This window comes from Fischerella muscicola PCC 7414 (assembly GCF_000317205.1).
In the GTDB taxonomy this organism is placed as follows: domain Bacteria; phylum Cyanobacteriota; class Cyanobacteriia; order Cyanobacteriales; family Nostocaceae; genus Fischerella; species Fischerella muscicola.
The window spans coordinates 1-41941 of the sequence record NZ_AJLK01000164.1; the positions used below are offsets into that span (position 1 = coordinate 1).

The 41941-nt window shown below is 41.9% G+C and carries 41 protein-coding genes and 1 tRNA gene; 26 read left to right on the forward strand and 16 right to left on the reverse strand.

Annotation, left to right across the window (positions count from 1 at the left end; all coding sequences use genetic code 11):
- The first annotated feature begins 326 nt into the window (after positions 1 to 326).
- The 4 genes from UYI_RS0126095 (at position 327) to rseP (ending at position 4272) form a co-directional block, all read left to right on the forward strand.
- Positions 327 to 497 carry a hypothetical protein gene (locus UYI_RS0126095; RefSeq protein ID WP_016869628.1) on the forward strand — a complete coding sequence of 57 codons (171 nt, stop codon included), beginning with the start codon at positions 327 to 329 and terminating at the stop codon, positions 495 to 497.
- Positions 498 to 803: 306 nt separating this feature from the next.
- Positions 804 to 2084: a serine--tRNA ligase gene (gene serS / locus UYI_RS0126100; RefSeq protein ID WP_016869629.1), complete on the forward strand. Its 1281-nt coding sequence runs from the start codon at positions 804 to 806 to the stop codon at positions 2082 to 2084.
- A gap of 801 nt (positions 2085 to 2885) precedes the next feature.
- A complete protein-coding gene (locus UYI_RS39830) occupies positions 2886 to 3017 on the forward strand; it encodes a hypothetical protein (protein WP_258003657.1) in 132 nt (43 codons plus the stop codon).
- 172 nt (positions 3018 to 3189) lie between these two features.
- Positions 3190 to 4272, forward strand: a complete 1083-nt coding sequence (gene rseP / locus UYI_RS0126105; protein ID WP_016869630.1) for an RIP metalloprotease RseP — start codon at positions 3190 to 3192, stop codon at positions 4270 to 4272.
- Between the two features lie 67 nt (positions 4273 to 4339).
- Here the strand turns inward: rseP and UYI_RS37235 are convergent, their stop codons facing one another.
- On the reverse strand, positions 4340 to 4597 hold the full coding sequence (locus UYI_RS37235) for a hypothetical protein (protein ID WP_146007646.1): 258 nt from the start codon (positions 4595 to 4597) through the stop codon (positions 4340 to 4342).
- Positions 4598 to 4602: 5 nt separating this feature from the next.
- Between UYI_RS37235 and nth the strand changes: the two genes are divergently transcribed.
- The 3 genes from nth to UYI_RS0126120 all read left to right on the forward strand — a co-directional run bounded on the left by nth (position 4603) and on the right by UYI_RS0126120 (position 6935).
- Entirely contained in the window at positions 4603 to 5325 is a 723-nt protein-coding gene (nth, locus tag UYI_RS0126110) for an endonuclease III (protein ID WP_016869631.1), read from the forward strand.
- Positions 5326 to 5563: 238 nt separating this feature from the next.
- Entirely contained in the window at positions 5564 to 6256 is a 693-nt protein-coding gene (locus UYI_RS0126115; protein ID WP_016869632.1) for a hypothetical protein, read from the forward strand.
- A gap of 340 nt (positions 6257 to 6596) precedes the next feature.
- Positions 6597 to 6935 (forward strand): P-II family nitrogen regulator, encoded by a 339-nt coding sequence (locus UYI_RS0126120; RefSeq protein ID WP_009459835.1) that lies wholly within the window; start codon positions 6597 to 6599, stop codon positions 6933 to 6935.
- Between the two features lie 87 nt (positions 6936 to 7022).
- Here the strand turns inward: UYI_RS0126120 and rdgB are convergent, their stop codons facing one another.
- Complete coding sequence (gene rdgB / locus UYI_RS0126125) at positions 7023 to 7601, reverse strand: RdgB/HAM1 family non-canonical purine NTP pyrophosphatase (protein WP_016869633.1); 579 nt, start codon at positions 7599 to 7601, stop codon at positions 7023 to 7025.
- A gap of 121 nt (positions 7602 to 7722) precedes the next feature.
- A complete protein-coding gene (locus UYI_RS0126130; protein ID WP_016869634.1) occupies positions 7723 to 9159 on the reverse strand; it encodes a phosphoglucomutase/phosphomannomutase family protein in 1437 nt (478 codons plus the stop codon).
- Positions 9160 to 9487: 328 nt separating this feature from the next.
- On the opposite strand from UYI_RS0126130, the gene arsM reads away from it, so the two are divergent.
- From arsM to UYI_RS39835, 3 genes are all read left to right on the forward strand, one after another.
- Positions 9488 to 10456: an arsenosugar biosynthesis arsenite methyltransferase ArsM gene (arsM, locus tag UYI_RS0126135; protein WP_016869635.1), complete on the forward strand. Its 969-nt coding sequence runs from the start codon at positions 9488 to 9490 to the stop codon at positions 10454 to 10456.
- Positions 10457 to 10586: 130 nt separating this feature from the next.
- Positions 10587 to 11573, forward strand: a complete 987-nt coding sequence (gene arsS / locus UYI_RS0126140; protein ID WP_016869636.1) for an arsenosugar biosynthesis radical SAM (seleno)protein ArsS — start codon at positions 10587 to 10589, stop codon at positions 11571 to 11573.
- Positions 11574 to 11640: 67 nt separating this feature from the next.
- A complete protein-coding gene (locus UYI_RS39835) occupies positions 11641 to 11769 on the forward strand; it encodes a hypothetical protein (protein WP_258003658.1) in 129 nt (42 codons plus the stop codon).
- Between the two features lie 225 nt (positions 11770 to 11994).
- Here the strand turns inward: UYI_RS39835 and UYI_RS33450 are convergent, their stop codons facing one another.
- The gene (locus tag UYI_RS33450; protein WP_258003659.1) at positions 11995 to 12858 is read right to left on the reverse strand and encodes a metal-dependent hydrolase family protein; all 864 of its coding nucleotides are present in this window, start codon (positions 12856 to 12858) and stop codon (positions 11995 to 11997) included.
- Positions 12855 to 13376 (reverse strand): amidohydrolase family protein, encoded by a 522-nt coding sequence (locus UYI_RS39840; RefSeq protein WP_258003660.1) that lies wholly within the window; start codon positions 13374 to 13376, stop codon positions 12855 to 12857. The genes UYI_RS33450 and UYI_RS39840 overlap by 4 nt, the downstream gene beginning before the upstream one ends.
- 675 nt (positions 13377 to 14051) lie before the next feature.
- Here UYI_RS39840 and UYI_RS0126150 point away from each other — a divergent pair.
- From UYI_RS0126150 to UYI_RS33455, 5 genes are all read left to right on the forward strand, one after another.
- A complete protein-coding gene (locus tag UYI_RS0126150; RefSeq protein ID WP_016869637.1) occupies positions 14052 to 14642 on the forward strand; it encodes a vWA domain-containing protein in 591 nt (196 codons plus the stop codon).
- 188 nt (positions 14643 to 14830) lie between these two features.
- On the forward strand, positions 14831 to 15298 hold the full coding sequence (locus tag UYI_RS0126155) for a MarR family winged helix-turn-helix transcriptional regulator (protein ID WP_016869638.1): 468 nt from the start codon (positions 14831 to 14833) through the stop codon (positions 15296 to 15298).
- A 335-nt stretch (positions 15299 to 15633) separates the two neighbouring features.
- On the forward strand, positions 15634 to 17103 hold the full coding sequence (locus UYI_RS0126160; RefSeq protein WP_016869639.1) for an HlyD family secretion protein: 1470 nt from the start codon (positions 15634 to 15636) through the stop codon (positions 17101 to 17103).
- Positions 17104 to 17406: 303 nt separating this feature from the next.
- Positions 17407 to 18675, forward strand: a complete 1269-nt coding sequence (locus UYI_RS0126165; protein WP_016869640.1) for an MFS transporter — start codon at positions 17407 to 17409, stop codon at positions 18673 to 18675.
- A gap of 137 nt (positions 18676 to 18812) precedes the next feature.
- Positions 18813 to 20153, forward strand: a complete 1341-nt coding sequence (locus UYI_RS33455; protein ID WP_235148023.1) for an MDR family MFS transporter — start codon at positions 18813 to 18815, stop codon at positions 20151 to 20153.
- 260 nt (positions 20154 to 20413) lie between these two features.
- Here the strand turns inward: UYI_RS33455 and UYI_RS0126175 are convergent, their stop codons facing one another.
- Both UYI_RS0126175 and UYI_RS0126180 read right to left on the reverse strand, forming a co-directional pair.
- Complete coding sequence (locus UYI_RS0126175) at positions 20414 to 20698, reverse strand: acylphosphatase (protein ID WP_016869641.1); 285 nt, start codon at positions 20696 to 20698, stop codon at positions 20414 to 20416.
- A gap of 142 nt (positions 20699 to 20840) precedes the next feature.
- Positions 20841 to 21131 carry a polyribonucleotide nucleotidyltransferase gene (locus UYI_RS0126180; protein WP_071588886.1) on the reverse strand — a complete coding sequence of 97 codons (291 nt, stop codon included), beginning with the start codon at positions 21129 to 21131 and terminating at the stop codon, positions 20841 to 20843.
- Between the two features lie 321 nt (positions 21132 to 21452).
- Between UYI_RS0126180 and UYI_RS0126185 the strand changes: the two genes are divergently transcribed.
- Positions 21453 to 21818, forward strand: a complete 366-nt coding sequence (locus UYI_RS0126185; RefSeq protein ID WP_016869643.1) for a DUF1823 family protein — start codon at positions 21453 to 21455, stop codon at positions 21816 to 21818.
- A gap of 51 nt (positions 21819 to 21869) precedes the next feature.
- Here the strand turns inward: UYI_RS0126185 and UYI_RS33460 are convergent, their stop codons facing one another.
- Positions 21870 to 22604 carry an FAD-dependent oxidoreductase gene (locus tag UYI_RS33460; RefSeq protein ID WP_016869644.1) on the reverse strand — a complete coding sequence of 245 codons (735 nt, stop codon included), beginning with the start codon at positions 22602 to 22604 and terminating at the stop codon, positions 21870 to 21872.
- A 212-nt stretch (positions 22605 to 22816) separates the two neighbouring features.
- A tRNA-Ser gene (locus UYI_RS0126195) sits at positions 22817 to 22903 on the reverse strand.
- 82 nt (positions 22904 to 22985) lie between these two features.
- Between UYI_RS0126195 and UYI_RS0126200 the strand changes: the two genes are divergently transcribed.
- Complete coding sequence (locus tag UYI_RS0126200; protein ID WP_016869645.1) at positions 22986 to 23354, forward strand: 2Fe-2S iron-sulfur cluster-binding protein; 369 nt, start codon at positions 22986 to 22988, stop codon at positions 23352 to 23354.
- A gap of 219 nt (positions 23355 to 23573) precedes the next feature.
- Here UYI_RS0126200 and glnA read toward each other — a convergent pair whose 3' ends face one another.
- Positions 23574 to 24989 carry a type I glutamate--ammonia ligase gene (glnA, locus tag UYI_RS0126210; protein ID WP_016869647.1) on the reverse strand — a complete coding sequence of 472 codons (1416 nt, stop codon included), beginning with the start codon at positions 24987 to 24989 and terminating at the stop codon, positions 23574 to 23576.
- A 363-nt stretch (positions 24990 to 25352) separates the two neighbouring features.
- On the opposite strand from glnA, the gene apcB reads away from it, so the two are divergent.
- Together apcB and UYI_RS0126220 are read left to right on the forward strand one after the other, a co-directional pair.
- Positions 25353 to 25862 carry an allophycocyanin subunit beta gene (apcB, locus tag UYI_RS0126215; RefSeq protein WP_016869648.1) on the forward strand — a complete coding sequence of 170 codons (510 nt, stop codon included), beginning with the start codon at positions 25353 to 25355 and terminating at the stop codon, positions 25860 to 25862.
- Between the two features lie 171 nt (positions 25863 to 26033).
- The gene (locus UYI_RS0126220) at positions 26034 to 26870 is read left to right on the forward strand and encodes a TlyA family RNA methyltransferase (RefSeq protein ID WP_026086183.1); all 837 of its coding nucleotides are present in this window, start codon (positions 26034 to 26036) and stop codon (positions 26868 to 26870) included.
- Here UYI_RS0126220 and UYI_RS0126225 read toward each other — a convergent pair.
- Together UYI_RS0126225 and UYI_RS0126235 are read right to left on the reverse strand one after the other, a co-directional pair.
- Positions 26867 to 27091, reverse strand: coding sequence for a Calvin cycle protein CP12 (locus UYI_RS0126225; RefSeq protein ID WP_016869650.1), 225 nt, complete (start codon positions 27089 to 27091; stop codon positions 26867 to 26869). The two genes, UYI_RS0126220 and UYI_RS0126225, sit on opposite strands and share 4 nt — an antisense overlap.
- 648 nt (positions 27092 to 27739) lie before the next feature.
- A complete protein-coding gene (locus UYI_RS0126235) occupies positions 27740 to 28810 on the reverse strand; it encodes a photosynthetic reaction center family protein (RefSeq protein ID WP_016869652.1) in 1071 nt (356 codons plus the stop codon).
- Positions 28811 to 29337: 527 nt separating this feature from the next.
- Here UYI_RS0126235 and UYI_RS0126240 point away from each other — a divergent pair.
- Positions 29338 to 29565 carry a hypothetical protein gene (locus UYI_RS0126240; protein ID WP_016869653.1) on the forward strand — a complete coding sequence of 76 codons (228 nt, stop codon included), beginning with the start codon at positions 29338 to 29340 and terminating at the stop codon, positions 29563 to 29565.
- 10 nt (positions 29566 to 29575) lie between these two features.
- Here the strand turns inward: UYI_RS0126240 and UYI_RS0126245 are convergent, their stop codons facing one another.
- A complete protein-coding gene (locus tag UYI_RS0126245) occupies positions 29576 to 30958 on the reverse strand; it encodes a GTP-binding protein (protein WP_016869654.1) in 1383 nt (460 codons plus the stop codon).
- A gap of 404 nt (positions 30959 to 31362) precedes the next feature.
- On the opposite strand from UYI_RS0126245, the gene UYI_RS0126250 reads away from it, so the two are divergent.
- The gene (locus UYI_RS0126250; protein ID WP_016869655.1) at positions 31363 to 33597 is read left to right on the forward strand and encodes a sensor histidine kinase; all 2235 of its coding nucleotides are present in this window, start codon (positions 31363 to 31365) and stop codon (positions 33595 to 33597) included.
- 237 nt (positions 33598 to 33834) lie between these two features.
- Here the strand turns inward: UYI_RS0126250 and UYI_RS0126255 are convergent, their stop codons facing one another.
- Both UYI_RS0126255 and UYI_RS0126260 read right to left on the reverse strand, forming a co-directional pair.
- On the reverse strand, positions 33835 to 35292 hold the full coding sequence (locus UYI_RS0126255; protein ID WP_016869656.1) for a GTP-binding protein: 1458 nt from the start codon (positions 35290 to 35292) through the stop codon (positions 33835 to 33837).
- Between the two features lie 234 nt (positions 35293 to 35526).
- Positions 35527 to 37107 carry a M48 family metallopeptidase gene (locus UYI_RS0126260; protein WP_026086184.1) on the reverse strand — a complete coding sequence of 527 codons (1581 nt, stop codon included), beginning with the start codon at positions 37105 to 37107 and terminating at the stop codon, positions 35527 to 35529.
- Between the two features lie 363 nt (positions 37108 to 37470).
- Between UYI_RS0126260 and holB the strand changes: the two genes are divergently transcribed.
- From holB to UYI_RS37240, 4 genes are all read left to right on the forward strand, one after another.
- Positions 37471 to 38439, forward strand: coding sequence for a DNA polymerase III subunit delta' (holB, locus tag UYI_RS0126270; protein ID WP_016869659.1), 969 nt, complete (start codon positions 37471 to 37473; stop codon positions 38437 to 38439).
- A gap of 116 nt (positions 38440 to 38555) precedes the next feature.
- On the forward strand, positions 38556 to 38843 hold the full coding sequence (locus UYI_RS0126275; protein ID WP_026086185.1) for a hypothetical protein: 288 nt from the start codon (positions 38556 to 38558) through the stop codon (positions 38841 to 38843).
- Positions 38843 to 39235 (forward strand): type II toxin-antitoxin system VapC family toxin, encoded by a 393-nt coding sequence (locus UYI_RS0126280; RefSeq protein WP_016869661.1) that lies wholly within the window; start codon positions 38843 to 38845, stop codon positions 39233 to 39235. Before UYI_RS0126275 ends, UYI_RS0126280 begins: the two co-directional genes overlap by 1 nt.
- A 24-nt stretch (positions 39236 to 39259) precedes the next feature.
- Positions 39260 to 39427: a hypothetical protein gene (locus UYI_RS37240; RefSeq protein ID WP_157226397.1), complete on the forward strand. Its 168-nt coding sequence runs from the start codon at positions 39260 to 39262 to the stop codon at positions 39425 to 39427.
- Here the strand turns inward: UYI_RS37240 and UYI_RS0126285 are convergent.
- Entirely contained in the window at positions 39412 to 40344 is a 933-nt protein-coding gene (locus UYI_RS0126285; protein ID WP_016869662.1) for an NmrA/HSCARG family protein, read from the reverse strand. The two genes, UYI_RS37240 and UYI_RS0126285, sit on opposite strands and share 16 nt — an antisense overlap.
- Positions 40345 to 40572: 228 nt before the next feature.
- Here UYI_RS0126285 and UYI_RS0126290 point away from each other — a divergent pair, with 228 nt between their 5' ends.
- Positions 40573 to 41712 (forward strand): glycosyltransferase, encoded by a 1140-nt coding sequence (locus tag UYI_RS0126290; RefSeq protein ID WP_016869663.1) that lies wholly within the window; start codon positions 40573 to 40575, stop codon positions 41710 to 41712.
- The last annotated feature ends 229 nt before the right edge of the window (positions 41713 to 41941 follow it).

Consider the following 41941-nt stretch of genomic DNA (forward strand, 5'->3'; position numbering starts at 1 on the left):
CTAACTACCAACAACCAACTACCAACCACTGTACAGACGTGCCATGGCACGTCTGTACAACAACCACCAACCAACAACCAACTACTAACCACTAACCAACAACCACCAACCAACAACCAACAACCAACTACTAACAAATAACAAATGACTCTTTTCCGGAACCATCTCTGTTGAGTGTGGAGACTAATACATGTTCCTGACATCAAAATCTAACTCAGGAGTGATACAAATTGAGTAAATAAAGTGATAAAGGTGCTTGGAGGTCTAACACGATGAGAGAATTACAAACTTGGAGATTCGGGATACAGTTCCTTTTCAGTACACTGATGATTGGTCTTTGTACTTTCCAGCTTGTCAACGATAAAACTAAAGAAAATCAGACACTCTATTGGAGTGGTTTAAGCACTGTGCTGGCATACTGGCTACCTTCCCCTGCTGGTACTCAAGAAGAGCGTTTCAGCCAACCCAAAGCCAACCAAGAAGAAAGACAATCTTAAATAACTATTATAATTTCCATAAATTAACCGATAATTAAGCGATCGCAGTATTGAAATAATCAAAATATTGGTACAACCGATATAATAAATGATTGGAAAATCACCCTAGAAATGCCTAAAATAAATTGCAGTGTGATAGCCCTGGCGGTAATGCTGGGGCAAAATTTTGGTAAATAACTTTTACAGTTGGGTGCAGGGATATATTCTGAGTTAGGAATTTGCATGTTTCAATTCTGAATTCCTGATAGTTACTTACAGGTTGGTCTATACCTTTTGTCTTCTTATATTAGAAACTGAGAAAAATCTGTGCTGGATATTAAGCAAATACGGGAAAATCCACAATTTGTACAACAGAGGTTGAATACTCGTGGCGGTAACTATGATATTCAGCCGATAGTAGAATTAAATAAACAACAACGTGAATTGGAGGGCAAACGCAGTCAACTCCAGGCACGCAGTAACGAAATTGGTAAGCTTGTAGGGCAAAAGATTAAATCTGGTATAAATCCTCAAGACCCAGAACTTCAAGCTTTACGGGATGAAGGTAATTCAATAAAAGCCACATTAAGCGAACTAGAACCCCAAGAAAAAGAAATCATTGCCAAAATTCAAGAACTGGTACTTGCACTTCCTAACTTGCCTAGTGACTCTACACCCATAGGCAAAAATGAAGAAGAAAACGTGGAAGTACGTCGCTGGGGTGATGAGTATATTCCGCAAAATGCGAATATTTTGCCTCACTGGGAAATTGGCGAAAAATTGGGTATTCTCAACGTCGAACGGGCTGTAAAAGTTGCCCAGAGTCGCTTTGTGACGTTAATTGGGGCTGGTGCAGCACTAGAGAGGGCATTAATTTCTTTTATGCTCGATCGCCAAACCGCAGCAGGTTATCTAGAAGTCATTCCTCCGTTCTTAGTTAATAGTGCTTCGCTGACAGCCACCGGACAACTACCCAAGTTTGCTGAAGAAAGCTTCAAATGCGCTGATGACGACTTGTGGCTTGTTCCCACTGCGGAAGTACCCGTCACCAATCTTTATCGTGGTGAAATTATCCCTGTTGAAGACTTACCTATTTATCACTGTGCTTACACTCCCTGTTTTCGGCGTGAGGCTGGGAGTTATGGACGGGATATGCGGGGATTAATTCGCCTGCACCAATTCAACAAAGTAGAATTGGTAAAATTTGTTCATCCCAGCACTTCCTTTGATGAATTAGAAAAATTAGTTGGCAATGCAGAGGCTATTCTACAGGCGTTAAAGTTGCCTTACCGAGTTATTAATTTATGCACTGGGGATTTAGGATTCCATTCTGCCAAAACCTATGATTTAGAAGTTTGGCTTCCTTCTTCTGGTAAATACCGGGAAATTTCCAGTTGTTCTAATTTTCTCGATTACCAGGCAAGACGGGCTGATATTCGCTTTAAGGAAACTGGTAAGAAGGGAACACAGTTAGTTCATACCCTCAACGGTTCTGGTTTAGCTGTGGGACGGACAATGGCGGCTATTTTGGAAAATTATCAGCAAGAAGATTGTACGGTGCGAATACCGGAAGTCCTACAGCCTTATTTGGGACGGGAAGTTTTGTAATTTTCGGTTGGTGCTTGGTAGGGTGTATTAGCGACAGCGTAACGCACCGTAAATCATGGTGTGTTACGACGCTAATTGCTTCAGTGGTCAATCATTAGATTATTGTTACGCGCCTAATTTACTCATTGGCGAAGTTCAAATTATTGTCGGTGAGTATTAAAGACTCATTAAGCAGGTTCAAAGACTCGTCGGTAAGATTCAAAGAATCATTGGTGAGAATATAAAGACTCGTCAGTGAGTATCAAAGACTCATTAACGAGGTTCAAAAACTCGTCGGCGAGTATCAAAGACTCGTGCGTGAGAATAAAAAACTCGTCAGCGAGTATCAAAGATTCGCACGTGAGAATAAAAGACTCTTCAGCGAGAATTTTATACATACCCTGGCGACTATAAGTCGCGGCTATACAGTCAAAACCCGCCTGCGTGGGTTGGAAATCTTGAGTCTGCGGAGGCAGACTTTGTTTGTGTAGTAGCGAATTATATTTGCCGAATACTTAAAAGACATCTTCTGAGAAAAACGTTGATGACTTGTGTTAGTTTTGAGCGTATATTTACTTTGAGAATATAAGCGATATTGAGTTTGTTTTGTCACATTAGATAACGGTGCGTTACGGCTAATAGAGACTTTGAGAGGAAATTAATATTGTACTCGTGCCGTAACACACGCTACCTTGCATCCCACTTAGCTGAAATTTGATGAGTGAATTCTAACAACAACTTTCTCATTACAAGAAATACCGTCACAATTACTGTCAATAATAAAGACACAATTGCTGGTATTGATTGCTGAGTCAAAATAAAATGAGCAGTTACAAAAAACCCAACACCCGGTTAAGAGAGAATTTATTTGCTGAGGATGAGTGCGATCGCCTTTTTTCTTTGCCTCTTTTATGTGCCAAACTCAAAAAAAATTACCCTACTTTATTTGCCTAGAGACAGGTCAAACCTGAGAAATATACTACTTTCGAGGAGTTGCCAATTCATCACTCTCCCTCAGGAATTAGCGAAAAACCCTGAAAATATGCTGTGTTGCAGACCAATGCAAGACTGGTACTCATTCTAGAATAGAGAAAAGTATAGCTAAATCAGTTCAAAAAATTTCTCTATGTCAGTTTTAGCGGCGATCGCAGTCTTGGCTGTTCTGATCCTGGTACACGAACTAGGACATTTTATTGCAGCAAGGTCTCAAGGAATTCATGTTAACCGCTTTTCTTTGGGCTTTGGGCCAATTCTTTGGAAATACCAAGGCCCGGAAACCGAATACGCCATTCGGGCGTTTCCGTTGGGTGGTTTTGTTGGTTTTCCTGACGATGATCCAGATAGTGACATTCCACCTAATGACCCAAACCTGCTGCGTAACCGTCCAATTTTAGATCGGGCGATCGTCATCAGCGCAGGAGTGATAGCAAACTTAATTTTTGCCTATTTTCTGCTTGTGGCGCAGGTTAACTTAGTTGGTGTTTCACAAGCAACTCTACCAGGAGTTTTAATTAAACAATTAGCCCCAGAAGTTAGTAATGTAGCTGTGCAAGCTGGTATCAAACCAGGAGATGTCATATTAGCTGCTAATAACAAAGAGTTTGGCACATCACTGCAAGAGATAGAGGGTTTAAGAGAAATAATTAAAACGAATGCAGGTAAGCCAATTCAATTAGAAATTGCTCGGGGCGACCAAAAGCTGTCTTTAAATGTTACTCCTGAAGCAAAACCGGCTGGGGGTAGTATTGGCGTCGGACTTGCTCCCAACGGTCAAATTGTGCGGCGTCGTGCAAATTTAATAGAAGCTTTGAACCTTGGCGCTGCTGAATTTCAGCGCATTCTGACAATGACATTTCAAGGTTTTAAGCAATTAATTACTAACTTCGGTGAAACAGCTAGTCAAGTAGCAGGCCCAGTTAAAATTGTGGAAATTGGTGCTAGCATTGCTCAAAATGATACAGGCAGTCTGTTTTATTTTGGAGCCTTAATTAGCATCAACCTAGCAATTATCAATATTCTGCCTTTACCAGCCTTGGATGGAGGACAACTAGCTTTCCTACTCATTGAAGGGTTGCGCGGTAAACCTTTACCTTCTCGTGTTCAAGAAGGTGTAATGCAAACTGGTTTAATGCTACTTCTGGGATTAGGTATTTTTCTGATTGTCAAAGAAACTTCCCAACTAGAGTGGGTGCAAAAATTATTCCAGTAATTGACCCGCCCCCAAGCCCGCAAGTCAACTGCGGGCTAATAGCCCAAGTCTACTTTTAGTAGACTTATTAGTCTTGACTGACGCTAAGTACAAATGTAGCCAAACTCTGCGCGACGGCAGTCGCTACAACGGGGGAGACCCCCAAGGGCGCGCTACCTCCCCTTTGCGTTCTCCTTTGCGATCCTTTGCGTTTACAAACCAGTACTAAAACACCAGGTGCGATCGCCCACAATGAGAGCATGAAAAATCGACCACAGTGCAAGGCGATGGACACCGATGGATCATGAGTTTGCTGATAAGATAATCCCCGATCCCTAATTTTCATACACAGTGAGCAACACTCGTAAATGGTCATCTCAAAAGCAGCGATCGCTAGAAATATTAGTCCGCCTCAAGCGTCTTTATCCAGATGCGACTTGCTCTTTAAACTATTCCACACCAGTTCAACTGCTCGTAGCAACGATTCTTTCCGCCCAGTGTACAGATGAGCGGGTAAATTTGGTCACACCAGCACTATTCAGTCGTTTTCCTGATGCGCCTAGTTTGGCTAATGCTGAGTTGAGTGAGTTAGAAAATTTAGTACGTTCTACAGGATTTTATCGTAATAAGGCAAAGAACATTCAAGGCGCCTGTCGCATGATTGTTAATGAGTTTGGCGGTGAAGTACCAAAGCAGATGGAGCAACTATTGCTGCTTCCAGGGGTGGCACGTAAGACAGCAAATGTAGTCCTTGCTCATGCCTTTGGTATTAATGCTGGTGTAACAGTTGATACCCATGTTAAACGTCTCAGCCAACGTTTAGGTTTGACTGAACATACAGAACCAATCCATATTGAACAAGATTTAATGCGCCTTTTGCCCCAAGCAGACTGGGAAAATTGGTCAATCCGGTTGATTTATCATGGTCGTGCTGTTTGTAAAGCCCGTAATCCTGCATGTGCAGCTTGCAAGTTAGCTGATCTATGTCCATCTGCAAATGTGGAGTTCAAGGTAGAAAGCACAAAGCAGAAGCAACGAGAGCGATCGCAAGCTCAAAAGAGCGATCGCAACTAGGAAAAAGGTATATTTCAGACAGCGGGCTGAGATTTTTGGTAAAAACCACTGGCTGTGGGTAAAAATGTATGCTTAACTGTACAAAATAAATTTAACTCAGTCAATTTGCCTGATTAGCATATACCAAACGACTTTAGCGACCATATAACATAAGTTAAATTATAAAATCTTTGCCCTCAGGGAATTTTTCTATTATTCTTGGGCTTAGTTTGTATCATTATTTGCCTCTAAACTAAAAATGCAAACAGCTAACGGCTCTTTTTACGGTCATAGACCCAGTACGACTACTCAAAATTATTCACCCTCTGTACCCTTATCTGTATATCGAGATTTGGCAGCAGAGTTACAAGCCGCACAGTCACAAATCAACGCCCTTACCGCCCAAAACCAGCAAATAGTTCAAGAAAATCAAATTTTACGCCAAGAAATTGCTAAGACAGTCCAGTCTGTTCTACATCTACAAAATTTACTTGATACCTCTAGTCAATATCAATTTCAGTATTTTCCCCAAACTCAAGTGGCAGACGCAGAGGTGACAAAACCACCAGTAGATAGCAGGCAAAAGACAACAGAGGAACCACAAAAATTCCCTCAAAGTAGAGAATTTGCAAGGAATTCCACAGGAGGCAGTAAACACGTAGCAAAGCAGGTAAATCATACTAGTAAACCTCCAGCGAAAAAACCGCAGCCGCAACCGCAGCATCCTCATCCACGTCCAGCCGTTGTCTATACAGAAATGGAATTCCCTGTCTCTATGTCAGAACCTGTAATTATAGAAGAACAGGAGGTTATAACATACTCAACTAGCAAACCAGAACCAGAAAGAATGAATGGTTGGTGGTTCTTTTTAGCGATCGTGTTGATTATAATTTTGAGTTTTGGTGCTGGCTATTTGGTTGTGCGTCCTTTCTTTGAACATCAAAGCCATTAACTCAAATCCATTGGATTATAGTAAGCGCAAAAAAATTTCTGTTATATAACCTACAAAACAGTGAGAAATTAAGATGGAACCACCACCATTCACAATTCCTTTTTTACACAGAACTTACGCAAAAATAGACAAAAAGCTTAAATTATTGAACCACCAGAGGCCAAGAACACCAAGGGTTCGTAGACTGTGCGTAAGTCCTATTACAATTACTTCGGTAATGCACTTAGTATTTTGTATGTATTAACACTTTTTTACAATTATGGGTTGCGTTATCCGTTAAAGCTTTGGACAAAGGATCTGGTTATATATATAGAAGCTACTCAAAAGCAGGAGATAAAGAATGAAGAAAGTAGAAGCTATTATTCGTCCATTTAAACTTGATGAAGTGAAGATTGCTTTAGTTAATGCTGGTATAGTAGGCATGACCGTTTCTGAAGTCCGGGGATTTGGACGACAAAAAGGGCAAACAGAACGCTATCGTGGTTCCGAGTATACGGTGGAGTTTTTGCAAAAACTCAAACTAGAAATAGTTGTAGAAGATAACCAGGTAGATATGGTTGTGGATAAAATTATCTCTGCTGCCCGGACAGGGGAAATCGGCGATGGTAAAATATTTATCTCGCCAGTTGAACAAGTTGTACGGATTAGGACTGGGGAAAAGAATACAGAAGCAGTGTAAATTTTTGTTGGTTGTTGGTGGTTGGTTGTTGGTGGTTGGTTGGAGTAAAGAACAAACAACTAACAACAAACAACTAACACCTAACAACTATCCTTCCAAATTAGGCAACTTTTGGAGTAGGTTGGCAAAAGCCTTGCCGCGATGACTAATACTGCGCTTCAAATCTGGCGTCATCTCAGCAAAAGTCATTTGCATTTCGGGGACGTAAAAAATTGGATCATAGCCGAAACCACCATCACCACGGGGGCTATAGAGAATTTCACCACGACAAATACCTTCTGATTGTAGGACGATCGCACCATCAGGACGAGCGATCGCTACTGCACAGACAAATTGGGCTTGGCGCTGCACCTCGTCACCCAGTTCCCTTAATAGTCTGGTAATGCGTTCAGCATCGGTTTTACCGTAACGGGCAGAATACACCCCTGGTACGCCATTGAGGGCATCTACTTCTAAACCAGAATCATCTGCGATCGCCCAATTTCCCGTGGCTTTGGCAACCTGTGATGCTTTGAGACAGGCATTAGCAGCAAAGGTATCGCCTGTTTCCTCAATTTCCAAATCTTCTGGTTTAAGTTTTAATTCCCAACCAGAATCAGATAGGTAAGCTTGCATTTCCCGCAATTTACCTGGGTTTCCTGTGGCTACTACGAGTAATTTAGTCATTGGTTATTAGTCATTTGTCATTGGTCATTGGTCAATTGTCAATTGCCAAAAGTCAAGGGTCAATTTGAAATTTTCTGTACTCTTGACGATGGACACTTGACGATGGACTCTTGACTATTGACTATTCTGCCCACTGTTTTGCCCAAGTCAAAGTTTGATGCACTTGTTCGAGTGTGGAGGCTTCGCAGTAGAGGCGTAGAACTGGTTCTGTGCCGCTAAAACGAATCATCAACCAACTACCATCAGCTAGGCGGTATTTATAACCATCTATTGTTTGGCAATTTATTACTGCTTTGCCGGCAATTTCTTTTAATGGTTCTGTTTGTAATTGTTCCAAAAGGCGACCCCGCACTTCCATACTTGCTAGGGGTAAATCGATGCGATCATATGCAGAACTAAAACCTGTTTGTTGTTGTAAGTGGCTGTAATAATCACTTAAATCTAATCCGGATTCCACGATCGCTTCGAGTACATACAATGCTGATAACAGGGCATCGCGTTCAGGAATATGGCTACCATAACCAATACCCCCCGATTCTTCGCCACCAAGTAACACTGGGGCTGCTAGCATTCTGTCAGCAATGTACTTATAACCAACAGGTGTTTCAAACACTGACAATTTGTGTAGTGCTGCTACACGGGGAATTAAGTCAGAACCACTCACAGTTTTGACTATTTCTCCTGTAAAACCGCGTCGCAGGGTCAAATGATCGATTAAGATCGGGATAAGAATTTGCGAACTCAAAAAATTGCCTGCACCGTCTACTGCGGCAACGCGATCGCAGTCACCATCAAAAACCAACGCAACCGTTAAACCTGTAGGGTTGTGTTCTCGGTGTCTTTTCATTACCCCGAACAAACGGGAAAGGTATTTAGGTAAAGGTTCTGGCGCACCGCCTTCAAAAGTGGGATCGCGATCGCTATTAATTTCCTTAACTGCATCACCTAGTAGTCTTGCAAGTCCACCAGCCGCAGCCCCATGCATAACATCAGCAAATACCGTCAGCTTTCCAGAGGCTATAGTTTCACGAATTTTGACTATATCAACTTTACTTTCTAACTCTTGACAATAGCTTTCCCAGGGATTAAATTTTTTGATCTTGCCTGGAGTAGAGGCAACTGGTACTTCCTCTTCTAAGAGCGCTTCTATTTCTTTAGTTACTTCTGGCGGTACAGAACCACCGAAAGCACTTTTAACTTTTAATCCTAAATACTGTCCTGGATTGTGACTAGCAGTGATGACTAACGCCCCCAAAGCATTGTGCTGCTTTGCTGCCCAACTAAAAGCTGGGGTTGGTGCATAGGTTTCGCTAAACAAGACATCAAACCCTGCTGCACAGACAACATCAGCAGCTTTCTGGGCGAAGTCTTCCGCCATAAAACGGCGATCGTAACCAACTACAATTGTGCGGTTGTTAACTTTTTCCCCGTAGGTATTGAATAGTACTTTTGCGGCAACTGGCGCGACAAGGGCTAGACGTTCAAAAGTGAAATCATCGCCAATCACGCCGCGCCAGCCATCCGTACCAAACTTGATTGATTTAGCTGCAACTGGCATTGAAGTATCCCAACTTTTGTTTAGGAGGATTGTAGCATTTACACAAAACACTCAGTAAAAAAAGATTCAAGTATTCAAAGTGTTACTAAATGTAAGTTTGTAGTTCGGGCTTTAGCCTTAATCCATTCAAGCACTAAAGTGCTGACTACGAACTCATTAAATCGCACCAAAATAAAATTGACAGACCAACAACTTATGACAGAAATTTAAGCGAAAGTGTTCCACCAAGCTAGAATTTCTCAGCAGAAACTTATCAAGCAGAGTTTCAAATATATTAGGATCACAAGGCTGATTCTAGACGCTAATACACTTCAGACCACCGAACGCAATGACTTATCTTGAAACAGCAGCACAATTTTACAGTCAAGTTGCCCAAACACCGGAAGTAGGACTTTGCTGTGTGCAAAGTACACCTCTGCAACTACCTGGATTAAAAATTCCCCAACCAATGCAGGAAATGAATTATGGTTGTGGTACAACTGTTCATCTAGGAGAACTAGCAAACCAGCCTACTGTACTGTATGTTGGAGTTGGTGGAGGCTTAGAAGCTTTACAATTTGCTTATTTTTCCCGTCGTTCAGGCGCTGTGATTGCTGTTGAGCCGGTTGCAGAGATGCGGCAAGCTGCTACACGTAACCTGGAAATTGCTGCAAAAGAAAACCCCTGGTTTGATCCTAGCTTTGTAGACATTCGTGCTGGGGATGCTTTTAACTTACCTGTTAATGATGCTTCTGTAGATGTCGTAGCTCAAAATTGCCTTTTTAACATTTTTGAACCAGAAGATTTAACTCGTGCCTTGGAAGAAGCATATCGGGTATTAAAACCAGGTGGACGTTTACAGATGAGCGATCCTATTGCTACTCGTCCGATTCCACCACATTTACAACAAGATGAACGCTTAAGGGCTATGTGTTTATCCGGCGCCCTCACCTATGAAGAATATATTCAGCGCATTATCAAGGCTGGTTTTGGTCAAGTAGAAATTCGTGCCCGTCGCCCTTATCGTTTGTTAGATTGCCAAACTTATAATTTGTCAGAACCATTACTTTTAGAAAGTCTTGATTCAGTATCTTTCAAAGTTATTATTCCAGAAGATGGGGCGTGTATTTTTACTGGCAAAACAGCAATTTATGCAGGTTCAGAACCATTTTTTGATGATGGTGCAGGTCATATTTTACAACGTGGTCTGCCAGCAGCAGTATGTGATAAAACTGCCGCTAAACTTGCTGCTTCTATGCCAGATCAAATAATTATTACTGATTCCACATGGCATTATGACGGTGGTGGTTGCTGTTAAATAATAACCTGTCACAATTTTCTCTGCGCTCTCTGTGCCTCTGTGGTTTAAAAGATGTTGAACCGCAGAGGCGCTGAGGACACAGAGGAAAGAGGAATTATTGTCTTAACATCATGACAAATATTTAATTATGATTCAAACATCTGTAACACCGTTCAAACACAAACTTAATTCACCTTTAGCTAAGCAACACATTACTGTTTTACAAGTTAACTTAGGAAAGCGTTGTAATCTTGCTTGTACTCATTGCCATGTAGAGGCAGGGCCAAAACGTATAGAAGAACTTTCTCCAGAAATTTGTGAACAGTTAATTGAAATAATTTGTGCATTTCCGCAGATTAAAATTGTTGATTTGACTGGGGGTGCGCCAGAAATGAATTACGGATTTAAACCTCTGGTGGAAGCAGCAAAATCTGTAAATAAAGAGGTTATTGTTAGGTCTAATTTAACTATTTATTTTGAAGATGGATTTGGTGATTTGCCAGAATATTTTGCTCAGCACCAAGTGCGAGTTGTGGCATCTTTGCCCTGTTATTTAGCAGATAATGTTGATAAAATGCGTGGTGCTGGTGTGTATGATGGTTCTATCAAAGCACTACAATGGTTAAACCAAGTTGGTTATGGGAAAGAACAAAATTTAATTTTAGATTTAGTGTATAATCCCCAACTAGCTTTGAGTGAAAAATTTTCTTTGACTCCAGATCAAGCCAAGCTAGAACAAGATTACAAGGTGTTTTTACAAGAGCATTTTGGTATTATATTTAATAATCTCTTCACTATTACGAACCTACCAGTAGGCAGAACTAAATTACATTTAGAACGCAAGAAATTATATGCACCTTATCTACAGTTTTTAGAGTCAAATTTCAATCCTAAGACTGTAGAAAATTTGATGTGTCGTGATCAACTTTCTGTTGATTATCTCGGTAACGTGTATGATTGCGACTTTAACCAGATGATGAATTTACCTGCAAAAACTCGTGATGGTGAAAATCTGACGATCGCTAAGTTGCTAGCAGCTGGTACCTTAGATTTGATCGATGAGATCCAAACTGCGGCCTATTGCTACGGTTGTACTGCTGGATGTGGTTCTAGCTGTGGTGGTGCTTTGGTGTAGATCCGGAGGAAGTAGGGAGGTGTGAGGAGTAGTAAATCATTAACTAACTACTAACCACTAACCACTAATGTACAGACGCGAGGAACATCGCGTCTCTATCCACCAACCAACAACCATCAACAACCAACAACCAACCACCAACCAACTAATTACAAAAATCTTGTTACAAAAACTGTTACGAGTATGTTGGGATTAGTAAATTATCGTTATGATGGAATCTAGTTAAGCTCCTCACACCACATTAAAAGCCGTAAAACATTATGTTTTGCGGCTTTTTTATTTCTGTACAGTGACTTATTATTTTTCATCGGTGACACATTAGTGTCATTGTGACTAATTGATGTTGTTTGAGATGTATGAGAAACAAAAGTAAGGTCTATCTCCCTTAGCTTTCAAACCCATTCAGTTTCTAAATAAGAATCTAGAGAGTGTTCTTATAAATCTTTCCGTCCTTCATAATCACAACGAAGTTCTTAGCTGGATCCTCGATTAACTGGATGTTCTCCAGCGGATTGCCATTCACTAACAGCAAGTCAGCTAGCGCACCTTCTTCGACAACGCCCAACTTTCCGGGATAGGGATTGCGGGGGCCAGATAACGCCAGCAATTCAGCATTTGTACTCGTTGCCATCCTAAGTACTTCAGCAGGGGTGTACCAGCGCACCATTTTCGCAAGCTGTGCCCCTTGGCGAGCAGCGTTTTTAGCACTGTGTAATGTATCCGTGCCCCAAGCGGTCTTGATGTTGTATTTCTTAGCCAGTTTATAGGCAATGTCGGTACCCTGAAACACTTGTAGTTGTCTGGCGCGATTCGCCGATCCTTCCGGATATGGATTGGCATCCTCATCGTCAAGGAACGGCTGCATACTAAGCCAGATGCCCTTTTTAGCCATTAACTTAGCGGTCTCCTCATCCATCAGTTGACCATGCTCGATGCACTTCACACCAGCACGAATCGCCGTCTGGATTGCGGTTGGTGTGTAAGCATGAATTGTAACGTAGGTATTCCAGTTCGCGGCTGCATCGACGGCGGCTTTAAACTCCGCTTCGGTGTATTCACTGACATCTATCGGGTCGTAGCTCGATGCTACGCCACCACCCGCCGCCAGCTTAATCTGGCTTGCTCCCTGCATCAGTTGCTCACGGGTTCTGCGGAGTACTTCATCTACCCCATCGGCGATCGCACTAACTCCAAATTGTTCTGCGCGACTGAGCGGTGATGAAGGTGTTCTGGGAAGCTCTTTAAGGGAGCGAAAGTCGCCATGGCCACTTGTCTGGGAGATCACGCCCCCGAAGGCCAAATGCGCGGTCCCACGACCTTACCGCTGTCAATCGCCTTCTTTAACTCGAACACGGGTCCTGCCATATCACGAGCGCTGGTAAATCCACGCATAAGCATGGCTGTGGCGTTTTTCTGGGCTTGCTGAAACAGCGCTTCAGTGGGAGTATCGGGAGAAAGGAGTTTCTCAACCGGGGTAGTCTCCATAAACACGTGGGTATGGGCATTGATCAGTCCAGGCATCAGCACCCGTCCCCCGCCGTTAATCCGGGTCACGCTAATTTCTGTGGGTGTAGGAATCGACGCGGTAGAAATTGTCTGAATCTTGTTGGCCACCACTAACACGTTAGAAGGAGCAGACAGTTGCTCGGAGATGCCGTCAAATATCCGCACATTCTCAAACAATTTGAATGACGGAGTATGAGAACTTTTGAAGGGTCGGGTCTGAGCATAGCTAAATTGAGCTGTCAACCCAATGACTATGAGGATCAAAATGCCTATTATCAGGCTGTAGCGTAGTCGCATGAGCTTGGCTATGCTTAAATAGATTTAGAATGAAAAGCGCTATTAAAATAAACTCAAAAACTAAGAAATTTATAATAAAAAATAAAGATTTTGTTAGAAAAATAAGGTAAAAGAAGAATCTAAAACCCCTATTTTTACGTTTTTTCCCACAAGGGGATTTAAATGACTTGCGTTGGGATGCGATCGCACTTCAATTGCATATCAACACAATCCATCATATTAAAGGTTCTATAACATTCCTCAATAATTCCTGAGAGACAAGATCCCCGACTTTTTAGAAAAGTCGGGGATCTGGACTTTGCGGTATTTAGATTTCCCAGTAATTTCACTATATAGTATAAAAAATGTGACATTTTTAAATTAGGTAGTTAATATATATGCATGTCAATTAGAAAAAGAAATAATTAACCAGCAAGAAAGCAGGAATCTTATCCGTAAAAATCTGGCTATTATTGGCGTTTTCACAAGAATAATTATTGCTAATTCTTGGCGTTTTTTCCAATGGTTACTCATTGGGAAAATTGACATACTAAGCCTTCAAGTCTTGCTATACAGCAGATTCAAGTTTTATTAGAAACACTTTGATATGGTTGGAGAAATCTATCAATGAGTTTTAGATACTTCCAGGATTGGTTGAGATGTACCTCAATCCAAAGTCTTGTTGTTTTAACTTTAATGTCAATTTCTCAACTCTCTACTGCATTCGCTCAAACTACCCCAAAAGGTGGAATTGACTGGATTTTGGTAGTAGATACTTCTGCTTCCATGCGTGGTGTAGGTGGAACGAAAAATATCTTTGATCAAGTCAAGAATTCTATTACTGAATTTGTTAACACCGCCAGGTTGGGCGATACGATTACTATTTATACTTTTGACCGGGACGTAACCCTACATGCTAACGATATTACTATTACCAGTAATCCAGATAGAGGTAAACTCAAGCAAATAATTAGCGCATTTCGAGCTGATGGTGTGCGTACTCATACAGGGAAAGCCATGCAACAAGCGCTACAACACTCTGCCCGCTTAAATCAACGTGCTGATGCTGTTGGTCGTAGTAGAGATCGAGAAAAACTTTCTTTGGCTTTAGCAACTGAGTTTAGCTTTCAAGAAATATATGAGGAACTAAAAGAAGACATAGAAGTGTTAGAACATGATTTGATCTACCAGAGCTTACAGCAATTTGCAATATCTGCAAAAGATTTAGCTCATAAAGAACGTAAGCTTTTAGATAATTTACTCTCAGAGTATAATCCCCTGAATTAAGGGACAAGGGAAGGGGGACAAGGAGGACAAGGAGGACAAAGAAGATGGGGGAGTGTGGGGAGATGGGGTGATGGGGAGATGGGGTGATGGGGAGTAAATATTAAAAACTAACTACTAACAATTGACCAATGACAAGTTCATAAAAATAAGTGCTATGATAATAGTACGTACGCTAAGTATTTTCTCAAATGGTTCCTACATCTAAAAATTCTGTGGCTTTGGAGTCGTGGCAGCAAACTAGAGCGCCATACAATCTTGGCTATCGGATCAAATTGCTATCTCAACTCCTCTACCGCAAGTTTACAGAACGTTTGGAACCCTACGGTTTGACTCCCTTTCACTGGGTAATTTTATGTTGTTTATGGGAGGAAGACGGTTTACCTACTTCCACTATTGGGGAAAGGCTCAAACAAGTTGGAGGTACGCTAACAGGCGTACTGGATCGGATGGAAGAACGGGGTTTAGTTCGCCGGGAACGAGATTCTCGCGATCGCCGCATCTGGCGGATTTGGTTGACTGATGCTGGCAAAGAACTAGAAAGTATTTTGCCTGATCTGGCTGTAGAAGTGCGTGAGCAAGCTATGCAAGGTATTTCCCACGCTGAACGCGAACAGTTTGCCCGGATTATCAATCAGGCGATCGCGAATTTGTCATAGATCAGGGATCGGGGATTGGGGACAAGGTAAGGGAGATGGGGAAGTGTGAGGAGTGTGTAGACGCGTAGCAGCTTAAGGTAAGAGTGGAGTGTGAGGGGTGGAAGAGTAACCACTAACCACTAACCACCAACTAACCACCAACAAATGACAATTGACCAACCTTAATCTTTCTTTATGAATAGATATATATCACCCGATTGGGTGTAGTGACATTCTATTTTTTTTCAGAAAATAGTACGTATATGAACTAATTATTCCCTAACCAATATTAGTTAAATATTACAACCACTAAATAATTTCTATAATTCCGCGCCGGAGTAGGAGAATTTGCAAGTATGGAACGTTCAAACGCTACCAATCTCAACAATAATAACGGACACAGCAACACAGCAGTTTTGGAAAAAGAATTGGTTACAAATTTAGAAGAATTGAAAACTCACACCCAAGCAGTAGCAACGCCGGAAGCGCCGGAGGTGGAGAAGCAGCAACCCTCTTCACCTAAAGGCAAGAAACCAATCAAGCTAATTTTGGCAGCCTTGGGTGTGGGTGCAGTTGCAGCTAGTGGTTTTGGGTTTCGCTGGTGGCAATATGCTTCTACCCATCAGGAAACAGACAATGCCCAAGTAGCGGGACATGTCCACCAAATTAGTAGTCGGATTCCGGGAACTGTCGCTCAAGTGCTGGTAAATGATAACCAGTTGGTAAAACAGGGACAGTTGCTAGTCAAGCTTGATCCCCAAGACTACCAAAGTAAAGTCCAGCAAACACAAGCAGCCCTAGCCAATGCTAAAGCTCAAGCTGAGGCAGCACAAGCAAATATTGCTTTAACATCACAAACTAGCAAAGCTCAGACAAATCAAGCGCAAGGAAATGTTAGCGCCGCTATAGCAGCAATTTCTACAGCGCAAGCAGCAGTGCAAGAGGCGAAAGCAGGTATTCCCACAGCCCAAGCTCAAGTTCGTTCTGCCCAAGCTGCGATTCCAGCAGCCCAAGCACAAGTAGCACAAGCTGAAGCGAATTTGCAAAAAGCCCAAGCTGACTATAACCGCTACCAAACTTTATATCAACAAGGTGCAATCGCTCGTCAGCAATTGGATACAGCCAAAGCTGCTTATGATGTGGCACAAGCGCAAAAAAATGCTGCTGTTCAAGGAGTTCAACAAGCACAAGCACAACTAGCTGCTGCTAAACAAGGAGTTGCCAAAGCGCAATCCCAACTAGCACAAGCGCAGGAAGGAGTTGCTAGCGCCCAAGCTAAACTCGCAGCATCCCAAGGAGGATTACAACAAGCTACCGCCACCAAGCAAGACACAGCCGTGAAACGTAGTCAGTATGACGCGGCTAAGGCAGCTATCAGCCAAGCACAAGCTTCTCTCAACGATGCTCAATTGCAGCTATCTTACACCAACATTACCGCCCCCAGTAGTGGACGGGTAGGTAAGAAAAATGTGGAAGTTGGTAACAGAGTACAAGCGGGAACACCATTAATGGCGATCATTGATAACGAGAATTGGATTGTCGCCAACTTCAAAGAAACCCAACTCGAAAACATGAAACCGGGAGAACCAGTAGAAATCAAGCTGGATGCCTTCCCCCATCATACTTTCGAGGGTCGTGTTGACAGTATTTCGCCAGCTTCCGGCGCTCAATTTGCCTTACTACCACCAGATAACGCCACAGGCAACTTTACCAAAATTGTACAGCGCATCCCAGTCAAGATCGTCTTTGACCAAAACAGCATCAAGGGTTATGAATCACAGATTGTACCAGGGATGTCTGCGGAAGTGAGTGTCAAAGTTAAGTAAGTTGGTTAATTGTCATTTGTCATTGGTTAGTAGTTAGTAGTTAGTGGTTAGTTGTTGGTTTTTTCCCTTGTCCCCCTTCCACACTCCCCAACCAAAATAATACCAATTCAATTAATGATTGCAACACATCCTTGGATAAAGACGCGATTCATCGCGTCTCTACAAGATGGCCTATCTGTCGCATTCTTTTGGCAAATTGGTATAACTTCCTCCTGACGACTACTCCCGTCTCCATCAATAGAGAGGGGTGAGGGCAAAATCTTTTCATTATCGTCAATTAGGTAAATCTATAGATTAACCTGCATGAAAACACAAGCCCAAAAACAGGTGCTATTACCAGCACTAAGGTCAAGAAATTATCGTCTGTTTTTTGCTGGACAAGGTATCTCTTTGATTGGAACATGGATGACACAAACTGCCACAATTTGGTTAGTTTATAGCTTAACCCAATCGCCTTTAATGCTAGGACTTGTGGGATTTAGCAGTCAAATTCCTAGCTTCATTCTTGCTCCCTTTGGTGGCGTATTTGTGGATCGTTTTTCCCGTCATCGTACCTTAATTGGCACTCAAATACTTTCAATGATCCAGACATTAGTGTTAGCGATATTGGCGCTGACTGGTGTGATTCATATTTGGCACATCATTGTTTTGAGTTTGTTCCAAGGAATTATTAGTGCTTTTGATGCGCCTGCACGGCAGGCATTTGTGCCAGATTTGGTAGAACGTAAAGAAGATTTAGCCAATGCGATCGCCATTAACTCTACAATGTTTAATGGAGCGCGGTTAGTAGGACCTGCGATCGGCGGTTTGTTAGTTGCTGGTGTTGGTGCAGCTTATTGTTTTTTAATTGATGGTCTTAGTTACATTGCCGTTATCATTGCTTTATTAGCAATGAGAATTAAACCTCAAAAAACTATAGTAAGTATGAGTAATCCCTTAGAACAAATTAAAGAGGGATTTTTATATGCCTTTGGCTTTCCACCCATCCTGGCACTATTGTTACTATCAGCTTTAGTTAGCTTTTTTGGATTACAATATACTGTTCTGGTTCCAGTTTTTGCTGAAAAAATATTACAGGGAAACGCGAAAATACTGGGTTATTTAATGGCAGCTTCTGGTGTTGGAGCATTATCAGGTGGAATTTACTTGGCATCACGTAAAACTATTTTGGGACTTGGGAGATTAATTGTTGTAGGACCAGCAATTTTAGGAATAGGGTTAATAGCTTTTTCCTTGTCGCGTTTTTTACCACTTTCTTTATTCACAATGTTATTTGTTGGCTTAGGAACAATTTTCCAAGTTGCTGCTGGCAATACAGTTTTACAAACAATTGTTGAAGATGAAAAACGTGGACGAGTTATGAGTTTATTCACAATGTCATTTTTGGGAACTATCCCCTTTGGTAATTTATTAGGAGGAGCCTTAGCTGACCGCATTGGTGCTACCAATACGTTAATTATTGATGGAGTAGTTTGTATTTTAGGTTCTATATATTTTATGAAACAGTTGCCTAATTTAAGACAATTAATACGTCCAATTTATGTAGAAAGAGGAATCATATCTAGTAAGTAAATTAAAACTCTGGAATTTAATAATTTTTTGAAACATTTTTTGTAGATACTGAAATTAGATTATTTCAGTTAAAGCTTTATTCAAGAGATAACTTAACATTTTATAATTCCTACTAATTTTATCATCAGAGTACTACTGTGGCTAAACAAAACGCAGTTATTCAATCTTCCTCCGAACAAATACCGCTAAGAACGTGGATTGGTGTTTTAGCTAGTATGCTTGGTGCATTCATGGCGGTACTAGATATTCAAATTACCAATGCTTCACTGCAACAAATTCAAGCTAGTTTAGGGGCAACTTTAGAAGAAGGTTCATGGATTTCTACTGCCTATCTAGTCGCAGAAATTGTTGTGATTCCCTTAACAGGTTGGTTGTCAAGAGTATTTAGTTTAAAACGGTATTTGTTAGTTAACACTGCCTTATTTATCTTTTTTTCTATATGCTGTGCTTGGTCGTGGAATCTCATGTCTATGATTGTTTTCCGCGCAGCCCAAGGTTTCACAGGAGGGGTTTTAATTCCGATTGCCATGACTGTTGTACTCACAACTTTACCCCCTTCAAAACAATCAATAGGATTAGCTGCATTTGGTCTAACTGCTGTTTTTGCACCTTCAATTGGTCCGACATTAGGAGGTTGGTTAACAGAAAACTTCAGTTGGGAGTATAGCTTTTATATTAATATGGTTCCTGGCTTGTTGATGTTAGCTGGGGTTTGGTACGGAATTAGGCAAGATAAACCCCAACTTAATTTACTAAAGCAAGGTGACTGGTGGGGAATTATTGCTATGGCAATTGGTTTAGGTTCCCTGCAAATTGTTTTAGAAGAAGGTAGTCGTAAAGATTGGTTTAGTTCTGCATTGATTGTGCGTTTAAGTATAATCGCAGCAATTTTTCTCGCGTTATTTTTCTGGATTGAATTAACTCGTAGACAGCCATTTATTAATTTGCGACTTTTGAGAAGACGTAACTTTGGTTTAGCTAGTATTGTCAATGTCGCCTTGGGAATTGGTTTGTATGGTTCAATTTATATATTGCCGCTATATCTAGCTCAAATTCAACAATATAATCCTTTACAAATTGGTGAAGTGTTGATTTGGGCAGGTATACCCCAATTATTTATTATTCCCTTCATCCCCAAAATTATGCAAAAAATTGATGTACGGTTAATGGTAGCAGTGGGAGTGGCTTTATTTTCTATTAGTGTTTTTATGAATTCTACAATGACTTATCAAACTGGATTAGATCAATTGCGATGGTCGCAACTTGTGAGGGCAATGGGACAACCTTTAATTATGGTTCCCCTTACTTCTATTGCTACTGCTGGTTTGAGTCCACAAGAAGCTGGATCAGCTAGTGGCTTATTTAACATGATGCGTAATTTGGGCGGTTCTATTGGTATTGCATCCTTAGCAACTTTATTAACGAGCCGAGAACAATTTCACTCAAATAGATTGGGAGAAGCAGTCTCTTTTATATAGTCAAGCAACTCAAGAACGAATTAATCAATTCACACAATATTTTGTTAGTCGAGGGGCAGATTTAAGCACAGCACAAGACCAAGCGATTAAAGCTATTGATAATATCGTGCGTCGTGAGGCTTTTGTGATGGCTTTCAATGATTGTTTTTACTTTATTGGAATTTCTTTATTGCTGAGTGGAATTGCAATTATTTTCTTCAAGAAAATCAAGCCTACTGGTGGTACTGTGGCACATTAAATTATCACTTTTAAAGACAACGTTACTCAAAACGTCTAACTTCAAACCTCTTCAATCCCTCTGGTTCTTCATATTCCACAACAACATCTTTAACCATCGCCGCAGGCGGTCCTTGATGACACCAGCGAATCATTTCTTCTACAACTTCCTGCACACCTTCAAAAACAGCTTCCACGCGTCCATCGGGGAGATTTCGCACCCAACCACTTAATCCAAGCTGACTAGCTGTATCGACGGTAGCAAAACGATAACCTACGCCTTGAACTCTGCCAGAAATAAATAAATGGACGCGGATTGACTGCGACATCTGTGTAGAACTCTGCATTGATCGGCATATTCTTTACGTTTTCCAGTCTACATGCTTTGTGGATAAACAATACAGCTTTCTAACATTATCAGTTATCAGTGAGCAGTTATCAGTTTATCTTTATTGATAACTGCTCACTGATTTAATCGCGATCCTCATCGTCATCGTCGTCGCGATCGCGGTATCTGTATTCTCTATCTTCGTCGTCGCGATCGCGGTATCTGTATTCTCTATCTTCGTCGTCGCGATCGCGATATCTGGATTCTCTGTCTTCGTCGTCGCGATCGCGATATCTGGATTCTCTGTCTTCGTCGTCGCGATCGCGGTATCTGGATTCTCTGTCTTCGTCGTCGCGATCGCGATAGTCTCGCTCATCATCACGACGTCTTTGCTTGCCGCCCATTATATTACCAAACAAATCACCGAGTGCCATAATCTTTCTCCTAACTTAAACTTAGTTGAGATTGAATTTCAAAAATTGTTACTCTTTCTTGTAGTTTGTTTGATAGTTTTGGTAGATAAATCTTCCGATAGGGATAAATAGAGATAAAATCATGCCTATCTCTGGGCATTGGCCTACTAACCTAGTACTCGATCACATAAGTTCTGACTCTTTGCGAGGCGCCAGATCCCCGACTTTTTTAAAAAGTCGGGGATCTGGCCAACCTATCAAAATCAATTTAGTAAACTACTAGACAGTGGACTGCTTGTAAAAGTCCAAATCCTTTTATCTTGCTTGAATTTTGAATTGCTTATGTCTAATTTGCCACCACTTAATACAGATACTATTTGGGCAATTCTCAAAGAAGAAATTGATGATGCTACAGTTAATCAATTGGTATGGCATTGCTTGGGTTATCGCTACGACCCAGTAACAGCAAAGTGGGATAATCAAGAAGTATCTGCCGAATGGCGAGATGAGTATCCACAACCGCCTGATTTTATAGAGAGTCGTCCCGCAACCGTCAAATTGACTCGTTCTATCCCAACAGAATACAAACAAATAGTTAAAGAAAAGTTGGGTTTTAAGGGTTATAAAATTGGGGAATTTGGCCCTCGACAAACTCGTAGGGCAACAGCAGCTAATTGGTTATTGAGTTATATGGAACAAAAAAGCTAGTACAAGAAGGCGATCGCACACTACTTTTTTTGAGTACAAAAGCGATCACCATTACTTTTTTGGTATAAAATTCAAAATCGAAATCTCAAGCTCTTTTTTGCGGCCAATTGCGGCATCTGGTTGTGCTTCTGGCGCACTTGCTGCTGCATACCAATACATTTTGCCCTTGCCGAGCATCATGAAACCGAATCCTTGACCGCATCCTAAAAATTCCTGAATGTAACCAGGACGGTATGTACTTGGAATATAATCAGTCAAACCACGCCAAGTCTTAAAATTCCGGTAAGTAGGAGATTCGTCGCCTAAAATAGCGACTCTGACTTGTGATCGCAACCCATCGGCGCCGATTAACGCATCTCCTTCTACGCTTAAACCTGAAGCAAAATAAGCATGAACCTGATTACCCTTGCGCTCAAATCGCTCAAAGGTTTCTCCCAAAATGAATTTCTCACCGGGTACATTCCGCCACAATAGCTGATGCAATTCGGCACGATGAATTCCAATCACGGGCAACTCAAAGCCATCAACAGGCACATTCACTAACTCCTTACCCCGTTGCGAATTGAATTGGTAATTTGTCGTGAGACAGCCAACCCGGATCCCATCTTCGAGTAAATCTAATTGCTTTAAGATGTGAGTTGCGTTTGCCCAAAGCGCAATACCAGCCCCGACTTCTCGCAACTGTTTGGTTCGCTCGTAGACGACAGGCTCAAAACCAGCATGACTTAAGGCAAGTGCAGTTGCAGCACCACCAATTCCACCACCGATGATGATTACTTTTTTCATAAATAGCAAACATTCAACAGTTTCCCTAAGGTAAGCAACTTTTGAGCAAAGCAATGCTGGGGCAGTACAACTAATAAGCGATCGCGCTCATCCTAACGGGTGTGCGACAATCTTGACAGCGACAGCACGACACTGTTGTTTTCGATCACTTCAACCCATTCATCCAATTCAACCAGTTTAAAAACTACTGGTTGCTGAAATGCTTAATCTAACGGAGAGAGAGGGATTCGAACCCTCGTTGAAGTTGCCCCCAAACAGCATTTCCAGTGCTGCGCCTTCAACCACTCGGCCATCTCTCCAGGCATCACGATCTGCAATTGTACAATATACTTCTATAAACTGCAATCAAATTACTCAAAAAATCTTAAATCCAAAATCAACATGTCCCAGACATATACAATCACAGTTCACGATCGCGCCAAAGGCATAAAACACACTTTAGAAGTACCTGATGACCGCTACATCCTGCACAGTTGTGAAAAACAAGGGAAAGAACTGCCTTTTTCTTGCCGCAACGGGGCTTGTACCACCTGTGCTGTACGGGTGTTGAAAGGAGAAATTTACCAACCGGAAGCAGTAGGACTATCTCTAGAATTACGTCAGCAAGGCTATGCACTGTTGTGTGTCAGTTATGCCCGTTCCGACTTGGAAGTAGAGACGCAAGACGAAGATGAAGTCTATGAACTCCAATTCGGGCGCTATTTTGGCAAAGGGAAAGTACGGGCAGGTTTGCCGTTAGATGAGGAGTAGGGATTGGGGAGATGGGGAACTCACCGGCCCCCACTCCCCCAAGGGAGTGGGGATTAGGGGCGAAGGGGCAGTGGAGGTTAAAAAAAGCCACCAAATAAAGGTGGCTAAATTAATGCTCTCAAATAGCTAAGTTTGGTTAAATAGAAAATCATTAGATAAGTAGTTAACAGCAGACAAGCAACTGATACCCACTAACTACTATCTACTAACCCTTTCAAATTAGCAATCGTAGTAAAGAGCAAATTCGTAAGGATGAGGACGTAGACGCATTGGGTTAACTTCATTGTCTAGTTTGTAAGAAATCCAAGTTTCAATGAAGTCTTCGGTGAATACACCAGGTTCGGTCAAGAAAGCATGATCTTTCTCTAGTGCTTCCAATGCTAATTCTAAAGAACCAGGAGTGGAGGGAACTTTTGCCAGTTCTTCTGGAGAAAGTTCATAAATGTTTTTGTCCAGAGGTGAGCCAGGATCAATTTTGTTCTTGATACCATCTAAACCAGCACACAGCATGGCAGCAAATGCCAAGTAGGGGTTAGAAGTTGCATCAGGACAACGGAACTCTAAGCGCTTAGCTTTGGGGTTAGTACCAGACAAAGGAATACGAATAGAAGCAGAACGATTACCTTGGGAGTAAGCCAAGTTCACTGGTGCTTCATAACCAGGTACTAGGCGCTTATAGGAGTTAGTGGTGGGGTTGGTAATTGCCAATAGTGCTGGTGCGTGCTTGAGAATGCCACCAATGTAATGCAATGCTGTTTCACTCAAACCAGCATATTTATCACCTGCGAACAGGGGTTGACCGTCTTTCCAAATAGACTGGTGAGTATGCATCCCAGAACCGTTGTCTTGGAAGACAGGCTTAGGCATAAAGGTGACAGTTTTACCATATTTTCTGGCTACGTTCTTGATGACGTATTTGTAAGTCATCAGCCAGTCGGCAGCTTCAATTAACTTGCCAAAACGGAAACCGAGTTCGCACTGACCACCAGTAGCTACTTCGTGGTGCTGCTTTTCAATAGGCACGCCACATTTTGCCATTGTCAGCAGCATTTCTGTACGAATATCTTGGAAAGTATCGGTGGGAGGCACTGGGAAGTAACCCTCTTTGTAGCGGGGTTTGTAACCCAGGTTGGGGCCTTCTGCTTTACCAGAATTCCAACGACCTTCTATTGAATCTACGTGATAATAGCCTTCGTGAGAGTTTTGGTCAAAGCGGACATCATCAAAAATGAAGAACTCAGCTTCTGGGCCAAAGAAGGCTGTATCGCCAACACCGGAGGAAACCAGATAATCTACTGCTTTTTGGGCAATCACACGGGGACAACGACTGTACCATTCACCCGTACGGGGTTCCTTAATACTACAAATGATACTAAGAGTCGGTTCTTTCATGAATGGGTCGATCCAGGCAGTGTTTGGATCGAGTACCATTGCCATGTCTGATTCGTTAATAGCTTTCCAACCCCGGATACTGGAACCATCGAAGGGTACGCCGTCTGTGAAGCTACTTTCATCGATTTGGTTGTGAAACACTGTCAGGTGCTGCCATATGCCTGGCATATCGATGAATTTCAGATCGATCATCTGAATGTTGTTATCCCGAATCATCTTCAGGACGTCTTGTGGGGTTGTCATGGTTACTCCTTCTCCGCCAATTTAGTACAGTAAACCACAATGCTAATGCACGCTGACCTTGCTTGATGAACCTAAATCATTAAAGACACCTGGAATATCCTAAGGATATAAAATTGAGATATTTTGTATCTTTTGTTACAGAATATCATGTTTATAGGTTATGTTCACTTTTGCCGAACAAACTCTACAAAACTTGACAGTTCATCTGTTGGGGTCAACTTTGGCATAGAATCCTTTAAGTAGCGCATACATTGTTTTTGTGCTTGAGCTTCTTTTAATATTCATTGGCACAAAAATTAGCCGCTTGCAAAAGCAGTCAAATAAATATCAAACCATAAATAGCAATGATTGGGAGATAAAGGAATGCGGGATGCAGTCACAAGTTTAATTAAGAATTATGACGTTGCTGGGCGGTATTTTGACCGGAATGCGATCGACACTCTCAAGTCCTATTTTGAAAGTGGGACAGCACGAGTACAAGCCGCAGGAGCTATTAATGCAAATGCGGCAGCGATTGTCAAGCAGGCTGGCTCTCAATTATTTGATGAACAGCCAGAGTTGATTCGTCCCGGCGGCAATGCTTACACTACCCGGCGGTATGCGGCTTGTCTGCGGGATATGGATTACTACCTGCGCTATGCTACTTATGCCATTGTTGCTGGCAGTATGGATGTACTGGATGAACGCGTGCTGCAAGGTTTACGGGAAACTTACAATTCTTTGGGTGTTCCGATTGGCCCAACAGTTCGTGGTATCCAGATTATGAAGGATATTGTCAAGCAGCAATTGGCAGAAGCTGGTGTTGGTAGTGCTAGCTTTGTGGATGAGCCGTTTGACTACATGACCAGGGAGTTAAGCGAGAAGGATATTTAGTCCTTCTGTAAAGCAGGCTTTTTGCCTGCTCGATTGGTCTAAGATAGAGTTGCCTCCTTAGGTTGGAGCTTTGTCAGCGCACTCTCATAGGATGTTGTGTTAGCGAAGTTCACACCTGGGAGGTTAGTTTTTTATATGAACCGCCAAGGCGCCAAGGACGCCAAGAAAAGATTGGCAAAGAAGAGGTTGGATGTTTTATTGGTAGAGCTTGAGTTGTGTTCTTCTAGGCAACAGGCACAACGGCTAATTCAAGCAGGGGAAGTGACTGTTGATGGTAAGCTTGTTGATAAGCCGGGGACAGAGGTTGAAGTTGCTGCTGAGGTTAAGGTTAAGGAGCGATCGCGTTTTGTTTCTCGTGGGGGTGAAAAACTTGCCAAAGCGCTGCAAGAGTTTGCTATCACTGTAGAGGGTCGTGTTTGTTTGGATGGTGGCATTTCTACAGGGGGTTTTACTGATTGTCTCCTGCAAGCTGGGGCAAAGTTAGTTTATGGTGTTGATGTTGGTTACGGACAAGTTGACTGGAAGTTACGTAATGACCCACGAGTTATTTTGAAAGAACGCACGAATTTACGCTATCTAACGCCTGATGAGTTGTATGGTGTATCCCCCCTAGCAGAAACGGGGGGGGATTATGCTGATTTGGTGGTGGTGGATGTTTCGTTTATTTCGTTAACGAAAATTTTGCCTGCTTTGTGGCGATTAACTCAACTTCAGCGCGAGGCGGTTTTGTTGGTGAAACCTCAATTTGAAGTGGGGAAAAGTCGTGTCGGTAAAAAAGGGGTGGTACGTGATCCCAAAGATCATGCTGATGCGATCGCTCAGGTGTTACAAGCAGCTGTAGAGTTAGGATGGCGTTACAAAGGTCTAACTTGGTCGCCTGTAACTGGCCCGGCTGGAAACATTGAGTATCTTTTATGGTTAGGAATGGATAGTGAGATAGCACCGCCAAATTTAGAAACTATTCAGCAAGTTACAAAATCTGCTGTTGTTGATTTTAGAGAAAGTTAAATGTCGTAAATCCGACACTCAATGGCTTCTGGATGAATTTCACAGTAGCGTTCTAGGTCTGTTTTACGTTTTGTGATTTGCTGTTGCTGAGCTTGCTCAATTCGTAGTTTTTCAACAATTTCCCAGGCTAAAATACATTCATTTGAGTTCGTTCCTTCTTGGTCACAAATCGCACGAGCTTCATCAAGAGCTTGCAAGATATCTAAAGTTTGTGATGTCATAATTTACCCTTTTTGTACTGTACAATATGACTCGAAGTTCTATTGCTTCTGGAACTTTTATTTATAGCGTAGATAGATAAAATAAAAAAGTGCAGTAGTGATCTTTTTCACTATATAAAAAGTTATAAAACTGATTAGGTTTAAAAAACTTTTGGTGGATTTATAAACAACAAATCAATTAAATTAAAGCTATTTTCGACAAGCATGAAGTACAAAACCTCACCCCGCCCTATCGGGCACCCCTCTCCTTGCCAAGGGGAGGGGCAGGGGTGAGGTATATTCTACTCAAACATCTTGGGTTGATTGAAAAACCGCCCCTAGAAAATTCAGTCCAAGAACGGATTTTAATCATCAAACTTTTTATTAGTCCTTCTGCCTCCTGCCTCCTGCCTCCTGCCTTCTGCCTCCTGCCTCCTGCCTCCTGCCTTCTGCCTCCTGCCTCCTGCCTCCTGCCTTCTGCCTCCTGCCTCCTGCCTTCTGCCTCCTGCCTTCTGCCTTCTGCCTCCTGCCTTCTGCCTTCTGCCTTCTGCCTCCTGCCTTCTGCCTCCTGCCTTCTGCCTTCTGCCTCCTGCCTCCTGCCTTCTGCGTCCTGCCTTCTGCCTCCTGCCTCCTGCCTCCTGCCTTCTGCGTCCTGCCTTCTTCATTTCTTCAACTTACTGAAATTGGTGTTCCACTAGACAGAATCGGTGGAAAATTATGGGTATTGGGAGCGTGCATAGCTTGTAAGCCTAGATTGGCTCGATTGAGGATATCAGCATCTGTAGGAATCACTGCACCCCGGCTATCTAAGATTGAGTGATTGAAGTTAAATCCATTCAGGTTGAAGGCTACAGAACAAACACCCAGTGTAGCAAACCAAATACCTATAGTTGGCAAGGCAGCAAGCAGGAAATAAAAAGCACGGGGATTTCGACTAGCAAAAAGTGGAATCAGCAGGCGACCTAAGAAACCATAATGCCCTGCCAAGTAGCTGTAAGTCCTTTGTTGTTGACCAAGTCGATACCCAGCGTTGATCGATTCATTTTCGTCGGTATTGCGAATCAGCGTTGAGGTGACTAACGAACCATGCAAGGCACTTAAAAGTGCGCCCCCAAAGACTCCAGCAACCCCCAACATGTGGAAGGGATGCATCAGGATATTGTGATTTGCTTGCACGGCCATCATAAAGTGGAATGTCCCTGCAATTCCCAAAGGTAGACCGTCAGCAAAGCTACCTTGACCAATGGGATAAACTAGCAAAACAGCTGTTGCGGCGGCGGCTGGTGCAGAAAAGGCAACAGCGATCCAAGGACGCATCCCCAAACGATAGCTAAGTTCCCAAAGTCTTCCCAAGTAGCACCAAATACCAATTAGAAAGTGCAGCACAATCAACTGATAGGGACCGCCGTTATAAAGCCATTCATCTAAGGAAGCGGCTTCCCAAATTGGATAAAAATGCAAGCCGATCGCAGCAGAAGTTGGCACAACAGCCGCTGTTATCAAATTGTTACCATCCATCAAAGAACCTTTAATTGGCTCTCTAATACCTTCCATATCTACGCCAGGAGCGGCAATAAAAGCAAGAATGAAACAGATAGTAGCAGCCAGTAAAGTAGGAATCATCAACACGCCAAACCAGCCGATGTAAATCCGATTATTAGTGCTGGTAATCCACGCGCAAAATCGATCCCAGAGATTGGAAAAATCAAACTCTTTTCGACGTTCAACAATAGTCGTCATACTTTATGCCTCCTCTGAAAAGAGAATGTGCATGAATTGTTGAGAATGAGTTAAACACGCATTATTTCAGTTGTTCTATGCAGTTAACTCTGTATATTTCGTAGTTGTAAAATCTGGTAGCAGTTAATGTTTTAATTGCTGAGTTGAAGAGTTACCAAATCTCTTAAATATTCTCTATATATTATAGAAAAATGTCAGTAATACTTACTAATGAGTTAAATATCTTTGCAATCCTTTGTGGATGTTTACTTCACTAAAGAAGTGTCACAATAGTTTATGAAAAGTTAATAGGGGAAAATATCTCATCTATCACCAGCATACCAAACCCTACGGTAATTTTATTTTTAGTTATAGAAATTCCAAATTATTTATAAAATAGATTAGATTGTTGTTCTAGAGTGCATTATTACCTACTCCATAAAGAAAATTGCACATAATTACTGAATCTAACCAAAGTAAGAAGTTATTATTTAATAAATTTTATAAGTTATATAGAAAGCTTAAAAATCTTATTAGCGGTTTTAAAGATGTATTCTAAGGAGAAAGAGGATTTTTTTCATACAGAACTAGTTAAGTATGGTGTCGATTATCAAAGAGCTGCTCAAGTCGCTCATATTTTAGCGTCTGGAAAACCAGATGAGCTGTTGAGTGAGAAAGAGATACAAATCGCCGAAGAAGTTTGTAGAGAGTGGTTAAGACAATACAAGCGCTACAAGCACTTGATTTCAAATTTAAAAGGATATAAGCGTTTGTGATGCTTAGACTTTAGTCATCCGCCATACCCAAGTTTCGTTCCAATTCCTGCCGCAAACGATATAAAATTGTATTTGATTCTACCTCAGCCAAAATTTCTGTAATCACAGTGCTAGCGCCCAATTGTCCCCACGTACAGCCTTTTTCGAGGTATACTTGGGCAGCTTTACCGACTGCGTAGGCTCCATAACCTGCGATCCCCGCTTGAGCGATCGCACTTCCGGCAAAGGCTGTTATATTGCTGGGATTGTCACCACTGGCAATAGCCGCCGTACTTTTACTTAAGCCTAATATAAAACTGCTACCTAATTCTCCTAGTAGCAAACCACCAGAACTGAATAAAATTGTTTTTAATAGTCTCCCGGCTTCGTAACCAGTCATAGGCAAACCATACAACCTTGCTAAGGAACGAATTAAGGCTAAGTCAGCAACAGTTCCACCTAAGACATCTAAAAAGGCAATCGGATTTAACCCGACAGCGATAGCTTTATATCTGGTAAATTGCCAAATTAATTCTTCTGCTTCTTGTTGACGCACATCAATAGTTTTCGATGCGATCGCTTCTTCTGCATCTCGCGCTTGGATAAGTGCATTTAAAGCAATTAGCGATCGCCCTTCTCGGTTGAGAATTTTCAGAAGAGTCTGTTTGAGTTCGTCTATTTGAGGCGGTGGTGTCTCCCATTCATAAGTTACCTTCTCATCCGGCCACTCAACCCGTACTTCTATAGGTGCTGGTTCCGCCGCAATCATGACAATTTCATCGGGTTGTAAGGGTTTGGCTTGGATATTACCTGCACCGAGTTGTTGTAAATTTTTGTAAATCTTCTCGCGGTCTGTATCTGGATACAAGTCTATTTTGTTGAACACGAGAATCAACGGCTTTTGTGCCTGTCGCAATTCGCACAAAGCCTGATATTCAGTGCGGGTAATATCGCCAGCAACCACAAATAAAATCAAATCTGCTTGACGCGCCACATCTTTTGCCATTTGCGATCGCACTTCTCCCGCAATTTCATCTAGTCCAGGTGTATCAATTAGTTCCACCTGTGCTTTATCCCCAAGATTCCAACGTACTGAACGGGGATACTGAGTCACACCATGTAGAGGTCCAGTTTGGAGAACCTTTTGTCCTAACAAAGCATTTAACACCGCCGACTTCCCACGACTCACCAAACCAAAGGCGGCAATTACAATCACATTATGGTCTAGTTTGTTGAGGCTAGCAGTTAAAACCTCTAATTCTGGTTTTACCAAACCTGCTAATTTTGGGTTGGCGGATGCTTGTCCAGGTTTGCGGAGATTGCTATACCAAGACAGCGCTTGTCTGAGACTAGCACGAGCGCGGTTGAGGTGAGTTTCTTGTGGGTTTTTTGGCACTTGCTGAGGTTGAGTCAAGGCTATTCCAATTTTAGATTTTGGATTGGGAAATTAAGTTAAGAGCTTACTTATTCATTTTCTCTTATATAAAATACATAGCGGGTAATCTATCTGCGTCCATCGGTGTTAATCGATGGTCGATTTCTCAAATATTTCGGCATTGAGAAATGAAAATTCGACAAAAATTCTAAATGCGATCGCAGCTTTAGGCAAAATAGCTACTCCACAATCATTAGCTGCTCTTTCCTAGAGAATACCAGAAATACCCCGTCATCGAGTGGCAATCAATACAATCGATGCTCTGCAAAAAGGTTTTGATTATTATTTAACTTAGGTAAGCATCAGTATTAATTTTGACTAAAAACCATGGGAATAATAACTTCGGCTGAAGATTTAGTCGATGTTACTAAGTTAATGGAAACATGAAAGTATTTAATTCCCAGGGCTTTGCAAAATTTCCTTTACGGCTAATCTTAATTGTTCCCTTCGTAGTTCAAATTTCCATCTCTGTTGGTTTAGTTGGATATCTATCCTTTAAAAACGGGCAGAAAGCAGTCAACGAACTTGCTGAGCAAGTAATGAATAAAACCAACAGCCTAGTAAATCAGCATTTGAATACCTATCTAGCAATTCCCCATCAAATTAATCAAATGAACGCAGATGCTGTAGAGACAGGGTTTCTTAATTTACAGGACTTTGAAAGTGCAGGGAAATACCTGTGGAAACAGATGCAGCTCTATAAAAATTTGGGCTACAACAGCTATATTCTAGCTACAGGTCAAGGGGCTGGTTCTGGCAACTATCCGGGTAGTCAATCTACCACAATAGATTTGTATCCTGTAGCGATGAATGGAGTGTCTAAAGTTTATTCCTACGCTACAGATGCCCAAGGAAACCGGACTAAGCTACTCAATACCTTTGATTACAACAGTTTTACACAACCTTGGTATATAAATACAGTCAAAGCTGGTAAACCAAATTGGAGTGGCGTCAATGCTTGGGATGGCGATGTTGGTTACATCGCTGCTTCTGCCAGCCATCCTATTTATGACAAAAATGGTAAATTGTTTGCGATTGTAGGCGTAGATTTACTGCTATCGAATATCAGTGATTTTCTGCGGCAAATTCAGGTTACTCAAAATAGTAGTGTTTTTATTATTGAGCGCAACGGGTTACTAGTTGCCAATTCCAGTAACCAAAAACCCTATGTGATAGTTAATCTTAAAACCAAACGATTGGCTGCAACTGATAGTCGTGATCCTCTAATTCAAGCTACTGCTAAGTATTTACAGCACAAGCTGGGAGACTTGCAGCAGATTCAAGATCAACAGCAGTTAACGTTTGATTTTAAAGGCGATCGCCAATTTATCAAAGTTACTCCCTGGCGCGATCGATTTGGTTTAGACTGGCTTGTGGTTGTAACTGTCCCCGAAGCTGATTTTATGGGGCAAATCTACGCCAATACCCGTACTACAATCGCCTTGTGCTTGCTGACTTTGGTAGTAGCTTCGATAGTTGGCATTTATACATCTCGTTGGATTACTCAACCCATATTACAGTTGAGTCAGGCAAGTCAGGCAATTGCTAATGGAAAATTAGATCGCCCAGTGGAAGTCAAAGGGATTGATGAATTGGAGATTCTCGCTCAATCCTTCAACCACATGGCTATACAGTTGCAAGAATCTTTTACAGCCTTAGAAACAGCCAACCAACAATTAGAGGAGACTAACGCTGAACTCGAACAACGCGTAGAAGTACGCACAGCTGAACTCCAAGCAACAATTGCAGAACTACACTACACCCAAGCGCAAATGGTACAGAGTGAAAAAATGTCAGCTCTTGGTCAAATGGTGGCAGGAGTCGCCCATGAAATCAACAATCCAGTTAATTTTATTCACGGAAATGTTACCTATGTAGAGGAATACACTCAGGATTTACTGCGCTTGGTGCAACTTTATCAAAAATACTTACCCGAACCACCTTTAGAAATTCAAGAGGAACTTGTGGCTATAGATTTTGACTTTTTAGAGCAGGATTTAACCAAGATACTCCAGTCAATGCAGATGGGAACGAACCGTATTCGTGAAATTGTGCTGTCATTGCGAAATTTCTCGCGCTTAGATGAAGCAGAAGTGAAAGAAGTTGATATTCATGAAGGTATCGATAGTACGCTGGTGATTTTGAACAACCGTCTTAAGGCTAAGCCAGATCGTCCTGAAATCCAGGTGATCAAAGAGTATGGAAAGTTACCTTTAGTAGAGTGCTATGCAGGGCAATTAAATCAGGTGTTTATGAATATTCTCAGCAATGCCATAGATGCATTAGAAGAACGCGATCGCAACCATACACTGGAGGAAATTGAAGCTCAACCAAGCACAATTTGCATCTCGACTGCTGTTCAAGATCGGAGTGTTACTATTAGTATTAAGGATAATGGAGGTGGTATCACCGAGGCAGTACGTTCCAAGCTGTTTGATCCATTTTTTACTACTAAGCCAGTTGGTAAAGGAAGAGGTTTAGGTTTAGCCATTAGCTACCAAATTGTGACAGAAAAACATGGTGGCAAGCTTTCTTGTTATTCTCAACCAGGACAGGGAGCAGAGTTTTTGATTGAACTTCCCATACTGCAACTATCTGCTCATATCATGTCCACTTGAACACTTATATTATCCGTTGAGGTCGGTAATGGGTAATTGGTAATTGGTGATAATTGGTTATTTTTTCACAATGCCCGATGCCCAAGCTTTATATCGTAAGCAATGAGTCGGACATGATAATATCATTCACAAGTCTGCACAAATTTAGTTTAAGTCATTAGGAAATGATCAGGTATTTTATAAGCAGTGAGAAGTCAAATCTGATATGAGAAGTTTTAATTCACATTAGGCATAAACCTAAAATCGCTTGATTTTGGCCCGTAATTCTTCTTTAATCCGATTCAGGATCGATTCTTCATCCAGCGTTGCCAAAATTTTATTAATCACCACTTTCGGCCCATCTGGACCCCAAGTTGCCCCATTAGCTAAATAAGCTTTGGTAACTTGTCCAATTCCATAGGAAGAAACACCAGCTACACCTGCTTGTGTCAGTGCTACCGATACATAAGGTGCGAGGGATGCGCCGCCTGTGACGGGTGCAGAAATACCAAGTAAAGTTTTGAGTGAACTTAAACCGAGATTGGCCAATAATTCACTTGCACCGATACCACCCATACTTAAGGCAATTCTCTGTAGTAATTTTACGGCTCCTGGTTCGGTCATAGGAATACCGTAGAGTTTAGATAAACCCAGGATTAAGGCAACATCTACTACCGCACCACTCAGAATATCCACTACTGTTAAGGGATTAAGTGCGATCGCAGCTGCTTTTGTGATCACTGCTTTCCAAATCAATTGATTAGCAGCATTCTCCCGAATCATGAGTTTACGCTTGACCAATTGTTCATTCACATTGTCTGCATAAAGCATGGAATTGAGGGCAACCAAGGCTTTGCCTTCTCGCTGTAAAATTTCCAAAATTTTCAGCTTTAATTCTTCCACTTGGGCGTTACCTTGGCGCATCTGCATACCTCTGCTACCGTCAGGACGACGAACCACTGTCCGTACCAGTGGAGATGCTGCTGCCATGACAATTTCGTCTGGTGAGAGTAATTCCCGTACTCGTTCATCACGAATTTTGTGGTAAATTGCCATCCGGTCTGCTTCTGGATACTGGTCTACTTTATTGAACACCAGCAACATCGGTTTACCTGCTTCCCGCAACTGAGAAAGGGCTTCGTGTTCAACTTTGGTTATATCACCAGAAATCACAAACAAAATTAAATCTGCTTGTTTGGCTATCTGTTCTGCTAAAGCGGCACGGGTGTCACCATCCACCTCGTCCAGTCCTGGTGTATCAATCAATTCCACTCGCGACTGGCCGGTTCCAGAGAGGGTTACTCGTAAGGCCCTTTCTGTGTCGCCAACAGTTTCTTCGGTGATACTCCAGTTTACTCGTTGGGCATTACGAGTCACGCCGTGTAAAGGCCCGGTTTCAAATACAGTTTGCCCTACCAAAGCATTTAATAAAGAAGATTTACCCCGTCCTACCATCCCGAAAGCAGCTATATGTACTACCATGCTGTCTAGTTTGTTTAGCATGGTTTCTAAATCATTAATTTCTGCTTCTAATCCTGCTTGTTCTTCCGGAGAAAGGTCTAGATTGGCTACTAAATTCCGCAGCGCTGTTTGTGCTTGTTTGTAGTTCAGTTCTGCCTGAATATCTTCAAAGCTAAAGATAGCGTTATCTAGTTCTTTTTCCCAATTAGATGCATTACTTTGATAAGGATCTGGTAGGGGCAATATAGAAGTCATGTTTTATTAACGAACCACAAAGGACACAAAGAATTTTATTTTTGCAGTTGTAAGTGAATAAATAACTGTCTTTTTTAACTTTAGCTATTTATTTTCAATAATGACTGGTGTGTAACAGACAAGCAATTATGCCAACTATGGCGCTTGTAAAGTAAACTACCTACCACCTCCTCGAGGAGGTGGAGAGGGAGTAAGATTTATTCCCTTTTTTTAAAGGGGGCTGTTCCCTATTGCCTATTCCCTGTTACGAGTTTCCCGTTCCCTTTTATGTTCTTTTTCTTCTTTGAGGATCTGCTTGGCTTTGGCTTGCATTTCTAGATGTTGGGCTACACCTTCATAGGCATAACGATTGTAGTTGTTGGTTGTAATCAATTCTTGTAGATATTCTACTCGCTCTTTGCTACCTGGGTGAGATGATAACCAACTAGGAGGAGAATTTTTTTGTTGTTCTCTGAGGGTGTTCATCAAGTTATACACACCATCAGCAGCGTAACCACTGCTCACAATCAGGCGTGTACCCAAGGTATCTGCTTGACGTTCCATGTCTCGGCTGTAAGTAAGTGAAAATAGCTGTCCGATAGTACCGCCAAAGGGAAGATACTGAGTGAGGTTGCCGATGAGATTCCCTTGGGTAACTAATTGGAAGCCGTGAGAAAGCAGGACGTGGGATAATTCATGACCGAGTAAACCAGCTAATTCTGCCTCAGAATTGGTTTTGGCGATCGCACCAGCATGAACGAAAATTTTACCACCAGGTAAGGCAAAGGCATTGAGGGATTCTTCCGGAATCACAAAGAACTCGTATCTAAATTCATCACGTCCGCCGACTTTTGCCAGTTTTTGCCCGATAGAATTGACGTATGCTACAAGCTGCGGGTCTTTAACTAAAGGTAGTTGTTTTTTTGCTTGTTTTGCTACCGAATCACCCACAGCTTTTTCGCCCTGGAGCAATAATATCGTAGAATCTAAGGCAGAAAATGGCCCAACCAGGCTACCCGTCAGAGCATATCCTAAAGCACCAGTGATAATATTAGCGATCGTGTTACCTCTGACTTCTGCTCGAATATGAGATTTATAACGTTTGAGATTTTCTTCTGCTAGTTTATTAAATTCCGCCACTTGGGGGTGGTTGGGATTGAGAATTGCAAATTGCCGTGCTGCAATAGACGCCTCCATCCATTTTTTGTTACTTGCTAGGGTTGTAACTTTTGCTTTAATTAAGTCTGCTTGATTTGGATAAAGCGTTGCAGCCCGTTCTAAAATCTCTAATGCTTTTTTCTTATCGCCGTATTCTTGCAGTAGTTCAGCGTATTTAATTTGACCAGGAATAAACTCTGGATACTGCTGAACTAAAAGTTCCAGGGGAACAAAAATTCTTGTTTGCAGCTTACTGACAATACCAGCTTGTACCTCTCGCCAGTATACCTTGCCTGCTGGAGATAATTGATTCACATCAGCGATCGCTGGTTTAATTTGTGGCGTGTGAGATGTTTCCGCAAATGGTTTTTTCACCTCGCGATATATTTTCTGGGCTGCTGCATACTCTCCCGCCAAATATAGCTTGTCTGCTTCGAGCAATTTTTGCCGACGGGCAATTTCTTCGGGAGTGGGTGCTGGTTCTGCTACTGCTGAATCTGGCTTTTTGTCATCACTTGCTTCTGGTGTCGGCGTAGGTTTGGGAGTTTCAACTACAACAGTAGGCTCTTGGGCAGGAGTGGGTGCCAGCGGTTGTGTCAGGATAATTAAAATAGATGTCCCAATAGCTAGCATTACCCAACTAACGGCCAGGAATAATGACTTCCAACGTCGTTTCATGATCAGGTCTACCTATGCAAACAAGCTCTTCTTCTTAATGTATGAGGAATTACAACAACCGCCCAGAGCGATCGCACCACTTTGTTATATCACTATGTAATCTTTATATATCGAGAGGGGTGGTGGGGAGGTGGGGAGGTGGGGAACTCGGGGCCCCCACTCCCCCAAGGGAGTGGGGATTAGGGGCAGTGGGGAGTGTGAGGAGTATGAGGAGTGTGAGGAGTGTGAGGAGTAGTAGATCATTAACTAAACACTAACTACTAACCAATGTACAGACGTGCCATGGCACGTCTGGTACAACCACCAACCACCAACCAACAACCAACAACCACCAACCACCAACCAACAACCAACAACTAAAAAATGACATTTTCCTCACTTATCGGACAACCACAAGCAGTGGAATTACTGAGGCAAGCTGTAAAAAGCAATCGAGTTGCTCCGGCTTATTTATTTGTTGGGGCAGATGGAGTAGGACGCAGTTTAGCAGCACGCTGCTTTATGGAGTTATTGTTTACCGATGCTCATGACAATACAGATGTTGTCCGTACTAAACTGCAAAAAGATAACCATCCGGATGTGCTATGGGTACAGCCAACCTACCAGTATCAAGGACAGCGCCTCACCGCCGCAGAAGCAGCTGCCAAAGGACTCAAGCGCAAAGCACCACCAGTAATTCGCTTAGAACAAATTCGTGAGATTACCGAATTTCTCTCCCGTCCACCTTTGGAAGCACCAAGGCATGTAGTGGTGGTGGAACAGGCAGAAACAATGGCAGAAGCAGCTGCTAATGCCCTACTGAAAACTTTAGAAGAACCAGGACAAGCAACACTGATATTAATTGCTCCTTCACCAGAGTCAATTTTACCCACCTTGGTGTCACGCTGCCAACGTATTCCCTTTTATCGCTTAGACACAGCCACAATGGCTGAGATATTAACACGTACGGGTCATCAAGAAATTCTCCAACATCCTGCGGTGTTGAGCATTGCTGGTGGTAGTCCTGGGGAAGCGATCGCTGCTTATCAACAACTACAAGCCATTCCTCCAGAACTACTCCAAGCCGTCACCAAAGTACCACAAAACTATCGCCAAGCCTTAGAGTTAGCCAGAGATATTGATAAAGCTCTCGATACAGAAGCACAACTGTGGCTAGTCGATTATCTCCAGCAGTCTTATTGGCTCCGGTGGCATCAACCCCAGATGATCAAACTATTAGAACAAGCTCGTAAATCCTTACTCTGTTATGCTCAGCCCCGCCTCGTTTGGGAATGCACATTTATTCAGTTGTGTCAAGTAGCTTCACCTGGTACTAGAGCATCGATTCAGTAGACCTCTTGCTCTTTACCCTTTAAAGGTATCCTGTAAAATTATCAGGTAACTGAGCTTCAGTTTGAAGCACCAGTGTTAATTTTATCTGTCATTGCAAAAAAATGAGTACACATCAAATGAAAATTAAAGGTATCAAACGCGGTCAAACTATTGAACTCTTAGAACAAATTAATGATATTCCTGATGGTACAGAAATTCTCGTTGAATTTGTAATTTCTTCAAAGCAAATAACTGAAGATTCACAAACTTTAAGTGATGAAGAAAGGCTCTCCAAACTCAACCAATTATTTGGTGTTTGGCAAGACCAACCTGAACTAGTAGAAATATTTGCAGAAATTGACAAACAACGCCACGCTTATCGAGGTAGAGTTATCTATCCTATTGAAAATCAAGACGATAAATAATGTACTTATTAGATACTAATATTTGCATTGCACTACTTAATAATAACCCCAAGGCAGTTGCAAAACTTAATTTTTTATTTGCTCAATGCTATATTTCGACAATAGTTGTTTCAGAACTTTATAAAGGTGTTTACTGTTCGCAGCAAGTTGAAAAGAATTTAGAAATATTAGCACAGTTAACTCAACTGCTAACAGTTGAACCATTTGACTTAGATGCGGCTGTAGAATTTGGTAAGATTCAAAGCGAACTCAGACAAATTGGTAAACCAACAGGGGAAATTGATGCGTTGATTGGTGCTGTTGCGCGATCGCGTAACGACATTCTGGTTACTAATAACATCAAAGATTTTGAAAAGATTCTCAATTTGCAGTTAGAAAACTGGCTAGAGTGACTTGCACTGTAAAAGCTGCACAAGTTGACTTTCATCATCAATTTCGTAACGAACTCTATAATCACCAACCCGAACTGCGATCGCCATCGGGAAGAAATAAAAAAAGTGAGGATTCTGCGTCATCAAGAAGGCGATCGCCTCACTCCCTCAGTTGTGATTCGCTTCATAGTTCGTGTTCACAAACTCTCGTAGGTGAGTTCTGAGTTTGCCCAGTTGGTTTCTTCTAAGAATTCACCAAATGTAGTTAGAAGTCCAGGAAACTCTGCTCGTAAGCGCTCAACATCAGCTTGATAACCTTGGTGACGATACCATTGAATTAAATCAAACAGGTCTTTTCGCAAAAGCAGCAAGAAAATCCACGGTGCTACTTCTTTGTGAACAACAGTCATTCCCTGCACTTTGGAGAATTCTGCCGCCATCTGCTTGGGAGTCAGTACATCACCGGCAAGTTCTATCTCTTGACCTATGTAATCGGAAGGATTTTTGATTACATAAGCTGCGACTCGACCCATATCTTTAGTCGTAACCAAATGTATAGGTTTATCTGGCTGAATGGAAAATGGAAACACTCCTTTGAGGATAGATGGTCGTGTGTACTGCTTCCAAAACTCTTCCATAAACAAGCAGGCTCGTAACATTGTTGTTGGTAAGCCTGTCGATTTGAGAACTTGTTCTACTTTGTACTTTTGCTCGATGTGAGGAATTCCGGATTTTCTATCTGCTCCTCCTGCGGAGTTATATACAAAATGTTTAATGTTAGCTTGCTTAGCAACTTGGGCAACTCGCTTTGCTCTTTCTACTTCTCGGGGATCAGGTTTTGCGGCATCAGCAGTGGTAGCATGACAGTAAACAGCCGAAATATCTGCAAAGGCTGGTGATAGTGAGTCCTCATCATCTAAATTTGCCTCTATAAGCTCGACTCCTGCATTGCTCATTTTTAATAATGAGGGGCGGCTGAGGTCGATTTTCCTGGTGATGGCACGTAAATTATTAACTCCTTGTTCAAGAAATCCCTTGACTAAATTTGCGCCTGTGCCACCTGTGACTCCAATGAGCAAAACTTTCCCGACGTTTGCTTGTTGTTTGTTTTGACCATTATCTAAAGGCATAATTTTCACAACTTAGATAAAGGTTCACCAGACATATTGCTTTTACATGTTACTTTAACGGAGTTTAACGGTTTCTACAAGGCGAGCAATGATATATGCGATCGCTCGCCCTTGTGGAATTTGCCATTGTTGAGGATGTTCTTGGGTATTAGAGAGTTAATCTGAAATTAGAAGCTAGATCAAGAAAAGCTTACTTTTTCTGGGCTATGTATTCAAAAGCAACTCAAAATGATTATTACCTTAGAAATTATATTCCTAACGCTGATGCTAGGCTCAGTGTTATTTTACATAGCATGTGCCATTTGTACCGATCAGTTTTTTGCGTCTACCCAACAGCAAATTCCCAGTAATCAAGATGTACCAGTCTCAATCATGGTATCGGTAAGTGGATTAGATGAGGGAGCATGGGAAAATTGGTCGTCGCTGTGTAAGCAAAACTATCCGAATTATGAAGTGCTGTTTGGAGTGACAGATCCCAAAGACTCTGCTGTTCCCTTGCTAAAAAAGCTGGTTGCAACTTTCCCCGACCAAGTAAGACTGTTTATTGGTTTAGAACCACGGGGAGTCAATTATAAAGATAGCAACCTGAGCTATTTATTGGAAGAGTCTCAACATGAAGTGATCATCTTTGCTGATGGTGATATCCGAGTAAATCCTGACTACATCCGCACTGTTGTAACTCCTTTGCTTGATGGGAAAGTAGATGTTGTCACCAGTGCCTATATCGGGTACAACCCCCAATATCTAGGTGCTGCTGTTGCTTCTTTCGGTCGCTGTGTTGACTTTATTCCTAGTTTGTTAATAGCTCGTAGACTTGACGATGGTCTACGCCTAACTATAGGAGTAACTATAGCTACTCGCAAAACTACGTTAGCTGATTTTGGTGGTTTGCACCTCAACCGCATTGGTTCAGACTACAATCTTGGCAAAAGAGCAGCCCAAGCAGGTTATAAGGTAGAACTATCACCCCATATTTTAGAGTGGGATACTGGTCGAGAAAACCTAAAGCAGGTATTTACCCGAGAATTACGCTGGGCGCGGACTATCCGTTACAATCGCGGCGCACAGTACTATACTATGGTGTTCTGTTACGGCACTGTCTACTGTATTCCGCTGTTGTTACTGTCGGGGTTTGCTGGTTGGGCAGTAGCTATGTGCTTAACCACAATTATTATTCGTTATATGCAAGTACTAGTCAGTATTTTTAGTATGAACTGTCCCAAACTCTTACGTTGGCTTTGGATAATCCCGTTGCGAGACTCACTCAGCTTTATTGTTTGGGTAATGGGTGCATTTGGACAACGTATTTATTGGCGTGGAAGATATCTGCGGGTAGAGGGTGATGGTGTTATCTCTCCGTGGAAGTAATGAAAGGTTGGTTTTGAGTACAGCATTTCATTAATTCCTATTTCTACACAAATGCTATTCTGCCTTGAAGTTGTCCTCTAGGCGTCTACAGCCTACGTTTATGTCTTCTCTAATTAAGATGGTGGCTAAAATTATGTTTTAGAAATCGACCACCGATAAACACAGATGTACACAGATGGATACAGATTGATTATCCATTTGTGACTAATTTTTGATGATTCATAACTAT

Bases quoted from the DNA above. Each gene is read 5' to 3' on its own strand.
- UYI_RS0126225 (WP_016869650.1), bottom strand. From the start codon at position 27,091: ATGACATCACAAACTTTAGATATCTTGCAAGCTCTTGATGAAGCTCGT.
- UYI_RS0126185 (WP_016869643.1), top strand. From the start codon at position 21,453: ATGTCTAATTTGCCACCACTTAATACAGATACTATTTGGGCAATTCTC.
- UYI_RS0126180 (WP_071588886.1), bottom strand. From the start codon at position 21,131: ATGGCACTCGGTGATTTGTTTGGTAATATAATGGGCGGCAAGCAAAGA.
- UYI_RS0126175 (WP_016869641.1), bottom strand. From the start codon at position 20,698: ATGTCGCAGTCAATCCGCGTCCATTTATTTATTTCTGGCAGAGTTCAA.
- holB (WP_016869659.1), top strand. From the start codon at position 37,471: ATGACATTTTCCTCACTTATCGGACAACCACAAGCAGTGGAATTACTG.
- UYI_RS0126250 (WP_016869655.1), top strand. From the start codon at position 31,363: ATGAAAGTATTTAATTCCCAGGGCTTTGCAAAATTTCCTTTACGGCTA.
- UYI_RS0126280 (WP_016869661.1), top strand. From the start codon at position 38,843: ATGTACTTATTAGATACTAATATTTGCATTGCACTACTTAATAATAAC.
- UYI_RS0126160 (WP_016869639.1), top strand. From the start codon at position 15,634: ATGGAACGTTCAAACGCTACCAATCTCAACAATAATAACGGACACAGC.
- UYI_RS39840 (WP_258003660.1), bottom strand. From the start codon at position 13,376: ATGCGACTACGCTACAGCCTGATAATAGGCATTTTGATCCTCATAGTC.
- UYI_RS39830 (WP_258003657.1), top strand. From the start codon at position 2,886: ATGAGCAGTTACAAAAAACCCAACACCCGGTTAAGAGAGAATTTATTT.
- UYI_RS0126115 (WP_016869632.1), top strand. From the start codon at position 5,564: ATGCAAACAGCTAACGGCTCTTTTTACGGTCATAGACCCAGTACGACT.
- UYI_RS0126200 (WP_016869645.1), top strand. From the start codon at position 22,986: ATGTCCCAGACATATACAATCACAGTTCACGATCGCGCCAAAGGCATA.
- UYI_RS0126235 (WP_016869652.1), bottom strand. From the start codon at position 28,810: ATGACGACTATTGTTGAACGTCGAAAAGAGTTTGATTTTTCCAATCTC.
- UYI_RS0126155 (WP_016869638.1), top strand. From the start codon at position 14,831: ATGGTTCCTACATCTAAAAATTCTGTGGCTTTGGAGTCGTGGCAGCAA.
- arsM (WP_016869635.1), top strand. From the start codon at position 9,488: ATGACTTATCTTGAAACAGCAGCACAATTTTACAGTCAAGTTGCCCAA.
- UYI_RS33460 (WP_016869644.1), bottom strand. From the start codon at position 22,604: ATGAAAAAAGTAATCATCATCGGTGGTGGAATTGGTGGTGCTGCAACT.
- UYI_RS0126165 (WP_016869640.1), top strand. From the start codon at position 17,407: ATGAAAACACAAGCCCAAAAACAGGTGCTATTACCAGCACTAAGGTCA.
- rseP (WP_016869630.1), top strand. From the start codon at position 3,190: ATGTCAGTTTTAGCGGCGATCGCAGTCTTGGCTGTTCTGATCCTGGTA.
- UYI_RS0126285 (WP_016869662.1), bottom strand. From the start codon at position 40,344: ATGCCTTTAGATAATGGTCAAAACAAACAACAAGCAAACGTCGGGAAA.
- UYI_RS0126130 (WP_016869634.1), bottom strand. From the start codon at position 9,159: ATGCCAGTTGCAGCTAAATCAATCAAGTTTGGTACGGATGGCTGGCGC.
- UYI_RS0126290 (WP_016869663.1), top strand. From the start codon at position 40,573: ATGATTATTACCTTAGAAATTATATTCCTAACGCTGATGCTAGGCTCA.
- apcB (WP_016869648.1), top strand. From the start codon at position 25,353: ATGCGGGATGCAGTCACAAGTTTAATTAAGAATTATGACGTTGCTGGG.
- UYI_RS0126275 (WP_026086185.1), top strand. From the start codon at position 38,556: ATGAAAATTAAAGGTATCAAACGCGGTCAAACTATTGAACTCTTAGAA.
- UYI_RS0126240 (WP_016869653.1), top strand. From the start codon at position 29,338: ATGTATTCTAAGGAGAAAGAGGATTTTTTTCATACAGAACTAGTTAAG.
- UYI_RS0126255 (WP_016869656.1), bottom strand. From the start codon at position 35,292: ATGACTTCTATATTGCCCCTACCAGATCCTTATCAAAGTAATGCATCT.
- UYI_RS0126120 (WP_009459835.1), top strand. From the start codon at position 6,597: ATGAAGAAAGTAGAAGCTATTATTCGTCCATTTAAACTTGATGAAGTG.
- UYI_RS39835 (WP_258003658.1), top strand. From the start codon at position 11,641: ATGTACAGACGCGAGGAACATCGCGTCTCTATCCACCAACCAACAACC.
- arsS (WP_016869636.1), top strand. From the start codon at position 10,587: ATGATTCAAACATCTGTAACACCGTTCAAACACAAACTTAATTCACCT.
- UYI_RS37235 (WP_146007646.1), bottom strand. From the start codon at position 4,597: ATGAAAATTAGGGATCGGGGATTATCTTATCAGCAAACTCATGATCCA.
- UYI_RS0126260 (WP_026086184.1), bottom strand. From the start codon at position 37,107: ATGAAACGACGTTGGAAGTCATTATTCCTGGCCGTTAGTTGGGTAATG.
- glnA (WP_016869647.1), bottom strand. From the start codon at position 24,989: ATGACAACCCCACAAGACGTCCTGAAGATGATTCGGGATAACAACATT.
- UYI_RS0126095 (WP_016869628.1), top strand. From the start codon at position 327: ATGATTGGTCTTTGTACTTTCCAGCTTGTCAACGATAAAACTAAAGAA.
- rdgB (WP_016869633.1), bottom strand. From the start codon at position 7,601: ATGACTAAATTACTCGTAGTAGCCACAGGAAACCCAGGTAAATTGCGG.
- UYI_RS0126150 (WP_016869637.1), top strand. From the start codon at position 14,052: ATGTCAATTTCTCAACTCTCTACTGCATTCGCTCAAACTACCCCAAAA.